Here is a 56,783-nt window from a genome sequence, read left to right as displayed (position 1 = left end):
GTGGTATTCAAGCCGGCCAAGCTCGGCGTCCTGCTGGTGCGGCCGCTGCTGGAAGCCTTCCGCGACAGTTTCCCGGCGGGTGTGATCAACGTGATCTACGGCAGCGGCCGGGAAACCGTCAGCGCGTTGATGGCCAGCGGCAAGATCGACATCTTCGCCTTCATCGGCACCAACAAGGCCGCCAGCGACCTGAAGAAGCTCCACCCGCGCCCACACCGCCTGCGTGCCGCCCTGGGGCTGGATGCGAAAAACCCGGGGCTGGTGCTGCCGGACGTCGACCTCGACAATGCCGTCAGCGAAGCGTTGACCGGCTCGCTGTCCTTCAACGGCCAGCGCTGCACGGCGTTGAAAATCCTCTTCGTCCATGAGGACGTGGCACCGGCATTCATCGAGAAATTCAACGCCAGGCTCGCCACCCTCAAGCCGGGCATGCCCTGGGAGGACGGCGTGGCGCTGACGCCGCTGCCCGAGGCCGGCAAGATCGATTACCTGCGTTCCCTGGTGGACGACGCGGTGGCCAAGGGTGCGGCGGTGACCAACGCACACGGCGGCGAATCCCGCAGCTCATTCTTCTACCCCGCCGTGCTCTATCCGGTAAACACCGCGATGCGGGTCTATCACGAGGAGCAGTTCGGCCCGGTGGTGCCCATCGTGCCGTATCGCGACCTCAATACCGTGATCGACTACGTGCTGGAGTCCGACTTCGGCCAGCAACTGAGTATCTTCGGCACTCACCCGGCTGAAATCGGCAAGCTGGTGGACACATTCGCCAACCAGGTCGGGCGCATCAACATCAATGCCCAATGCCAACGCGGGCCGGACACGTTCCCGTTCAACGGCCGGAAAAACTCGGCCGAGGGCACCTTGTCCGTGCACGATGCGCTGCGTACCTTTTCGATCCGCACCCTGGTGGCGACCAAGTTCCAGGAGAGCAATAAAGCGCTGATCAGCGACATCATCCGCGAGCGGGACTCGAACTTCCTGACCACCGACTACATCTTCTGACCCCGCACTACAGCAGGGCTGGACGGCGTGCCTTGATGCCCCAGCCCTGCTGCATGCCGGCAGCCGCCAGCAGGATCGCCGCCACACCCAGCCATTGCAGCGGTTCGAGGCGATGGCCGAAGGCGAACCAGTCGACGAAAATCGCCGCGATCGGGTAGATGAATGACAGTGCGCCGGTGATTGCGGTCGGCAGGCGTTGGATCGCGCTGTACAACAACACATACATGACCCCGGTGTGGACCATTCCGAGAGTGATGAGGCTGGCCCAGGCCTCGGGCTGTTGCGGCAGAGCCGAGAAGTTTGCCCAGGGTGCCAGCAGCAATACCCCGGTGCTGACCTGCACCAGCGCAATCAAGTGCGGTGGTGTACCGGTCAAGCGCTTGATGATCAGCGCAGCAATGGCGTACAGCAGCGCCGCCCCGAGTGCCAGGGCAATGCCCACCAGATACTCCCCGCTGCCCTGCCCCTGCTCACCATGGGCGCTGACAATCGCCAGCATCCCGAGAAACGACACCGCCAGCCAGAACAGCTTTTGCGCGGTGATTTTCTCCCCCAGGAACAGCGCAGCCAACCCCACCAACATGAACGGTTGGACGTTGTACACTGCAGTGCCGATGGCAATCGAGGCCCGTGAATAGGAAGCGAACAGCAACACCCAGTTGCCAACGATCGCCACCCCACTGAGCACCGCCAGCAGAAATGTCGTGCGGGTCAGGATGTCCCGGCGTAAAAAACCGAATCCGGCGCAAATCAGCAACAGAGTGGCCGCACCGAACACGCAACGCCAGAACACCACATCCAACACCGGCAGGCCGGAAACCAGCACGAACCAGCCTATGGTTCCGGAAATCAGCATGGCGGCGGTCATTTCCAGCGAACCGCGACGTAAGGTCTTGTCCATCATCAGGCTCCTTCAGCAAGTGGGGCACAGTATGACAAGCCAGTGAAGGGCTTCTCCATGGATTGAAAAAGGCTAAACTGCCGTTCGACCTTTTTTATCAAGGCAACTTCAGGCATTCGCCTAACGGAGTCGACATGACGGACGATATTGATCAGATCCTCATCAGTGCGCTGATGGAAGATTCCCGGCGCTCGCTCAAGGCCCTGGCGAACCTGAGCGGCCTCTCCTCGCCCAGCGTGGCCGAGCGCCTGAGGCGGCTCGAGGAACGCGGCGTGCTGAGGGCCTATACCGTTGAGGTAGACCCGAAGTGCTTCGGCTACCAGCTTCAGGCCATTGTCCGCATCCGCCCGTTACCGGGGCAGTTGCAGGAAGTGGAACGGCAGATCCAGGCCATCGCCGAATTTACCGAATGCGACAAGGTGACCGGCGACGATTGCTTCATCGCCCGGCTGCACGTGCGCTCGATGGAACAGTTGGACACCCTGCTGGACAAACTCAATGTCCTGGCTGAAACCAGTACCGCTATCGTCAAGAAGACCCCGGTCAAGCGGCGCCTGCCTCCGATGGCCTGAGTCGGATCCGGCCTCGGCGGTGGACCGAGGCCGGGCTTACGTTATTCCGCTTCCGGGCTGCGTTGTACCTTGTACACCTCCTCCTGAGGCACGTTGCTCTCTTTCATCAACGTGATGGGCCGTGCCTTGTCGCACGCATTCTTTTTGTCCGCATAAACGCCACCGAGGTCGCACTTCCAGTTATAGAAGTTGGCCAGGGCACCGGACAATTGCAAGCTGTAGTCCGTGCTTTGTGTATCCGGTGTGAAAGGCTGTCCGGCCGGAATATTCTGGAACCATTGCATCCAGACATCACCCCCGACTGTCGGCGGATTGGCCTGGAACGTCGGGTTCATGAGCGCCCGTTGCTGGTATTCCGCGGTCATGTGACAGCTCGTACAGGACGCCTGGGGATTGTCCACCGGGCCGTTGAGGCGCCCGTTCCACCCCAGATGAGTCGGCGGCAGTTCCTTGGTATTGGCATTGATTGCGGTCTGCTTCAACGCCGGGTTGATTTTGGTTACGGTTGGCGTTGGGTTGGTGAACGCATGGCCCTTCTCCTGGGGATCGTTCCCCCACATGATTCCCACCGGCACCAGGTTGTCCCAATTCGCTTTACCGGTAATGGCGCCGTTGTATTGGAAGGTGCCGAAGAGCCAGCCGGTGTCGCTCACCCGGGTGTCGCGCACAGCGATGTCCATCTGTATCAGCGCAACATTGGTCACGGCACGGCTTGTCGAGGTGAACGTCTTGGCGGTGTAAGCCTTCCAGAGCAATGGATTGGCCAGGAACGGCACCGTACTGACGTCGATATCAGCAAACAGCGCCTTGCACACGACCGTGCCGTTGCCGAAGCCCTTGGGTTTGGAGGTGTAGCTCGGATCGGGGTTCTGCGGGTCTTTCCAGACCTGGCCAATGGTGTAGGCCCCTATGTCGTTGTAGATGCCCACGGCGTAGGTCTGCCCACTGCCGGTTTGCGTACTCGCCAACTGCAGGGGCTGGATCGGCGCCTCCTTGGTGAGCCCGTGAATACCCTCGCGACCGTTGAGACCGTAGTGCTGCCAGGGCATGTGATACCACTGGCGAACCTTGTTCTTCTGCACATTCCAGCCAATCCCGGTGTTGCCCTCCAGACAGTACTTCTTCACCTCGTTCATGTAGGGGCGCCAGGTTTCAAAGTCGTTGGAGAATGTCTTGGGCAGTTGCTTGAAGAACGCCGGCATCGACGACGCGCCCGGCGCCACGGTGGGATAGTTCTGGCTGAGCTGGAAAAGCTCTCCGGAATAATCACCTTTTGGGGGGGCATAGCCAAAATCGGGGAAGGTTCCGGCGTGGGCGCAGATCATGGACATCGCCCCTGCCAGGGACAGAAATGCAACGACTTTTCCTTGGGAATGCTTCATCGAATATCTCCTTATAGGGAGGCGCCCTCTCATCAGCTTCCTGACCGATGCGCAGGACCTCCTTCTGTTTTCAGGCGGCACGGCGCCGAGCCTGTCACGGTCCACTTTCTAGGTGCGAATGACCTCCTTCGGCTCAAAGCCAGGCACGGTTGGTCCTGGCTCGGTCGCCGAACACAAGGTTCCTGAGGGGTTGATGCGAGACTTCGCATGGCAGCGATTCATTTCATACCTTCCTGGCAATGCCGCTTCCTTGCCATAGGTGTAGATCATTTATTCAAAGTCGCCATCACATGGCGGCACTTTCTAGGCAAATGGCCACAATACAAATCGCAGGCGAAAAAAAGCCCGCCGAAGCGGGCTTTGTGTAGCGCTTGCAATCAGTCGTCGCGCCCCATCAGGCCAAACAGCTGCAGCAGGCTGACGAACAGGTTATAGATCGATACATACAGGCTGATGGTCGCCATGATGTAGTTGCGCTCGCCGCCATGGATGATCGCGCTGGTCTGGTACAGGATCATCAGCGCGGAAAACAGCACGACACCGGCGCTGATCGCCAATTGCAGGCCGCTGATCTGGAAGAAGAAGCTGACCAGCATCGCCCCCACCAGCACAAAGAACCCGGCGGTGAGGAAACCGCCCAGGAAACTCATGTCCTTGCGGGTGATCAGCACATACGCCGACAACCCACCGAACACCAGTGCGGTCATGGCAAAGGCCGAGCTGACCAGTTCAGCGCCGCCCTGCATCTTGAGATAAAGGTTGAGGATCGGGCCGAGTATGAACCCCATGAAACCGGTCAGGGCGAACGCCGAGACCAGGCCCCAGCCCGAATCGCGAAGTTTGTTGGTCAGGAAGAAAAGTCCATAGAAGCCGATCAGCACCACGAACACATTCGGGTAGCCGACATGCATCTGCTGGGCGACGTAGGCCATCACACCGCTGAAAGCGAGCGTGAGTGCCAGCAGGCCATAAGTGTTGCGCAGGACGCGGCTAACCTCTAGCTGCTCGGCCTGCACGCTGTTGTTCACTGCGTAATCCTGTTCGCGCATGGCGACACTCCTCCGGTTTGAAACATTCAGTGGCAAGGATCATAACAGACGCCCTGTAACAAGCTACGTGGAGAGTTTGACAGTGTGTTTCATTCGGGTATTATGGCGCCCGCAACGCAATACGGAGGTGTGGCCGAGTGGTTTAAGGCAACGGTCTTGAAAACCGTCGACTGTAACAGGTCCATGAGTTCGAATCCCATCGCCTCCGCCATATTTGTACGTTAAAGCCCTGATCATTCAGGGCTTTTTCGTGTCTGGCGTTCAGAAAAGAGCTGTCGACTTCAGTGCTGGATACGGCACATCGCAACCCCCAGCCCCCACTCAAAGGAAAGAACAGTGACCAGCAAAACCATCGGCTCCCTCGTTGCGGCAATCATGGGCATCGTCGTGCTCTGCGTATTTTTTGGCAGTTGGTACACGGTCGACGAAACCGAACGCGGCGTGCTGCTGCGCAATGGCGCGCTGGTCGGGGTCGTGGAGCCGGGCTTGTCGTTCAAGACACCCTTCATCGAGTCCGTACGCCTGATCAGCGTACAAAGCCAGGTCACTTCCTACGAAGACCTCCAGGCTTACAGCAAGGATCAACAGTCCGCCCAGCTCAAGGTGTCCGTGTCCTGGCACATTGCGCCGGCAGACGTGGCGAAGGTCTACAGCCAGTTCAAGGATATCGAAGGTATCCGCGACCGGATGATCAGCCGGCAGGTGCCGACCCAGGTGGAAAACGTGTTCGGCAGGTTCAACGCGGTGGCCGCCGTACAGAACCGCGTCCAACTGGTCAACGACATTTCCAGTGCCATCAAGTCCACCATCACCGGGCCCGTGATCATCGACAGCGTCCAGGTCGAAAACATCGATTTCAGTGACGCCTACGAGAAAGCGATCGAAGCGCGCATGGCGGCGGAAGTCCAGGTCAAGACCCGCGAACAACAGCTCGCCACCGAGCAGGTCCAGGCACAGATTCGCGTGACCCAGGCCCAGGCCGAAGCCGACTCGCAGATCGCCCAGGCGAAGGCGGATGCACTGGCCACCGAGTTGCGCGGCAAGGCAGAAGCCGAGGCGATCAAGGCTCGGGCCCAGGCCCTGGCCAGCAACCAGAACCTGGTGGAACTGACCAAGGCCGAGCGCTGGAACGGTGTATTGCCGACCACTGTGCTGCCCAATGGCACCCTGCCCTTCATTGACACCAAGTAATTCTGCGGCGCGGCCTGACTTGGCCGCGCTAGTTCCCCAGCAGAAACATCACCCTATTCCCGTTAGCGCTACACTGGCCCGAGTGACGAACCCGCAGTTGACCGTTAGCAGGGAGCTCAACGTGTACCCAGGCAAAAAAAGACTGGCGCGCCAGCCAATCCGATCCCTACAGCCTCAGCCCATTGTTCCATTCCCTGAAAACCTTGCCCGACTCGGGAGCCCAGCGACTCCGTCGATCAACGCCCTGGACAGGAGAACAGCGTGACCACGATTATCAAAAAATATAAGTGGCCTGCCTTGTTGGCCGTTGCATTGGCCGTTTTCTCGGCCTTGATATTCTTCCTGATCAAGTCCTATACCTACGACACCACGACCTACTTCGAGTCCCGCGACTTCATCCGGCAACTCAAGCAGTCCGACGCCAACTGGAACGTCAAGATTCTGAGGAAAAAGATCGGCGTCAATAACAACCTGTCGCTGGCCCCACCGGCGGAAGCAGGCAGTCGGTGGGAGCAACTGGAACGGCTCAACAACGCCGGCCCCTTGGCCGCGCTTTGGAACTCCAGGCGCCAGGGTTATGTGGATGCGATCAAGAACAAGACCCTGCTGGTAGAAGAGTTCGAACAGCACAACGCAAACTTGCGTACAGCCCTGGATGCGCTGCCAACCGCCGAAGACGACATTCAGGCACTGCTCAAGGAGTTGAAGATCGGCAGTGCACCGGAACGTCTGACAGCAGCCTCCAATGTCCTTGAACTGGCACTGACGACACTGGAGTACGCCACGTATGTCACGTCAGACAAAGCCAGGGAACTGGAGAGTCAGTTAAGCGAGTTGGAAAACTACATCCACCAGTTGCCCGCCCCCGCTCAGCCGCCCTTTATCACGCTGACGCAGCATGTCCGCTCGATTATCGAGGAGCAGCCGATCGTCAATGATCTGCTTGACCGCATCAACGTCATTCCGGTGGCCCAGGAGCTGGACAACATCAATGAACTGTTGAATGAAACACAGCGCCGGACCGCCGCAACAGACCGTCAATATCATATCTATCTAGCCGTTTGTGCCACCCTCATGGCGTTGTTGATGATCTACCTGGCCGTACGCCTGGTGCGCAGCTACGCCGTCATCAACCTGATCAACCACGCGTTGCAGTCGTCCAACGACCGGCTGGAAGAGCGGGTCGAGGAGCGCACCCGCGAATTGAGAGAGGCCGAGCGCGAACTCGTGGATGCGGCACGGATGGCGGGCATGGCCGAGATCGCCACGAACGTACTGCACAACGTCGGAAACGTGCTGAACAGCGTGAACATCTCCGCGGAGCTCGTCACCCGTAAATTGAAGAACAGCAAGACACTGGGGCTCGGAAAAGCGGTCAAGATGATGAATGAACACGTCGACGACCTGGGCGAGTTCATGACCTTCGATGAAAAGGGCAAGTTACTTCCCCGCTACTTCAACGAATTGGTCGATTCCATCGCCACCGAGCAAGCGGGGCTGATCGATGAACTGGCGCAATTGACCAAGAGCGTCGACCACATCAAGGAAATTGTCACCACCCAACAATCCTATGCCGGAGCAGCCCGGCTGATCGAGCCGCTCCATGTCAGTGACTTGTTCGAGGACGCGTTGCGCATGAACTCGGGCGCCCTGAGTCGGCACCACGTCACGGTTATCAAGGATTATCAGGATGCGCCTATGATCATGGGCGATAAACACAGGCTGCTGCTGGTTCTGATCAACCTGATCAGTAATGCAAAATTTGCGATGTCCCATGTTTCCGAACCACGGGAGATGACCCTGGGCATACGGATCGTCGACCAGACAACGTTATGCCTCAGCGTCAAGGATCGAGGTGAAGGCATCGCCCCCGATAATCTGGCCCGCATCTTCAACCACGGGTTCACCACGCGCAAGGACGGCCATGGGTTCGGTTTACACAGCTGCGCCTTGGCAGCGGTCGAGATGAATGGTCGCCTTCATGTCCATAGCGATGGACTTGGTCAAGGCGCCCTCTTCACGTTGGAGATTCCGCTGGAACTGGCGCAGCCCTGAGCAGGCCGAACATCGTTGGTGGACGCGCCGACGCCATCGCGAGCAGGCTCGCTCCCACAAGGGTTCCGAGTGATCACAGAAGCTGTGGTTTCCAGCAAGACCTGTGGGAGCGAGCCTGCTCGCGATGGCGGTGGGTCAGTTTGCATCGAGACTGAGTGTGCCGACTTCGCGAGCAAGCCCGCTCCCACAAGGTTAACGTCCGCCGCGGTTATTTGGCGTTCGCCGCCCGCACCTCACGGTTTCTCCTGGCCGGCAACGCCGCGGCGTAAGCCAGCGCTTCCTCACGCGAAGCGAAGGAGCCCAACCGGTCGGCCTGGGTACAGACCCTCCATGGGCCGCTGTTCACGCTGAGAACGTCATAACCGTTGATGTGCATTTTCGTCAGCATTGCGGTACTCATCGTCACCTCCTCCGGTATAGACCAAGGGTTACATCGCCTACCTTACACTCAGTTTCGCCGTGGTGCCGACCGAACGTCGCAACATCCATCAGTGCGAATCCGAGTCCCAGAGCCAGTCCCACAGACCGGGCAGACGCACCGGCTGGCCGCTTTCCTTGACCGTACGCGCCATGGCCGCCCGCTCCAGCGCCTGTCGATCGTCATAGAACGGCTTGGTGTCGGTCCTTACGCCCGTGGCCCTGGCGCTGTCGAGCAGAATCTGCAGGTATTCCCGAGCGTGTCGAGCGGTGTAGCGATTGAGGTCGTGGAACGTCACCACCACCGGAATCACGCCATCGACTGCTGGCAACTGCCCGGCAGCGATGCGCTCGCGCACTTCGGAGAGCTGCCGAGTCAGGTTGATCCGCCGTCGCGGACTGAAGGTAATGCCCCAGACCTTGCCGTCGTTGGCGCTCAGGTCGGTGAGCAGCACATGCATACCATGTCGCTGGTAGGCCGCGAATGTACGCCGGTCATAACTCCAGAATGGTGGCCTGACCAGGGTTGGCGTCGCACCGGAAATGGCGGCTATGTCGGCCCCTCCTTTGATGAGCGACTGCTCCAGATCCTCGGGACTCAGGGAGCGATGGTTGGTATGCCAATGGGTGGCCGTATGAAAACCCAGTATGTGACCTTCATTTTGCTCACGATGCATCACCGACCGGCCAATGTCGCTGTCGCCAGCGCGCGAGGCACCGGTCTGGACAAAGAACACGGCCTTGATCCCGGGTTGCACCGGGTTTCGTGCAAGGGCATCCAACACGTCAAGGCTCGGGTTCCAGAAGGACGAAGCGCTGGGCCCATCGTCGAACGTCAGCAGGAAACGGATCGGGGGCTGCTCACGCAAGCGTTGCTCGGTTTGCGCAGTCAATTCGATGGGTGACCCGATGCACCCCGACAAACCGCTGGCGAGGACTGCAATGACCAGCGCCCTGGCGATGTTTTTCATGTTCTGCCTTTATGTAATACCGCACTGCTACGCCTCCGCTCCCTGGCGCATGATGTTTGAAGCCCACCTTGGAGAAGGTTAACCGGGTTTGGTTCCTGGCAGTGAGCGCTGCTTCGTTTCGCTTGTCATTGACCGGATCTGGCGCCTGACCGGTCTATTTCGACCGTCTGGAAATCCGATTGAATTTTCCGAACGCCTTCGCATCCATCCGTATAGAACTAATTAGGGAGGATTTATGGGCGGGCCATCGCTTTACATCATCGACTACATGCTCCATGGCGAGCCCAAGTCATTCATCATTCGAGCCGAAGTGATGAATAACTCCGAAGCTTGGCATTGGGCCAGTTGCGATGCGGGTGTCGGGCGCATACCCAAATTCGGCAGGGAGAAGGTCAAGCGGGTTACCAAACCCCTTGCGGAAAAATACGGCATCACCGACGTGCGTTGGCGAGCCAGCGTTGCGCCCAGCTGGATCAAGGAGTCTGGCTGATTCAAAGACCTTCATTCATTCGGCGCGCCGGTTACCTGCCGGGCGCCGGATTCCCCGGCAAACCAGCAATAACTCAACTACGCTTAAACGACAGTACGACCCGCCTGCGGCGGGTTTCGTGCTGCCTCATCAACTCTGAATGGAGGTGTGACATGTCCGAAAAAGAGTCCATCACCACCCTGCTCACCTTGCTGGAATCGCGCCAGAGTCGCCTGACTGCGGCTTGCAAGGAAATCGCCGACTGGGTCGACCACAATGGCGGCCATCCAACCGCCATGCGCATCCGGGATCGCCTGAACGATATCGATAAGGACGTTCCCTCGATTCAGCACGCACTCTCATCCCTCAAGCCCATTGAACGGCCCTTACCGAAATTCCGCTAACGCTTTGCGTCAGCCACGCTTCTCCTGAGTTCTACCGGCCGGAACGCCGATGGAACGCGCAATCCTTTTGCGCCTCGATATTGATAGGTGCGGAAAAACGCGAAAAGGAGAGCCACCATGAATGCCAGAATCTTGTTGCTGATTGCCTGTGCAAGCCCTGCCACCGTCATGGCGCAGGGCTGCGATGTCATCACCCGGGCCCAGAGCCAGTCGCTTCCAGCCGTCGAAACCCATGCCTGCTATGAATATAAAGGCATGCCGGATGGGGCCATCGGCTGGTCATGCAGCAACGAAAACCAGACCGCACTCAGCACCCAGAAGGCGCCGGTCGAACGCTGCGCCGACGGGTATGTAGCAACCTGCCAGGCCAGGCTCACCCAGGAGACCCTGGCGAATCCTCGCTCGACCAGCAAAGACAGCGGCGGTGGCTCGGTCAATATTCCCGATCATGCGCAGATCACCTGGTACTACTATGACGTCGAGCAGTTGCAGCAGGCGCAAAAAGACTGTGAAAGCACCGGCGGTCGCTGGCAGAACCGTTAGCCCTTGCTGTGCTCCGGTGAAGACGGGCCTTCCTTGATCCCACGAGGCCCGGCCACACCCCAGATGATCAGCCCCACCACAGGCAGAATGATCAGCAATAAGGCCCAACCCGCCTTGGTCCCGGCGGACTTGTCACTGCGAAACACGCTGACGATTGCCCATAAATCCACGAGTAACAGAAGCACCGCGACAGCGATCCAGAAATAACTGGCTAATTCAGACATGGCCCAATCCTCTTGTCGGTCTCGTGACCTGCACGAATGAGCGATCCAGGCCACGAATGATTAGGCACAGGTACTCCAGGACCGTTCAAAGAATCTGCCCTCGGGCGCTATGAGCGCTCGTTCAGATAGGCGACCCATCGCTCATAGGCTTCATGCTGGCGCCGTACGGCCTCCTCCCAAGCCGATCCTGTCATCTGATGGGCACAAATGAGCGTCATCATGTCCGATGTCGCTGTGTCGAGCTCCACCAGGAGCTCATGGGATTTGACTTTGAAATCTTCAACAGTGGTCATCTTTCCTCTCTCCCCACTGCCCGGGGTCGGCCATCCACCCAACATGGATACCTTTTTTCCGATCTGATTCATTTTTGGCGATGGCCGGTCATCGACGCGTACAAGTTCACGGAGCGCTGCCAGCCAATGAATCAAGGCGCAAATGAAGTTCAGTCTTTCCCGCTACGCTGCGGTCGTACAAGTATGAGCCCAGAATCGTCGTCTAGCGTTGCCGATGACACAAGGCTCTAATATTTCAGTTATATTTCATTTCAATGACAGTCACTGAAAAGCACCGCCCATGAAAATTCGAGCGACCGTCATCTGCGAGGAAAATCGCCACATCTTGCTGGTGCGCAAACCCAACAGCCGTTGGACCTTGCCTGGCGGCGTCGTCGAACGCGGCGAAAGCCATGCCGAAGCCGCCCTCAGGGAACTTGCAGAAGAAACCGGATTGGGCGCCGATAACCTGCTGTACCTGATGCGCATCAGCGATGGCGACACCCTGCATCATGTATTCGAGGCTTCGGTCAGCGACATCGGTGCGGCCAGGCCGCAGAACGAAATCAGCGATTGTCTCTGGTACCCGCTGGACACCATTGCGCGATTGCAGATGAAGAAAGGCACGCGGCAGATACTCGAGGCGTTCAGGCGGCGGTTATGAGAGCCTCCGCACCGCTCGGTAAAGTGATGCGCAAACAAAAAAGGGTTGCCTGAGATATCTCACGCAACCCTTTGTTTTATATGGTGCCCGAAGCCGGAATCGAACCGGCACGCCCTTACGAGCGGGGGATTTTAAGTCCCATGCGTCTACCAGTTTCGCCATTCGGGCGGTAGCGCGGTCAAGCCCCATGGAGCGGCGGATCAAGGATCCGTCAGTGTCGAGGCTGGTGCAGCAGAGGGACGAAATATATACATCCCTCCCCGACGAAGCAAGGTTGCCCATGTCCTTTTCATGACAAAAAGCGTCTTTGCTCCATAAAGAAAAAAGCTCTGTAAATCATAGATCTACAGAGCTTTTTTATAGTGGAGGCCGAAGTCGGAATCGAACCGGCGTAGGTGGATTTGCAATCCACTGCATAACCATTTTGCTATTCGGCCTCAAAACGCCTGATGCAATGAAACCACATCAACCGTGTACCAACCTGATCGGAAGAAATCGCTGACTTAGCGCTATCCCCTTGAAAACATTGAGATTTTTTACGCCCCAACGCGTTCGATGGGCGCAATTATGTACTCATTTGCCAAAGCTGACAACCCCTTGATTTCAAAAAAAAATCGTCCGGCGGACCAGGCTTTCCCCTCTCGTTCTCGAGGCCGCGCACCGTGCAGTGATCATCGACCAAACCCGGCGGGAACCGCCTCATCGGAAACCCGCGATGTCGATGGAACAACCACAGCTCCCGGCGGCTCATTCCCTATGTCTCCTTCTGATTGATAAGGAAAACCATCATGACTGAACGTCCACCACTGGTAGCGAGCCGGGCTGCGGTGCCGGGTCCGTCACGCCCCAACCTCAGTACTCCGGAGCGTGCGGTGTCGCTGCTGGCCGGGACCCTGCTGATCGCCAATGGGTTGCGCCAGGGCGGCTTCAGGGGTTGGCCGCAAGTTCTACTGGGGGCTTGCGCGGCCTGGCGCGCTTACTCAGGCTCCTGCAGGGTCAAGCAAGCGCTGACCCACAGCCCGTTCGAGCGGGCTTTCGAGCAGGATCGGGGTTGGGATTCAAGCAAAGTGATCTCCCGCAGCATCACGATTGGCAAACCCCGGGAGGAAGTCTTCGCGTTTTGCCGCAACCCGGCCAACCTGGGGGCCCTGGTGCCCTGGGTGGATACCATCGAGCAGACCGGCGAACGTACCTACCGTTGGGTGGCCCATGGGCCGAGGGACAAGACCTTGCACTGTGATCTCGAACAGAGTGAACCCAAGGAAGGCCGCAAGTTGCACTGGTTGGCCGCACCGGGCACCCGGTTCAAGCACGATATCCAGATGCATTTCAGCGATGCGCCGACGGGCCGGGGCACGCAGATCAAGATCATTGTCGCCTGCCAACCCTCTTTCGGGGCTGCCGGCTATGCCTTGGCGGCGGCCATTTCCAAGTTCTCGGACAAAGCCTTGCTGTACCTGCTGCGCAGCGTCAAGCAACAACTGGAAACCGGCGAAGTGATTACCAACAGAATCCGGCCCCATGGCGAGAAGGATCTCCTGTTCATCCACCCGCCGAGCTCCGTCGCCTCTGCATCGACCGATCCGTCACCCACGCCTCTCAATGGAGGAACTGCCTGATGCGCGCATTGACCTGGCAAGGCCCCAACAAGCTACAAGTCGAAACCGTCGATGATCCGTCCATTCTCAGCCCTCGCGACGCCATCGTACGAGTGACGTTGTCGTCGGTATGCGGTTCGGACTTGCACCTGCTGGGCGGCTATGTGCCGACCATGCGAGCCGGAGACATTATCGGCCATGAATTCATGGGCGAGGTGGTGGAAACCGGTTCGGCCATCACACAGTTCAAAAAGGGCGATCGGGTCGTCACCGTATCGATCCTCGGTTGTGGCGAGTGCGAGCATTGCCAGCGTGCGGATTTTTCCTGCTGCGACAACTCCAACCCCAACCCCTACGCCACAGACATCGCCTACGGGCAACCGGCCTGCGGCATCATCGGCTACAGTCACGCCTTCGGCGGCTTTGCCGGCAGTCACGCAACGTACATCCGCGTGCCGTTTGCCGATACCAATCTGTTCACCGTGCCCGAAGGGGTCAGCGACGAACAAGCCGTATTCGTCTCCGATGCGGTGCCTACCGGCTTTTTCGCCGCAGATAACGCCAGTATCCAGCCTGGGGACACGGTGGCGGTCTGGGGCTGCGGCGGGGTCGGGTTGATGGCGATTTCCAGCGCCTACCTGCTGGGAGCCGAGCGGGTGATTGCCATCGACCGCTTCCCTGACCGCTTGCGCCTCGCCGAAGAGAAGGCCGGCGCGATTGCCCTTAACTATGAAGCCACTGACGTGCATGCCGCCTTGTTGGAGTTGACCGGTGGCCGGGGGCCGGATCGCTGCATCGATTGCGTGGGCATGGAGGCCCACGGCACCGAGGTCGATTATTACTACGACAAGACCAAGCAGATGATGCGCCTGCATACCGAGCGCGGGACGGTGCTGCGCCAGTCGATCCGAGCCTGTCGCAAGGGCGGCACGGTGTCGGTGGTCGGGGTATACGGCGGCGTGTTGGACAAGTTTCCGATGGGGGCCATCGTCAACAAGTCCCTGACCTTGCGCTCGGGCCAGCAACCGGGACAGCGTTACGTGACGCGACTGTTCGACTACATTCGGAACGGCCAATTGGACCCCTCCTACTTGCTCACTCACCCCATGGGTCTGGAGCAGTCGGTGGAGGGTTATGCGATGTTCAAGGACAAGCGCGAAAACTGTTTGCGCGCGGTGTTTCGACCGGAATGATTGGGCCATGACGAGGGGGCGGCTACCCCGCCCGGAAGCAGGCTCCCTCGCCACCGGCCCCACTATGCAGTCATACCGGAGTCGCAGGCCAGAGCCATTATGGGTAACATACCGGCCTTCCTCGCAGCCCTTCTGCGACCTGTCGAATAAGCCTTTTCCATGCCTTTTGAACTCAGCGTTGACCTCACCACCCTCGCCATTCTCGCAGTTGTCGCATTCCTGGCCGGTTTCATCGATGCCATCGCCGGTGGCGGTGGCCTGCTGACCACCCCGGCGCTGCTGACCGCCGGCCTGCCACCACATCTGGTCCTGGGGACCAACAAGCTCAGTGCGACCTTCGGCTCGGCTACGGCCAGTTTCACTTTCTACAGGCGCAAACTGTTCGATCCAAAGCAATGGAAGCACGCGCTGGTCGGCACGCTTGTCGGTGCCTTGAGCGGCGCCATCGTCGCTCATTACTTGCCCGCCGAATGGCTGAACAAGATGCTGCCGGTGATCGTCTTCGCCTGTGGCCTGTACCTGTTGTTCGGCGGGACGCCCAAGGCGCCGCTGGACAGCGATGCGCCGATCAAGAAGAAGTGGCAATCACCCCAGGGGTTCGCCCTGGGCTTCTATGACGGGGTAGCCGGGCCAGGCACGGGGGCGTTCTGGACCGTCAGCAGCCTGCTGCTCTACCCCATCGACCTGGTCAAGGCCAGCGGTGTGGCCCGTAGCATGAACTTTGTCAGCAACATCGCTGCGCTGGTGGTGTTCATGCTCTCGGGACAAGTGGACTGGATCATCGGCCTGTGCATGGGCCTTTCGGTGATGATCGGCGCGTTCTTCGGTGCCCGCACCGCCATCAGTGGCGGCGCAAAGTTCATCCGACCGGTGTTCATCACCGTGGTGTTGGGTCTGACCGTGCGCCTAGCCTGGCAGCACTGGTTCAGCATGGCCTAGGCGCCGCGCCACATAGAGGTCGATGAGGTAACGTGCGATGGAGCGCGAAGCCGGCAACGGCGGCAGGTCGTGGACGTTGAACCACTGGGCGTCCTCGATTTCATCCTCCTGGCACACAATGTCGCCACTGGCGTATTCAGCGTGGAAGCCCAGCATCATCGAATGCGGGAACGGCCAGCATTGGCTGCCCATGTACTGGATATTCTTCACTTCGATGCTGACTTCCTCGCGGACTTCGCGAACCAGGCAATCCTCGGCCGACTCGCCCGGCTCGGCAAACCCCGCCAGGGTGCTGTAGACCCCGGTGACGAAGCGAGGCGAACGGGCCAGCAGGACTTCATCGCCGCGGGTGATCAGCACGATCATGCTCGGTGAAATCCGCGGGTAGTGCCGCAAGTCGCACACATCGCAATACATCGCCCGCTCCCGCGGAATCTGGCCCATTCGCTTGCCGCAGCTGCCGCAAAAACGGTGTTCACGGGCCCAGGTGCCGATCTGCGCCGCATAGCCCAACACTTTGAACAGCGTGTGATCGTCTTCGAGCATGAAGGCCCGCAGGCCTTTCCAGTTGCAACCGGGAATGTCCTGTGAGGCGTGCAACTCGAGCAGATAGACCGGTTCGCCATCCAGGTGGCCGATGCCATGCTCGGCGAGGACCGACAGGTCCTGGCGCTTGAGCCATTCGCGGGGAAACAGCGCGCCGTTATCGTCGAACAGGAAGCCTTCCGGGCTGCGGGCCACCGCCCAGCCGCCGGGAAGATCGGTATCGAGTACTGCGGTGGTCCAGCGTGAAATCATGGTCAGTCAATCCAGAAATTCAGGTTTCTGTTTGCTCATATGGGCGGCCATGGCCACGCGCAAGTCGGTCGATTGCAACATGGCGGCGTTCCAGGTAGCGACGTATTCCAGCCCGTCGTCGATGCGGTGGTCGCGCATGTAGCTGATCATTTCCTTGGTGCCGGTGATGGCGATCGGCGACTTGGCGGCGATTTCCCGGGCGATGCCCATCACGCCGTCGAGCAGGCTGGCGGTATCGCTGTAGACACGATTGACCAGGCCGATACTGCGCGCTTCATCGGCACCGAACGTGCGCCCCGTATAAGCGAGTTCCCGCAGCATGCCGTCCCCGATGATCCGGGGCAAGCGTTGCAATGTGCCAACATCGGCGGCCATGCCGATATCGATTTCCTTGATGGAGAACTGGGCGTCCTCGGCGGCGTATCGCATGTCGCAGGCGCTGATCAGGTCGATGGCACCGCCCAGGCAATAACCCTGGATCGCCGCGAGCACCGGCTTGCGGCAGTTGTCCACGGCGTTGAACGAGGCTTGCAGTTGCAGGATCTTGCGCCGCAGCAGGCGGGCATTGCGGCCGACGTCCTTGCCCAGCTCGTTGGCCACACCGGCCAGCATCATCAGGTCTATCCCTGAGGAAAAATGCTTGCCGGCACCGCTCAACACCACTACCCGCACTTCGTCGGTGTCGTCGATCCACTGGAATATCTCGACGATCTCGCTCCAGAACGCGGCGTTCATCGCATTGATCTTGTCCGGGCGATTGATCTGCACATGGGCGATGTTGTCTGCAAGTTCAACGTTGAACGCTTGGTATTGCGACATGGCAGTGATCCTTTACCGGCTGAAAAGAGGCTTGAACTATAACAAGCCATTGAGACAGGTCGTAGGCAGTGCATCGGCCAAAAGCAGGACTCGCTGGCCGCCGTGAGACAAACTTGTGGCGAGGGGATTTATCCCCGCTGGGGCGCGAAGCGGCCCTAAGATTCTGGGGCCGCTGCGCAGCCCAGCGGGGATAAATCCCCTCGCCACGAAAAAGCCCTCCCAACGATTTTATTCGTCCGTCTCCATCTGCCCATCCCATCCCCCGCCCAACGCCGCAATCAACTGCACGCTGGCGATCAACCGACTCTGCTGCAGGCTGAGCACGCTGCGCTCGTTGCTCAGGGCGGTGGCCTGGACGGTCACCACGTCGAGGTAGGCAATCAACCCGGCCTTGTACTGGTTCTGGGTCAGGCGCAAGGATTCGCGCGCGGCGTCGAGGGCTTCCTGGCGCACGCGGGCTTCGTCTTCCAGCACCTTGAGCTGGATCATGTAGTTTTCCACCTCGCGGAAGCCGTCGAGCACGGTCTGGCGGTAGGTGGCGACGGTCTGGTCGTAGGCCGCGACGCTGCGGTCGACTTCCGCCGAACGCTGGCCGCCGTCGAACAACGTCATGGCCAGTTGCGGCCCCACCGACCAGAAGCGATTCGGCACGCTGATCCAATTGTCGTAGGTACTGCTGCTGTAGCCGCCACTCAGGCTCAGGGTCAGGTCCGGGTAATAAGCCGCCTTGGCCACGCCGATATTGGCGTTGGCGGCCATCACCGAGCGCTCAGCCGAGGCGATGTCGGGCCGGCGTTCGAGCAACTGCGACGGCAGAGCCACCGGGACTTGCGGCAGCGAGGGAATGTCCTGGGTTTCCGCCAGGCTGAATTCAGCCGGCGGCAAGCCCATCAGCACGGCGATGGCGTTTTCGAACTGGGCACGCTGCCAGATCAAATCGATCAGGTCGCCCTGGGTGGTCTTGAGCTGGTTCTGCGCCTGGGCCACTGCATCCTTGCCCGATACGCCGGCGCGGTATTGGTTCTCGGTCATTTTCAGCGAACGCTGATAGTTTTCCAGGGTGGTCTGCAACAGACGCTTCTGCTGATCGATCACCCGCAACTGCAGGTAATTCTGCACCAGTTCCGATTGCTGGCTCAGGCGCATGGCGGCCAGGTCGGCGAAACTGGCCTGGGCACTGGCCTCATCGGCCTCCAGGGTGCGCCGCAATTTGCCCCAGACATCAGCCTCCCAACTGACCCCGGCCTGGGCGCTATAGGTGTCGCGGATGCCACTGGCCGAGCTGCTCAGGCTCGAACTGCTGCTGCCGGTGCCCTGGCTGGAGCGGTTTTTGCCGACGGTCAGGTCCACCGAGGGGAAAAACGCCCCCCGGGCACTGCGCGCCAGAGCCTGGGCCTGACGGTACTGGGCTTCGGCCTGGGCGACGGTCTGGTTGGAGGTGTTGAGTTTTTCCACCAGGCCATTGAGCTGCGCGTCCCCGTACAGCTCCCACCAGGCACCGCGGGCCAGGGCATCGCTGGGATTGGCCTGGCGCCAGCCCTGGGCTTCCTTGTATTGCGCCGGCGCGGCGGCCTGCGGACGTTGGTAATCCGGGCCAATCGCACAGGCGCTGAGCATCACCACGCACAGCGCCAGGCTCAGCGTCCGCGAGCCACGGGCAATCGCCAGCGGCGCGACAAGGTTGAAGAACGAACGATCGGTCATAGCGGAGTTTCCAGGGCAGCATCGGTGCGCACGCCGCGCCAGCGGTTGAAGCGATGGCGCAGTTTGTCGAGATAGAGGTAAACCACCGGGGTGGTGTAAAGCGTCAGGACCTGGCTGAACACCAGCCCGCCTATGATGGTCAGGCCCAACGGTTGGCGCATCTCCGAACCTTCGGCGCTGCTGAGCAACAAGGGCACAGCACCGAGGATCGCCGCCAGCGTGGTCATCAGGATCGGACGCAAGCGCAACAGACAGGCGCTGCGGATCGACTCCAACGGGGCCTGCCCACTCCGCTCCAGTTGCAAGGCCAGGTCGATCATCAGGATCGCGTTTTTCTTCACCACGCCAATCAGCAGGAACAGCCCCAGCAGGGAAATCAGGCTGAATTCCCCGCCCAGCACGTAGATCGACAGCAGCGCGCCGACCCCGGCCGACGGCAAGGTGGACAGGATGGTCAGCGGGTGAATGTAGCTTTCATACAGCACGCCCAACACCAGGTACACCGCCAGCAATGCCCCGAGGATCATGAACGGCTGGCTCTTCTGGGTGGCCGCGAAGGCATCGGCGGTACCGGCCATTTTCACGATCACATCCTCGGGCATGCCGAGCTTGGCGATGGTCCGCTCGATGGCGGCCGTGCCCTGCTCCACCGTCACGCCTTCGGCCATGTCGAAGGAAATGCTCTCGGAAGCGAACTGGCCTTCATGACTGACCCTGTCATCCTCCAGGCTGTTCTCGTAATGGGCAATGGTCGACAACGGCACCCGCGCGCCATCGGCAGTGATCACCTGCACCTGTTCCAGGGTATTCGGATCCCGGGCGTACTTGGGATTGACCTCCATCACCACCTGATACTGGTTCAGGCTGTCATAGATGGTCGAGATCTGGCGCTGGCTGTAGGCGTTGTTCAGAACGGCGGTGACCATGTTCATGTCGATGCCCAGGCGCTTGGCCTGGTCGCGGTCCACCACCAGCGTCACCTGCTGCGCCCCGCCACCGTCCCGGGCGTCGATGGCGGTCAACTCCGGCAAGGTCCTGAAGGCCGCCACAAGCTTGGGATACCACTCACGCAGGGACGCCAGGTCAGCGCTTTGCAGGATGTAGGAGTATTGCGAGGTGGTCTGCTCGCGGCCGCCACCGAACTGCAGGTCCTGGTCGGCCATCAACATCAATTGGGCGCCGGGGACCTTGGGCATTTCCTTGCGCAAGCGCTCGATGACTTTCTGCGCGGAAATGCCCCGCTCCTTGATCGGCTTGAGGCGCACCAGCATAAGCGCGTTATTGGTGCCGTTGTTGCTGCCGCCGATGGAGCCCGCCACGCTCTGCACCGCGTCGTCCTTGAGCACGGCACGGCGGAAGATTTCCATCTTCGGCTGCATCACGCTGAACGACAGGCCATCATCGCCGCGCACGAAGCCAATCAACTGACCGGTGTCCTGCTGTGGCATGAAGGTTTTCGGTACCACCACATACAGGGCGACGTTGATACCGATGGTCACCAGCAGGCTCAGCAAGGTCAGGCGTCGATGACGGAGCACCCAGTCCAGGCTGGTGGCATAACCGCGAACCATCCAGTCGTTGAGACGCCGGCTCTCGCGCTGCAAACGGTTTTCCTGCCCGAGCACATGGGGTTTGAGCCAGCGCGAGCAGAGCATTGGCGTGAGCGTCAGGGACACCACCAGCGAAACCACGATGGCCGCCGTCAAGGTGATGGAAAACTCACGGAACAGGCTTTCGATGATGCCCCCCATGAACAGGATCGACAGGAACACCGCCACCAGCGAGGCGTTCATCGACAACAGGGTGAAGCCCACCTCCCGGGCGCCGAGGTACGCGGCCTTCATAGGCGATACGCCTTCGTCAATGTGCCGGGAAATGTTTTCCAGCACGACGATGGCGTCGTCCACCACCAGCCCCGTGGCGAGGATCAGCGCCATTAACGACAGGTTGTTCAGGGAAAAACCGTAGAGGTACATCACCGCGAACGTACCCACCAGCGACACCGGTACCGCCAGGGTCGGGATCAGCGAGGCGCGGAAGTTGCCAAGGAACAGGAACACCACCAGCACCACCAGGGCCACGGCGATCAACAGGGTCATTTCCGCCTCGTGCAGCGTGGCCTTGATCACCGGTGAGCGGTCCATCACCAGGTTCAGCTTGACACTGGCTGGCAGCACCGCCTGCAACGCCGGCAGTTGCGCCTTGATTTCGTTGACCGTCTCGATGATGTTGGCGCCAGCCTGGCGGTTGACCACCAGCAGTACCGCGGCATCGTTGTTGAAAAAGCCGCTGTTGTAGCGATCCTCGACGCTGTCAGCGACCTTCGCCACATCCTTGAGGCGCAGCACCGAGCCATCCTGATAACGGATGATCAGGGTTTCATAGTCCTTGGCCTTCTCCAACTGATCGTTGGCCTGGACCTGCCACATGCGCCGGTCGTCCTCGACGGATCCCTTGGGCCGGCGCACGTTACTGTTGACGATCGCCTTGCGCACGTCATCCAGCGCAACACCGTACTGGTTGAGCAACTGCGGCTCCAGTTCGACGCGGACCGCCGGCAGTGAACTGCCACCGATCTGCACTTCGCCGACACCCGGCACCTGGGACAGGCTCTGGGACAGGATGCTGGAGGCCAGGTCGTAGAGCTTGCCTTTCTCCAATACATCCGAAGTCAGCGACAGCACTATGACCGGCGCCTGGGACGGGTTGACCTTCTTGTAGGTCGGCATACTGCGCATGCCGCTGGGCAGCAGGTTGCGCGAGGCGTTGATGGCCGCCTGCACTTCCCGCGCGGCACCGTTGATGTCGCGGTCCAGGTCGAATTGCAGAATCACCCGGGTCGAGCCCTGGCTGGAACGGCTGCTCATGGTATTGACCCCGGCGATGGCGCCGAAGGACCGCTCGAGGGGCGTCGCCACCGTCGAAGCCATCACCTCCGGGCTCGCCCCCGGCAAGCTGGCCTGGACCACGATCACCGGGAAATCCATCTGCGGCAGCGGCGAAACCGGCAGCAGGCCGAAGCACACACCGCCAAGCAGCATGATGGCGAAGCTCAGCAGCATGGTGGCGACGGGGCGCTTGATGAAGGGCCCGGAGAGGTTCATGGGCGATAACTCCAAGCCGCAAGCTTCAAGCGGCGAGCGCTTTTGTGGCGAGGGGATTCATCCCCGCTTGAGTGCGCAGCGCTCACAAAAGAGGCTGCTGCGCAGCCTGACGGGGATGAATCCCCTCGCCACAAAAAGCGCCTCTGCCCTGGGCGCAGGGTGGTCATCGTTCTACAAGCCGTCATGCCTGCACCTCTTCCCCATCAACCCGGGCAAAGCGCCGCCCGAGGCGATCGAAATACAGGTAGATAACAGGCGTGGTAAACAGCGTCAGCACCTGGCTCACCAGCAACCCGCCCACCATCACCAGCCCCAGGGGTTGGCGCAGTTCCGCGCCGGAGCCGGTGGCGAGCATCAGCGGTACCGCACCGAACAGGGCCGCCAGGGTGGTCATCAGGATCGGCCGGAAGCGCAGCAATGCGGCTTGATAGATCGCCGTCTGCGGATCGATACCTTGGTTGCGCTCGGCATCGAGGGCGAAGTCGATCATCATGATCGCGTTCTTCTTGACGATGCCGATCAGCAGAATGATGCCGATGATCGCGATCATGCCCAGGTCATTGCCGCTGAGAATCAACGCCAGCAAGGCGCCGATGGCCGCCGAGGGCAAGGTCGAGAGGATCGTGATCGGGTGGATATAGCTCTCGTACAGCACGCCCAGCACGATGTACATGGTCACCACCGCCGCCAGGATCAGCAGCAAGGTGCTGGACAACGAGGCCTGGAACGCCTGGGCCGCGCCCTGGAACTCGGTCTGCACGCCCACCGGCATGCCGATATCGTGCTGGACCTTCTCGATCACCTCCACCCCATGCCCGAGGGCCACCCCCGGCGCAAGGTTGAACGACATCATCACCGCCGGGAACTGGCCGATGTGGGCAATCGCCAACTGGGCCTGACGTTCCTCGACCCGGGCCAGGCTCGACAGGCGCACCTGCCCACCGTCGGTGGTCTTGACGTGGATCTGATCCAGGGCCTGGGGCCCGATCTTTTCCCCGGACTGGGCCTGCAGCACCACCCGGTACTGGCTGGCCTGGGTGTAGATGGTGGAAATCTGTCGTTGGCCAAATGCGTCATACAGCGCATCGGTGATGTTCGACACCGACACGCCCAGGCGTGATGCGGCGTCGCGGTCGATCACCAGGTAGACCTGGAGTCCCTTGTCCTGCAGGTCGCTGGCGACGTCGGTCAGTTCCGGCTGGCGCGCCAGCGCCTCCACCAGTCGCCCGCTCCACAGAGTGAGCAATTCGGCGTCCGGCGACGACAGGCTGAACTGGTACTGGGTACGACTGACCCGGTCCTCGATGGTCAGGTCCTGCACCGGTTGCATGAACAGGCGGATACCCACTAGCCGATCCAGTTGCGGCTGCAAGCGGGCGATGATCTCGCTGGCACTGTCATCCCGCTCGTTGTGAGGCTTGAGGTTGATCAGCAGGCGACCGCTGTTGAGGGTGGCGTTGTCGCCGTCCACGCCGATGTACGAAGACAGGCTCTCCACGGCCGGGTCGGCAAGGATCACCTTCGCCAGCTCTTGCTGGCGTTCGCTCATGGCGGCAAAGGAAATCGACTGCGGCGCCTCGGAAATACCCTGGATCACCCCGGTGTCCTGCACCGGGAAAAACCCCTTGGGCACGGCCAGGTACAACACCACCGTTAGCACAAGGCTGCCCACTGCCACCAGCAGGGTCAGCGGCTGATGCCTGAGCACCCATTGCAACTTGCGACCATAGGCGGCGATCAGCCAGTCGATCCACGCCCCGCTGGCGCGGTAGAAACGCCCCTGCTCATCCTCCTTCGGTTCACGCTTGAGCAAGCGCGCACACATCATCGGGGTCAGGGTCAGGGACACCACCAGGGAAATCAGGATCGCCACCGCCAGGGTGATGGCGAACTCACGGAACAACCGCCCCACTACGTCGGCCATGAACAACAGCGGGATCAACACGGCAATCAGCGACAGCGTCAGGGACACCAGCGTGAAGCCGATCTGCTTCGCGCCCTTGAGCGCAGCCTGCAACGGGCTGTCGCCCTCCTCGATGTAACGGGCGATGTTTTCCAGCATGACGATGGCATCGTCCACCACGAAACCGGTGGCAACGGTCAGGGCCATCAGTGTCAGGTTGTTGATGGAGAACCCCGCCAGGTACATCACGCCGAACGTACCGATCAGCGACAGCGGCACGGCCACCGACGGGATGATGGTGGCGCTGAAACGGCGCAGGAACAGGAACGTCACCATGACCACCAGGGCGATGGCGATCAGCAGTTCATGCTGCACGTCGGTGACCGAGGCGCGGATGGTCTGGGTGCGGTCGGTGAGTACGGTGACGTCCAGGCCGGCCGGCAGATTGTCGGTGATGCTCGGCAACAGTGCCTTGATCCGGTCCACCACTTCAATGACGTTGGCACCCGGTTGGCGCTGGATGTTCAGCAGCACGGCCTGGTTTTCGTTGGCCCAGGCGGCAAGGCGTTCGTTCTCGGCGCCATCGACGATCTGCGCCACATCCTTGAGTCGCAACGGCGCGCCGTTGGCGTAGGCCAGGATCAGCTCGGCGTAGTCCTTGGGCGAGGTCAACTGGTCGTTGGCATCGAGCATCGACACCCGGGTCGCGCCGTCGAAGTTGCCCTTGGGCTGGTTGACGTTGGAGGCGCCGATCAGGGTGCGCACGTCCGCCAGATTGAGGCCGTTGGCCGCCAGGGCTTCGGGGTTGACCTTGATCCGCACCGCCTGGCGCTGGCCGCCGGCGATGGTGACCATGCCGACCCCGCTGATCTGGGCGACCTTCTGCGCCATGCGGGTGTCCACCAGGTCGTTGAGCCTGGGCAGCAGCATGGTCTTGGAGGTGATCGCCAGCGTCAGCACCGGGGTGTCGGCCGGGTTGACCTTGTTGTACACCGGCGGCGCCGGCAGGTCGGTCGGCAACAGGTTGGTAGCCGCGTTGATCGCCGCCTGTACCTGCTGCTCGGCGACATCCATGTTGATCTCGAGGTTGAAGCGCAGGGTAATCACCGAGGCGCCGCCGGAGCTGGTGGACGCCATCTGCGTCAGGCCCGGCATCTGCCCGAACTGCCGTTCCAGGGGTGCGGTCACGGCGCTGGTCATCACGTCGGGGCTGGCGCCCGGGTACAGGGTCATGACACGGATGGTCGGGTAGTCGACCTGGGGCAACGCCGACACCGGCAGCAACCGATAGGCGATCAGGCCGGCCAGGACAATGGCCAGCATGCTCAACGTGGTAGCGACCGGGCGCAGGATGAACAGCCGCGAGAGGTTCATGCGCTGCCCTTTTTCGCCTTGTCGGTCCCGGCCGGTTCAGCCGGGGCTGCCGCAGGCTTGCCTTGCAGGTGTTCGGTTGGCGTGGCGGGCACGTCCTGGCTGTCGTTGACCACCTCCACTTCGCTGCCTTCCTTCAAGCGGTCGGTGCCTTCGAGCACCACCCGGTCGCCGACGGCCAGTCCTTCAGTGACCACGGTATTTTCGCCGTCACTGGCACCGATCTTGAGCTGTTTGATGGTGACCTTCTTGTCGCCCTCCAGGGCGTAGACGAAGGTGCCGTTGGTGCCGAACTGAATGGCGGCGGACGGCGCCAGGACCACACCCTTGAGCGTGTCGGCCAACAGACGCACATTGACGAACTGATTGGGGAACAGCGACTGCTCGCGATTATCGTAGCGAGCCTTGAATTTCAGGGTACCAGTGGTGATATCGATCTGGTTGTCCAGACTTTGCAGCACACCGCTGGCCTGGAGTTTCACATCGCCACGGTCCCAGGCTTCGACAGGCAACTTCGCGCCGCTGCGGTAGCGGGCGAGCACCGTGTCGAGATTGTTTTCCGGCAGGGTGAACACGACGTTGATGGGTTGGGTCTGGGTGATGACCGCCAGGGCCGTGGTGTCGTTGGCCGCCACCAGGTTGCCGATGTCCAGCTGCCGCAAACCGACGCGCCCGGAGATCGGCGCGCGTATCTTGGTGAACTCCAGGTTGAGCTTGGCGTCGTTGACTGCCGCCTGGTTGGTCTTGACCGTACCTTGATACTGCCCCACCAGCGCGGCAGCAGTGTCGAGGGTCTGCTTGGCGATGCTGTCCTCGGCATACAGGCCGCGATACCGCTCAAGATCGACCTGGGCGTTTTTCAACTGGGCCTGGTTCTGCAGCAACGTACCCTCGGCTTGCAGCAAGGCGTTCTGGTAGGGACGTGGATCGATCTCGGCCAGCAGGTCCCCCGCCTTCACCATCTGCCCTTCTTCGAAGGCGATCTTGACCAGCTCACCGCCCACTCGGCTGCGCACGTTGATGGTATTGAGCGCCGTGACCGTGCCCAACGCCTTGTAATACAGCGGGAAGTCCCCGGTGACGGCGGCTGCCACACGAACCGGTATCGGCCCCGTTGCACCGCCAAACCCGGGCCGCATGCCCCCCGAACGCCCCATGTGCCCAGCGGCGGCTTTCTGTCCTGTGGTGGACTTGTGATCCCCACCGGCCGGCCAGAATTTCCAGACCAGCGCCGCGATGACCAGCACAATGAACAGGCTCAACAGCCAGCGACGGGAATTGCGGGGAGCAGAGGATTGCATGGAGTGATCAACCATTGGGCGCGTGGGCATCTTTTATGGAAGGCTGAACGATAAGCACTGGCGGGTATTTAGCAAAGCGCCTTTACCGGCAATTTACCTTGGGCTTACGTATCGCGTTGCAGGCTAAGCGTTTGAAGTACAAAAGAAAACGGCCTGGACAAGGCCAGGCCGTTAACAATTGTAATAAATACTCTGATCAGAGCACTTATTTCAGAACAGCGAGCGCAGCGTCGTAGTTCGGCTCTTCGGCGATTTCCTTGACCAGTTCGCTGTGCAGTACGGTGTCGTTTTCGTCCAACACGACCACGGCACGGGCGGTCAGGCCCTTCAGCGGGCCGTCGGCAATGGCCACGCCGTAGTTCTGGATGAACTCGGCACCGCGCAGGGTGGACAGGTTCTGGACATTCTCCAGGCCTTCGGCACCGCAGAAACGCGCCTGGGCGAACGGCAGGTCAGCGGAGATGCACAGCACGACGGTGTTGTTCAGCTCGTTGGCCTGGGCATTGAACTTGCGCACGGACGTGGCACAGGTCGGGGTGTCGACGCTTGGGAAAATATTCAGCACCTTGCGCTTGCCGGCGAAATCCTTCAGGGAAACGTCCGACAGATTGCCGGCAACCAGGGAAAAGGCTGGCGCCTTGGAACCGGCTTGCGGCAACTGGCCATTGACTTGAACCGGGTTGCCTTTGAGGGTGACTTGAGCCATGAGCGGATTCCTTCTGACATGTTTGAAAAAGGTCGAGGCCGGAGTTAACCATGAAATGCCGCCGCGACCTATGGCTAGACATAAAAAGTCATGGCTCGGGTGTCGCTACTTGCCCTTGAGCTTGAGAAACGACTGGTGCAGATCCGCCGCCCAGCCATCGATGACGCCCTTGACGTCATCGGGTTTCATCACCTGGGACTCATTGGACAATGGCCTGCCCGTGCCCTTGCGCACCACCTGGGCGATCACCGCATTGTTCCCGCCGTCGAGGAACACCGCCTCGGTGCCCAACGTGGTTTCCTGGTCGCGAATACCGCTGGCGGTACTGACCGCGGCCGCCACCAGTGCAATCGGCACCACCTCGTAAGGCTTCAGGCCCTCGGTCTTGCTGGCGACGGCGGTGATGGCCGCACGCATCACCAATACCCCCGGCCCCGGACCGGTCGCCAGGGGCAAGGACTTGGCGACTTCGCGCCTGAGGGCCTGATCGTAATACGCGGTGATGCCGGACAAGGTGGCCTGGGGAATTTTCACGGTCGGCTGCGGCTTGGGGTACAGCTGCGTCGGTTCGATATAGATATGGGTGTATTTGCCCGGATCGATCTTCGGATCGACCCAACGCATCACCTCGGCTCCCGAAGGTGATTTTTCTTCCTTGAGCCGGCTGTAATCTCCCAGGAACCCGGAGTATTCGTCCGGCTGAGTGACGTTGCTGGAGCAACCCGCCAGGGTGAGCGAGAAGACACAGGCGATGCTGATGGTGGACGCGAATTTCATGCTGTCACTCCTGTAAGCCACACGAGATGGGCCGGGACTACAGAATAGCCAATGGGCGGGTTTCTGCCCGCCCTGGCATGAAAGTGACCGACCCGACTGGAGGGGAACCCATCTCTTCGCAGTGTGAATGAACGTCCGGGAATGTGATGAGCGGCGGGGTTTATACCCCTCACCTGTCAGACCTGACAGTAGTCAATACCGCCTGAGAGAGGTTTTATAAAGCCAGCCGCCGAGACGATAGCCACGACAGTTCTTGGCCACAGGAGCAGATGACATGACCAGCCAGAACACAGCCAACGAGCCCCGAGTCATCGACCCGGTCTATATCCCGGGCATGATATCGGTTGAGCATCCCGCGAACCCGGACGGTGGTTTGCCGCTCAACCTCATCACAGGGGGACGCCTTCAATTGGTAAGCGACCCCTGGGACCTAAAGTATGCGGGGGATAGCGCCCGTATCCTGTTGGGTGATTCCGACATCCCGGTCTTGAGCCAAACCGTTCAACCAGGTGAAGAAAACGAACGCCTCACTCTCTACTTGCCAGGTGACCTGTTGAGCAACGGCATCAACAAGATTCGCCTGAGTGTGCTGCGTATCGGCCAAACAGTGCCCCAGACATCGCAGCCATTAACGGTGTTGTTTCACCGACCACGCCCTGGCGGCGAAGTTTCCGGCCCCGGTGATAACCCGAACCTGACCCTGACCCTGCCCGCCGATGTCATCGCCAACGGCGTGGACGCGGCAATGGCCGCCCAGGGGGTATTACTGAAAATGAGCTACCCCTACATGCGCGAGAAGGACGTCATCGTCCTCGATCGTGACAGCCAGGAAACGCAGCACACCGTCACCCCTTTCGAGGCCAGCGCCGGTAGCGTGGACATTATCCTGAGGACAGCCGACTTCTGGCAGGACAATCCCAGGTTCGCCTTGCGCTTCAGAGCGACGGATCTGCTTGGCAATACCAGCGGCCCACAAGCCATATGGTCACGGACCACCTATATCGACGTGCATGTTCGCCAACCGGCACTGGACCTGAGCAAGCCCAAGGTGCTGGAAGCCAGGGAGCTGAACGGCGAACGGCTGAATTTCGAAAACGATTTCTACTACGCCGACTTTGCCACCGTCGAAGTCAGCTATACCGGCTCTGCCCAAGGGCAGGAGGTCAAGGTGTACTGGATTGGGCGTAATTCGACTTATGGCAGTGAAATCCAGACGGTCTCTCAGGCCGGACAGACTTTGCAATTCCAGGTTCCCAGGAACGAAGTGGTGGACTGCATCGGCACCGGAGCGGCAGTCATGTATACCGTCAGGCTGCCAGGGACTACTACGGATATACCTTCTCCCCGATTGAACCTCACCGTCACCGCGCAAAAACACCGGCTGCCGGAACCCACGCTCGATAGCAGCAAAACCAATCTGCGGGCTTATCACCCAATGTTTTCTACCGCCCATACCGCAAGAGTGGCGCTGTTCGGCGTGACTGTCCGATACGGTCAGGAAATTCCCATTACGCCGAACACCAGCCAAACCGACCTGCGGGTGGATCCTGCCTGGATCAGCGAAAACCGGGGACGTCCCATCATGATCAATTGGACGCTTAGAGAAACCGGTACTGGCACGCCGATTGTCTTTTCATGGTTTCTGAGATTGATCGCCTGACTCAGGCTTTCAATGTAACACCCCGTTTTTGGTCCACCCGGACACTGCATGTCCATCGCAGGAGAACGTATCATGCGTAAACTACTGGGGCTGCTGTTAATCACATTAGTGGTCGGTTGCGCGCAGGTCGCGACAGTACCGCCTGACACTGTCAGTATCAACGGCGTCCAGGTCCTCGATGGAACGGAAACTGCCAGTTTCCTGACCACGCTTTACCATCGCAAGTTTCCCAACTGCAACAATTCCGACTCTCAACCCTCATTCCTTTGTTCGGGTGTCACCCTTAGGGTGACGGCGAAAGACCCCGAAGAGAAATACAAGGTCTGGGACCCAAGCCCAACGTCAATCACCAGTGGCGGAGTGTCCTTCTCCTATCTGCGAGCAGATGCCAATTTCGGGAGGTTGGCATGGGGGAACGGCGACGGTTATATCCTCTACCCCATCTTCGGCGCGCCGTCTGACAAGATTGACCTGGACTATCTGTGCTCATATCCGATGGATGCCTGGAGCTGGTACCGAACGCCCCCCTGCGGCGCTTCCGCGGACTATCCTGCGCTAAGCCGCCCCTGCCACGTGGCCGGGGTGACCACCGCGCAACAATGGCTGGGCGTGTGGACGATGCCGGGTGGCAATGAATACCTGCGCCAATGCGGATTCGATGTCAGTGATGATCGCAATCACCTGGCGGGACCCGCTTTTTACCAATCCTTGCTGAGCAAATCCCTGGTAGGAGACAGGGGATTCGCAGAGCATAACGAAATCATTATCAAGACCTGGACGCCGGGACGGCCGAACAGTTTTCCCATCATGGCGTTTTTCTTTGTCGCTGGGGGCACCAATACGGGGTTGGCCGATGCCCAATATAACCAACGCGACTTCTATAACTCCACCAATCCGAAAATCATAGTGCCAATCATTCGTTTGGTTCCCGCCACCAGTGCAACCGCAAGTGCGACCTTCACCTACGTCGCGGCAGATCAGGTGGTGAAACCTTAGCAAGGGTATCCACATGATCAGGTTAAGCGGATTGATAGGCCTGCCCAATACAATCAGCGCGACTTCTATAACTCAACCAACCCCAAGACAGTGATACCGATCATTCGTCTGACGCCGGCCGTCAGTCTTAATGGAACGACCATTTTCACTTACTCGACAACGGACCAAGGGTAACGCCATGACCGCTTTGATGCGTAAATTTATCGGTCTGTTGTTAATCGCCGTGGCAGTGGGCTGCACGCAACTCGGGACACAGCCGCCTGAAATCACCGACATCAATGGCAGCCAGGTGCTCAATGGACCGGAGACTGCAGCTTATCTGACGACACTCTATGGTCGTAATTTCGCCAACTGTCACCATTCAGAATCCCAACCGGCCTTCCTCTGCTCGGGCGTCGTCCATCGACTCACCATAAAAGACCCCGCCGAAAGATATAAAGTCTGGGACCCCAGCCCGATCTCGTTGGAAAATGGCGGCGTGTCGTTTTCCTATATGCGGGCAGATACCAACTTCAGTCACTTTGGCGGGGGCTATCACAACGGCTATATCGTGTATCCCGTTCTCGAAGCGCCGGCGGACAAAATCCATCTGCAATATATGTGTTCATACCCGATGGATGGCTGGACGCAAAGCCGGTTACAAGTGTGTGGGCCTCATGCAAATTATCCTTATCACAGTAATTTGTGCCAATACCACAACGTGACCATCGCCGAGCAATGGGTGTACGTATGGACCTATCCTGACCCTAATGCCCAGCACCCTATTCAACAGTGCGGATTCGACGTCAGCGATGGTCGCAACACCTTGGCCGGGCCGGCCTTCAGGGAGTCATTGCGGGCCAGGGCGTTGTTAGCAGCGACTCATCCGAACTACGCTCAACAAGTGTTTCACGACCATAACGAAATGATTGTCAAAACCTGGACTCCGGGACAGCCCAACAGTCTACCGATCCTGGCATTCTTCTATATCGCAGGGTATAGCGAGGGACTGGCCGACGCCCAATACAACCAACGCGACTTCTACAACTCCACCCACCCGAAACTCGTGATACCGATCATTCGCCTGACGCCTGCCGCCAGCCTCAACGGCAGGGCTTCGTTCACCTATGTCGAAGCAGAACAGGTGGTGAAGCCTTGATGCACATTGACAGGTATCGTCAATCAGCAGAAAAGTGCTTTGCCGGGGAATCGATGTGCCTGCCCTTTTTTCGCCTTACCTGTCGGACCTCACCATGACACTTGCCTGAAAGATGAGCGTTACAGTTGATTTTCCGCTGGCCCCCGCACTTGAACAATTGGAGACTCCAGGCAGGCCTGTCCCGTCGACACAGGCCATTGCCCGAGGACATCCAATGCGCACCATCGGCCTTATCGGCGGCATGAGCTGGGAATCCAGCGCCGAATACTATCGCTTGATCAACCAGCAGGTACGAGACCGGCTCGGGCCGCTGCGCTCGGCGCAATTGCTGATGCACAGCGTGGATTTCGGCCCGGTGGAGCAGGCTCAGCACGCCGGGCGCTGGGACGATGCCGCCGCCATCCTGGTGGATGCCGCGCAACGCCTTCAGGCCGGAGGTGCCGAGTGCGTGGTGCTGTGCACCAACACCATGCACAAGGTGGCGGCGCAGATCCAGTCGTCCATTTCGATTCCATTCCTGCACATCGCCGACCCCACTAGCCAGGCCGCCATCGACGGGGGAACCGTAACGGTCGGCCTATTGGGCACAGCGTTCACCATGGAGCAGGACTTCCTCAAGGAGCGGCTGAGTGCCCAAGGGCTGACCGTGCTGGTACCCGATGCGGAAGAGCGCCAGGCGGTGCACCGCATCATCTATGACGAACTCTGCGTGGGCGTGATCAGCCCGGCATCGCGTCAGGTCTACCAGCAGGTCATCGAGTCCCTGACTCGCCGCGGCGCCCAGGCAATCATCCTGGGCTGCACGGAAATCGGCCTGCTGATCAAACCCGAACATAGCGCCCTGCCCCTGCTCGACACCACCCACCTGCATGCGCGGGCGGCGGTGGCGTTTGCCTTGGATTGATCGACAGGTATCCAGGCGTCCGGTTTCGGTAGCGCCGGCAGTTGCTACCGATTCAACGTAGCCGCGCCATGGCCAGGGTGTCGACCCAACGCCCGTCACGCACCGCATAGTCGCGCATCAGACCTTCCGTCTCGAAGCCGAATTTACGGTACAGCCCGATGGCGGCCTCGTTGTCGGCGTACACCGTCAGTTCCACTCGACGCAGGTTCATCCAGTTGTCCGCCACCTCCAACGCGGCGGCCAGCAGCATCGAGCCCACGCCCTTGCCTTGCCAGGCGACCGCAACGCCCATGCCAAGGCTGCCGCAGTGGGCTCGACGGACGCGCGAGTACTGCTCCAATCCCAGGTTGCCAATGACTGTGCCCTGATGCAGTGCGACCAGTTTCACATGGCGCTCATCGTCTATCGCCAGGCGCTTGCGCCACACTTCGGTGGACTGGAACGGCATCTGCAGTACCTGGCGGGTCACCGCCGGATCGTTGTAAAGCGCGGTGACTGCGTCGAGATGGGCTTCAGTGAAACGGACGATGGTAATCGTAGGCTCGGACATACGGCTCCTTCCTGGAAACGTGACATGGCCGTCGACTATAAACCGCCGATCCTCCCGGTAGCGAATGTACAGACGCCTTCGCGGGCAAGCCCGCTCCCACATTGGACTTGGATGTACGCAGTTTTTGCATACCCCCCAGACCCTGTGGGAGCGAGCCTGCTCCGGGCGGCGATCCGACGATGAGGCCTTCAGCTTCAGCGAATGTCTGATTTATTGATGTTGCACCTGCACCATCGAGTTCACCTGCACCCGCGCCTGCATCTGCTCTGCCCCGCCGCCCCGGCGCATGCCGCGTACCGGACAGGCATCGAGGTAGTCCAGGCCGACCGCCAGCTTCAAGTGTCGGTCGGGGCGGGTCAGGCGATTGGTCACGTCGAAGCTGTACCACCCGTCGTCCAGCCAGGCTTCGGCCCAGGCATGGCTCGCCAGATGGGTTTCATCTTCGGTGTACAAGTAGCCGGAGACATAGCGCGCCGGAATACCCAGGCTGCGCGCGCAGGCCAGGAAGGCGTGGGTATGATCCTGGCAGACGCCCGCACCGCCGGCAAACGCCTCGGCGGCCGTGCTGCTGACAGCGGTCGTGCCCGGGCTATAGGGCATGCGCGCCGCAAGGCCCTCCATCAGATCGACCAGTGCAGCACGATCGCGTCGTCCTGCACATTGCGCCATGGCAAAGGCGCTGAGCGCATCATCCGCCTGGGTCAGACGGCTCGTGCGCAGGAACGGCAGCGGCGACTGCGAGTCCGGCTCCATCTCCACCGCCTGATGGATTTCCACTTCGCCATAAGCGGTCAGTACCAAGGCGCCGTGGGGCTCATCCATGGTCATCACATGGAGGATGTTGCCATAGGGGTCGAGCTGGCTGCGCACCAGGCGCGGTAATTCCAGGTGCCATTGCAGGACGCGCTGGCGCTGACTGTCCCTCGGGGTCAGGCGCAGGAACTGGATGCTGGTGCAGACTTCATCGGCATAGCGGTAGGTGGTGTCGTGGCGTATGGACAGTTTCATACGACCTCCAGATAGGACTCGTGAACGGTCTGGCCAAGATGACGGATCTGGTCGATGAGGTCGGTCAGCCACAGGTGCAGGCCCGACGCCAGGATCTCGTCGATCCCGGAATAACGCAGGCGCGCATTCAGTTCCGCAGCCAGGCGCTGGGCCGGACGGCCGTTGTGGCCTGGCAGGCTGGCGAGGATCTGATCGAGCTCCTCGATGCAGGCGTGCAACGAACGCGGGACGTCGGCGCGCAGCAGCAACATCTCGGAAACCTGCTCAGCATTCGGTGCATTGCGGTAGATCTCGTTGAACGCCTCGAACGACGATAGCGCTCGTAGCAAGGCACTCCACTGGTAGTAGCCACGTGCGGAATTGTCACTGACCTCCTCCGACTCCTCGCCAAACATCTCGTAGCGTGCATCCAACAGGCGCAGGGTGTTGTCCGCCCGCTCGATGAATGTCCCCAGGCGAATGAAACAGTAGGCATCGTTGCGCATGATGGTGCCCGACGTCGCGCCGCGGAACAGATGCGAGCGCTCCTTGACCCATTCGCAGAAATGACTGATACCGTAGCGGCCCAGGCCATTGCTGGCGATGTTGCGCATCTCCAGCCAGGTGGCGTTGATGTTTTCCCACATGTCCGCGGTGATACGCCCGCGCACCGCATGGGCATTGGTCCGCGCCGCCCGCAGGCAGCTGTAGATACTGCCGGGGTTGGTGTCATCCAGGGCGAAGAAATGCAGCATGTGTTCGCTGTTGAGCTCACCATAACGCGCGTTGTAGTCGTCCAGTGTACCCGCCGCCAGCAGCGACATCGCCAGCTCGGCATGACCGTCGCTGCGCCCGGCCTGGGGCATCAGCGACAGCGAGTAACTGACTTCGAGCATGCGCGCCAGGTTCTCGGCGCGCTCCAGGTAGCGGGACATCCAGTAGAGGTCCGAAGCGGTTCTTGAAAGCATGTCTTAATCCTCCACTACCCAAGTGTCCTTGGTGCCACCGCCCTGGGACGAATTCACCACCAGCGAGCCTTCACGAAGCGCGACGCGGGTCAGGCCACCCGGCACGAGGCGGGTTTCCTTGCCCGAGAGCACGAACGGCCGCAGGTCGATATGACGCGGTGCGATGCCACTTTCGACAAAGGTCGGGCAGGTGGACAGGCTCAGGGTCGGCTGGGCGATGTAGGCCTCGGGACGGGCCTTGAGTCGTGCACGGAAGTCTTCGATTTCCGCCGCGGTGGCCGCCGGCCCCACCAGCATGCCGTAGCCGCCGGAGCCCTGGGTTTCCTTGACCACCAGATCAGGCAGGTTCGCCAGCACATGGGACAGTTCCTGGGGCTTGCGGCATTGCCAGGTGGGTACGTTCTTCAGGATGGGTTCTTCGGTGAGGTAGAAACGAATCATCTCGTCGACGTAAGGGTAGATCGACTTGTCATCGGCGACGCCGGTACCGACCGCGTTCGCCAGCACCACATTGCCGGCCCGGTAGACGGCGATCAGGCCCGGCACACCCAGCATCGAGTCGGGATTGAACGACAGCGGGTCGAGATAGGCGTCGTCGAGACGCCGGTAGATCACATCCACCTGCTGGGGGCCGGCGGTCGTGCGCATGTAGACATGGTCGTCGCGCACGAACAGATCGGCGCCCTCCACCAGTTCCACGCCCATTTCCCGAGCCAGGAACGCATGTTCGAAGTAGGCACTGTTGAAGCGGCCGGGGGTCAGGACCACCGCGGTGGGATTATCCAAAGGGCTCGAACTCTTGAGGGTGTCGAGCAACAGGTTCGGGTAATGATCGATAGGCGCTACACGCTGGGCAGCGAAGAGTTCGGGGAACAGGCGCATCATCATCTTGCGGTCTTCGAGCATGTAGCTGACACCGCTGGGTGTGCGCAGATTGTCCTCCAGCACGTAGTAACTGCCGTCACCGTCACGAACCAGGTCGACGCCGGCAATATGGGCGTAGATGCCCCGGTGCAGGTTCAGGCCCTGCATCGCAATCTGGTAACCCTCGTTGGCCAGCACCTGCTCGGCGGGAATGATGCCTTCCTTGAGGATGTGCTGCTGGTGATAGATGTCGGCCAGGAACATGTTCAGCGCCTGGACCCGCTGGATGCACCCCTGTTCGACCTTTTGCCATTCACTGGCCTTGATGCTGCGGGGAATGATGTCGAAGGGAATCAACCGTTCGGTGCCCTGCTCGTCCCCGTACAGGGTGAAGGTGATCCCGGCTCGATGGAACAGCAGGTCGGCCTCGCGTCGGCGCTGATCGAGCAGTTCGACCGGCGTGTCCGCCAGCCAACGGGCGAAGGCTTGGTAATGCGGGCGGCAGTCACCCTTGGCGTCATACATTTCATCAAAAAAAGCTCGGGGCATAGCCAACTCCCAGCCGCGTTCTACACGGCATTTCTTATTACTTCGTCATTCCAATGGTCCGGCCTTGCCTTGCGTTAATGAGCCCTGTTTTCTCTGAGCACCTCGATAGACATCCGTCTCTGGTGTGGCCTTTGCGTCTGGATGACGTGCGCCGCCGGTTAGATCTGCGTAATGAATGTCTCCGCTTATTAAAGCCGTCGATGCGATGGCCTTCCCCCCCAGGAACCATAGCAAACGCTGTGCCTACGCACGGCATATGCGCATACAACTGGAAAAATCGGCGTAAATGTACGCCAAAGCGAAATTTATTTTCATTCTGGCGACTGAAATACCGTTCGAGGGCTGAAACGATTGGTTCGGCCCGCTGCAGGGCGTAGCGGAACGAGTCGAATCGGTGCAACGAAACACGCAATAGCCGTCAACCGCCCTGAAATGGGGAAATTTGTACTCACTGGCGGTACCGGAGCCTGGTCTCGCTACAAACAGCCCCAAAGGCTGGCCTTCTGTCGTCTCCTCGCGAACAAACTCAACGGAGGTACTTGCGCCAACAGTATTATGGTATACCATCATACGCACAGACACCTTTCACCCGTCTACGGAGCAGCCCATGAGTTTCGAAATTCGCAAGATCGTCAGCTATGTCGAGGAAACCTTTATCGAAGGTGGCAAGGTCACGGATAAGCCGGTGACCATGGTCGGGCTGGCGGTCGTCATGAAAAACCCATGGCTGGGCCGTGGCTTCGTTGAAGACCTGAAGCCGGAAATCCGTGCCAATTGTTCCGATCTCGGTGCGCTGATGGTCGAACGCCTGGTGGGCATCATCGGCGGCGCGGAGAAAATCGAAGCCTACGGCAAGGCCGCCGTCGTCGGCGCCGACGGTGAGATCGAGCACGCCTCCGCCGTGATCCATACCCTGCGCTTCGGCAACCATTACCGCGAAGCGGTCAAGGCCAAGAGCTACCTGAGCTTCACCAACAAGCGCGGCGGCCCTGGCACCTCGATCCAGATTCCGATGATGCACAAGGACGACGAAGGCCTGCGTTCGCACTACATCACCCTGGAAATGCAGATCGAAGACGCACCGCGCGCCGACGAAATCGTCGTGGTGCTGGGTTGCGCCGATGGTGGTCGCCTGCATCCACGCATCGGCAACCGCTACATCGATCTGGAAGAACTGGCCGCCGAAAAGGCGCAGTAATCCAGCCCGGCCCCACAACAAGAAAAGGCATGCAGGAGCGCTCCATGATTCGGCTCACCGCTGAACTCACCCCGGCCGGCACCAGTTACCTGGCGACCGGCCAAGGCCAGCCCGTGGTCTTGATCCACGGCGTGGGCCTGAATAAAGAAATGTGGGGCGGCCAAGTCGTTGGCCTGGCCACGAATTACCGCGTGATTGCCTATGACATGCTCGGCCATGGCGCCAGCCCGCGCCCCGCCAGCGGCACCGCTCTGCTCGGCTACGCCGACCAGTTATTGGAACTGCTCGACCATCTGCAACTGCCTCAGGCCACGGTGATCGGTTTCTCCATGGGCGGGCTGGTGGCACGCGCTTTCGCCCTGCATTACCCGCAACGCCTGCAAAGCCTGGTGGTGCTCAATAGTGTGTTCAACCGCAGCCCCGAGCAACGTGCCGGGGTCATCGCCCGTACCGCCCAGGCGGCCGAGCATGGCCCGGACGCCAACGCCGAAGCGGCACTGTCGCGCTGGTTCAGCCGCGAATATCAGGCGGCCAACCCGGCACAGATCGCTGCGCTGCGCCAGACCCTGGCGAAGAACGACCCCCAGGGTTACCTGACCACTTACGAACTGTTCGCCACCCAGGACATGTACCGCGCCGACGACCTGGGCAGCATCCAGGCGCCGACGCTGATCGCCACCGGCGAGCTGGACCCCGGTTCAACCCCCGAAATGGCCGAACAACTGGCGGCGCGCATTCCCGGTGCCGCCGTTGCCGTGCTGGCCGAGCAACGGCATATGATGCCGGTGGAATCGCCACGCCTGGTCAACCAGTTGCTGCTGGAGTTCCTCGACAAGGTGTACGCCCAACAAAATCCAATAAAGGGGATCGTTGCATGACACTCGCACGCTTCCAGATGTGCATCGGCGGTGAATGGGTCGATGCCCTGTCCGGCAAGACCTTCGAAAGCCTGAACCCGGCCCTGGCCCAGGCCTGGGCCGAACTGCCCGATGCCGGCGAAGCCGATGTCGAACGCGCCGTCCAGGCTGCGCAAACGGCGTTCGAGAGCCCTGCCTGGCGTGGTCTGACCGCGACCGCCCGTGGCAAGTTGTTGCGCCGTCTCGGTGACCTGATCGCCGAGAACAAGGAACAACTGGCCCAGCTGGAAAGCCGGGACAACGGCAAGCTGATCCGCGAAACCCGTGGCCAGGTGGGCTATCTGCCAGAGTTTTTCCATTACACCGCGGGCCTGGCCGACAAACTCGAAGGCGGCACCCTGCCCCTCGACAAGCCGGACATGTTTGCCTACACCGTGCATGAAGCCATGGGCGTGGTGGCGGCAATCATTCCCTGGAACAGCCCCTTGTACCTGACCGCGATCAAGCTCGCCCCGGCACTGGCGGCCGGCAACACCATCGTGATCAAGCCGTCCGAGCATGCCTCGGCGACCATCCTGGAGCTGGCGCGCCTGGCCCTGCAAGCCGGCTTTCCAGCAGGCGTGGTCAATGTCGTGACCGGTTACGGTCCGAGCACCGGTGCCGCCCTCACCCGCCATCCGCTGGTGCGCAAGATCGCCTTCACCGGCGGCGCCGCCACGGCTCGCCATGTGGTGCGCAGCAGCGCGGAGAACTTCGCCAAGCTGTCCCTGGAACTGGGGGGCAAGTCACCCAACATCATCTTCGCTGACGCCGACCTCGACAGCGCCGTCAACGGTGCGATTGCCGGGATCTACGCGGCGTCGGGGCAGAGCTGCGTGTCCGGCTCACGGTTGTTGGTGCAGGACGAGATCTACGATGAGTTCGTCTCGCGCCTGGAAGAACGCGCCAAGCGCATCCGCATCGGCAGCCCGCAAGACGACAGCAGCGAAATGGGCCCGATGGCTACCGCCCAGCAACTGGCGGTGGTCGAAGGCCTGGTCGCCGATGCCATCGCCGAGGGTGCACGGCTGCGTCTCGGTGGCAAACGTCCGCAGAACCTGGGCGAAGGCTGGTTCTATGAACCGACCCTGTTCGAGTGCGACCGCAACTCGATGAAGATCATGCAGGAAGAAGTCTTCGGTCCGGTGGCCTCGGTCATTCGCTTCAAGGACGAAGCCGAAGCCCTGGCGATCGCCAACGACTCGCAGTTCGGCCTCGCCGCCGGCATCTGGACCCGCGACCTCGGCCGCGCCCATCGCCTGGCCCGGGACGTGCGCTCTGGCATCATCTGGGTCAACACCTACCGTGCCGTCTCGGCCATGGCGCCTATCGGTGGTTTCAAGAACAGCGGCTACGGGCGTGAAAGCGGTATCGATTCGGTGCTGGCCTATACCGAACTGAAAACGGTGTGGATCAACCTTTCCCAGGCACCGATGCCTGACCCCTTCGTGATGCGCTAGGAGACCGCCACCATGATCGAACCCGGTATTTACAAAGAAGTCATGGGCTCGTTCCCCTCCGGCGTCACGGTGGTCACCACCCTGGACCCTGAAGGGAACATCGTCGGCATCACCGCCAGTGCGTTCAGCGCGCTGTCGATCGACCCGGCACTGGTGCTGTTCTGCCCCAACTACGCCTCCGACACCTACCCGATCCTGCGGGACAGCAAGCAGTTCGCGATTCATCTGCTGTCCGCCGACCAGACCGCCGAAGCCTACGCCTTCGCCGGTAAAGGCAAGGACAAGGCCAAGGGCATCGACTGGCACCTGAGCGACCTCGGTAACCCGATCCTGGCCAAGGCCACGGCGATCATCGAGTGCGAACTGTGGCGCGAGTATGACGGCGGTGACCACGCGATCATCGTCGGCGCGGTGAAGCACCTGATCCTGCCGGAGCAGCCAGTCACGCCGATGATCTACCACAAGGGCAAGTTGGGCGCCTTGCCCGCGCTGGGCTGAACGGCGCAAGTAGAACCTGAGCCGAACACTGTTGTGGCGAGGGGATTTATCCCCTCGCCACTGGGGCCAGAAGTGATTTTTCTATCTTTATTTCAGGAGCCGGCATGAGTCCAGCAGCCTCGCAACTGTTCCGCCAGCAGGCCTACATCGACGGCCAATGGCTGGAAGCACCCGATGGCGCCTGCCAGGAGATCTTCAACCCGGCCAATGGCGAGTTGATCGGCCGGGTGCCGAACCTGGGCGCCGAACAGGCCCGCCAGGCCATCGCCGCCGCCAACAAGGCCTGGCCGGCCTGGCGCGGGCTGATCGCCAAGGAGCGCAGCCAGATCCTCAAGCGCTGGCATGGGCTGATGCTTGAACACGCCGATGCATTGGCAGAAATCCTCACCCTCGAACAAGGCAAGCCACTGACCGAAGCCAAAGGCGAAATCCTCTACGCCGCCAGCTTCATCGAATGGTTCGCCGAAGAAGCCAAACGCATTTATGGCGACACCATCCCCAGCCACAAGGGCGATGCCCGCATCGTGGTGAGCAAGGAGCCCATCGGTGTCGTCGCGGCCATCACGCCGTGGAACTTCCCGGCGGCGATGATCACCCGCAAGGCCGGTCCCGCCCTGGCCGCTGGCTGCCCCTGCATCGTCAAGCCCGCACCGGAAACCCCCTTCTCGGCCTTGGCCATGGCGGCCCTGGCGGAGCAGGCCGGGATTCCAGCGGGGATCTTCAACGTGATCACCGGGGATGCCGTGGCCATCGGCGGCGAACTGACGGGCAGCCCGTTGGTGCGCAAGCTGTCGTTCACCGGCTCCACGGCCATCGGCAAATTGCTGATGGCCCAGTGCGCGCCGACCTTGAAGAAGGTCTCGCTGGAATTGGGCGGCAACGCCCCCTTCATCGTCTTCGACGACGCGGACCTGGAACGCGCGGTGGAGGGTGCGTTGATCGCCAAGTTCCGCAATGCCGGGCAGACCTGCGTCTGTGTCAATCGCTTCCTGGTGCAGGACGGCATTCACGATGCGTTTGTCGCTCGCCTGTCCGAGCGCGTGGCGCAATTGAAGGTCGGCAGCGGTTTCGAGGCCGGCGTCAGCCAGGGCCCGCTGATCAATGAACGGGCCGTTGCCAAGGTCGAGGACCACGTGCAGGACGCCCTCGCCCACGGTGCCCGGGTGCTCTGCGGCGGCGAACGCCATGTCCTGGGACACGGGTTCTTCCAGCCGACAGTGCTGGCCGGCGTCACGCCGCAGATGAAAGTCGCCCGGGAAGAAACCTTCGGTCCACTGGCGGCGGTCTTTCGCTTCGGCGACGAGGCCCAGGCCGTGCAGATGGCCAACGACACCGACTCCGGGCTCGCCGCCTATTGCTACACCCGCGACCTGGGCCGGGCCTGGCGCATGAGCGAGGCGTTGGAATACGGCATGGTCGGCATCAACGAAGGACTGATTTCAACCGAGGTGGCGCCGTTCGGCGGCGTCAAGACATCGGGTCTGGGGCGCGAAGGCTCCAAGTATGGCATCGAGGATTACCTTGAACTCAAATACACCCTGATGGGCGGGCTCTGAGCCCCACGGGAGACAATCGTCATGAGCAACGATAAATATGAAAAGGGCCTACAGATCCGCACCCAGGTGCTGGGCGAAGCCTATGTGAAGCGCTCCATCGAAAACGCCGACGACTTCAGCCGGCCACTGCAGGAGATGGTCACCGAATACTGCTGGGGTCACGTCTGGGGCCGTGAGGGTTTGTCGCTCAAGGAACGCAGCATGATAAACTTGGCCATGATTTCGGCCCTCAATCGACCTCACGAGCTCAAACTGCATGTACGCGGTGCCTTGCGCAATGGCCTGAGTCGTGAACAAATACGCGAAATCCTGCTTCAGGTCGGTATTTATTGCGGCGTACCCGCGGCCGTCGACAGTTTCCGGCTCGCCCGCGAAGCCTTCGCTGAAGCCGATGCCGAGGCCTCCAGTTAACCTTGGCTGTTTTCGCAAAGAGCACGTGACGATGATCGACGTGCTCTTTTTGCGTGGACAGCCACCTACAGAGCAACGCCCATGAAACGCCTGCCACTCGACGACAGCTTCAAGGTCAATCGCAACCCCGTCACCCTGCGCGAGATCGTGCTGGATAAGCTGCGTAGCGCCATCATGAACTTCCAGCTCCTGCCGGGAGATCGTCTGGTCGAGCGCGATCTGTGTGATCGCCTGGGCGTGAGTCGCACGTCGGTACGCGAGGCCTTGCGTCACCTGGAGTCCGAAGGACTGGTGGAGTTCGCCGATGCCAAGGGCCCACGGGTAGCGATCATCACCCTGAGCGATGCCGGAGACATCTATGAGCTGCGTTGCGTGCTCGAAGGGCTGATCGTCCAGCTGTTCACCCTGCGCGCCAGCGCCAAGGACATCAAGGCCCTCGAAAAGGCCCTGAAGGAAAACCGCGAGGCCCTCAAGGACGGCGAGTTGCAACAGGTGCTGGATTCGGTGCAGGGTTTCTACGACGTGCTGCTCGAAGGCTCCGGCAACCACGTGGCCGCGACCCAACTGCGCCAGTTGCAGGCGCGCATCAGCTACCTGCGGGCCACTTCGGTGTCCCAGGAAAACCGCCGCGGCGCCAGCAACCAGGAAATGGAACGCATCGTCGAGGCCATCAAGAGTGGCGATCCGCTGGCCGCCCACCAGGCTTCGGTCGACCACGTACGCGCCGCAGCCAAGGTTGCGCTGGAGTACCTCAAGCGCAAGCAGGAAGAGACCGGCGCCATTCCAGAAATCACGGTCCCCATCGCCCTGAAAGAACCCCGTATAGGACACTGACATGTTCAGCCCGAGCTTTTGTCCAAAGTGTGGCGGCAGCGACCTGAGTCAACGCCTGCCGGCGGGCGATACCCATGAGCGGCTGATGTGTGGCGGCTGCGGCTACATCCACTACGTCAACCCGAAGATCATTGCCGGCTGCATCATCGAGCAGGACGGCAAATACCTGTTGTGCCAGCGCGCCATCCCTCCACGTCCAGGCACCTGGACCCTGCCGGCCGGCTTCATGGAAGGCAACGAAACCACCGAGCAGGCGGCGCTGCGGGAAGTCTGGGAAGAAACCGGCGTGCGTGCGGAGATCGTCTCGCCCTACTCGATCTTCAGCGTGCCGAAGATCAGCGAGGTGTACATCATCTTCCGCGCCATCGCACTGGAGATCACTGGCCAGTTCGGCCCGGAAACCCTCGCCTGCCAATTCTTCGCCCCAGAGGACATTCCCTGGGACAGCATCTACTACCCAGCCATCCGCCAAATCCTCGAACGTTACATCGAGGAGCGCCAGGCCGGGGTCTATGGCATTTACATCGGCAACGACGACAGCGGCAAGATCCACTTCATCCGTTGACCCCTTTGTGGGAGCAACTGTCTTACCTTTGCTGCCTGTATCCACGTTTGACTGTGCCACCGCTATCGCGAGCAAGCTCGCTCCCACAGAGTTCGATGCCATACACAAACCTTGCACACACCACAAATCCACTGTGGGAGCGAGCCTGCTCGCGATGGCGGTCTGTCATTCGACCTCGCAGCGACTGAACCACCGCTATCGCTCCTACAGGTAGGTGACGCAACCATCAGTGCCTACAGGGGCGGCACGCCCTCGACGATGATCACTTCGGCCCGGGCCACGTCCGTGCGATGGCGCTTGGCCTCCTGGTATTGCGGCGAGTGATAACAGGCCAGCGCCTGCTCGTAGGAATCGAATTCGATCACCACGCTACGCTGCGGCGTGGCCCTGCCCTCCATCGCCTCGCTACGCCCGCCCCGGGCCAGCATCCGACCGCCGTACAAGGCAAACGCCGCCGGAGCCCGTTGGGTGTATTGGCTATATTGATCAGCGTCGGTGACATCCACATGAGCAATCCAGTACGCCTTCATAGTGACCTCTCGGGTTAATTTGTATTATGGTATACCACAAGCTGTTTCCATCATGCATCCCTCCGAACAAAGAGAGCCCACATGGCCTTTAACAGTATTCAAGAAATCATCGAAGACTACCGCCAGGGCAAGATGGTATTGCTGGTGGACGACGAGGACCGGGAAAACGAAGGCGACCTGCTGCTGGCCGCCGACTGCTGCAGCGCCGAGGCCATCAGCTTCATGGCCCGGGAAGCCCGTGGGCTGATCTGCCTGACCTTGACCGACGAACACTGCCAGCGCCTGGGACTCGAACAGATGGTGTCGAGCAATGGCAGTGTCTTCAGCACGGCGTTCACCGTGTCCATCGAGGCCGCCACGGGCGTGACCACCGGCATCTCCGCCGCCGACCGGGCACGCACCGTGGCCGCGGCCGTCGCCGCCGAGGCCGGTCCCAGCGATATCGTGCAGCCGGGGCATATCTTCCCGTTGCGCGCCCGGGAAGGTGGCGTCCTGACCCGCGCCGGGCATACCGAAGCCGGTTGCGACCTGGCGCGCCTGGCCGGGTTCACACCGGCGTCAGTAATCGTCGAAGTGATGAACGATGACGGCACCATGGCCCGCCGCCCGGACCTTGAAGTGTTCGCCCGCAAACACGGGATCAAGATCGGCACCATCGCCGACCTGATCCACTATCGCCTGAGCACCGAACACACGGTGGTACGCATCGGTGAACGGGAACTGCCCACCGTGCACGGCACCTTCCGACTGTTCACCTTTGAAGACCGGATCGAGGGCGGCGTACACATGGCAATGGTCATGGGCAACATTCGTCGGGAAGAACCGACCCTGGTACGGGTCCACGTCATCGACCCGCTGCGGGATCTTGTGGGCGCCGAATACAACGGTCCGTCCAACTGGACACTCTGGGCGGCCCTGCAACGGGTCGCCGAAGAAGGTTGCGGTGTTGTGGTGGTACTGGCCAACCACGAATCCTCCCAGGCGTTGCTCGAGCGCGTGCCACAACTCACCCAGCCACCACGCCAGTTCAGCCGTTCCCAATCGCGCATCTATTCGGAAGTCGGGACCGGGGCGCAGATCCTCCAGGACCTGGGCGTCGGCAAGCTGCGCCACCTGGGACCGCCACTCAAGTATGCCGGTTTGACGGGGTACGACCTGGAGGTGGTGGAGAGCATTCCGTTCACCGGATAAATCCGAAGTCACACCAAAACCCTGTGGGAGCGAGCCTGCTCGCGATAGCTGACTGACATTCGGCTTTGCAGTGATTGAACAACCGCTATCGCGAGCAGGCTCGCTCCCACAGGCCGGTGACTGCCTGGAAAAAAAATCACAAGAAAATCTGCCTCGGACAGATAGCCGGTACGGCAAAATGCTTGCAGAAAGTTTGGAATACCATAATATGATATTCCATAGACCGAACGCTTCAGCCAAGTGCACCCGGCAGGGAAAGCACAGCCATCCAGCCCTTGGCCCGGTCCTGCAAAGCCAGATGGACCTATAGCTCCCGATAAGCGGGCACACACAAGCCCGCTCAATAAACACAACAATGAGGGCGTGAAAATGGTGTTGAAGAAAAGCGCAGTTGCCATTCTTTTTGCTGGCTTGCTAGGTGTCACCAGCCAGGCGACGATGGCGGCCGAAAGCGTCAACTTTGTCAGCTGGGGCGGCAGTACCCAGGATGCACAGAAACAGGCCTGGGCCGACCCGTTCAGCAAAACCACCGGCATCACTGTTGTCCAGGATGGCCCGACCGACTACGGCAAGCTCAAGGCCATGGTCGAGAGCGGCAACGTGCAGTGGGACGTGGTTGACGTCGAGGCTGACTTTGCCTTGCGCGCCGCCGCTGAAGGCCTGCTCGAGCCTCTGGACTTCTCGGTCATCCAGCGCGACAAGATCGACCCGCGCTTCGTCTCCGACCACGGCGTAGGTTCCTTCTACTTCTCCTTCGTCCTCGGCTACAACGAAGGCAAGCTCGGTGCCGGCAAGCCACAGGACTGGTCCGCGCTGTTCGACACCAAGACCTACCCCGGCAAACGCGCCCTGTACAAATGGCCGAGTCCTGGCGCGCTTGAACTGGCCCTGCTGGCCGACGGCGTCCCTCAGGACAAGCTCTATCCCCTGGACCTGGATCGCGCCTTCAAGAAACTCGACACTATCAAGAAAGACATCGTCTGGTGGGGCGGCGGTGCCCAGTCCCAGCAACTGCTCGCATCCGGTGAAGCCAGCCTCGGTCAGTTCTGGAACGGCCGGATTTATGCGCTGCAACAGGACGGCGCGCCGGTGGGCGTGAGTTGGAAGCAGAACCTGGTCATGGCCGACATCTTGGTCGTGCCGAAGGGCTCGAAGAACAAGGCCGCCGCCATGAAGTTCCTGGCCAACTCCAGCAGTGCCAAAGGCCAGGCCGACTTCTCCAATCTGACCGCTTATGCGCCGGTCAACGTCGATAGCGTCGCGCGCCTGGATTCGGTGCTCGCTCCCAACCTGCCGACCGCCTACGCCAAGGATCAGATCACGCTCGATTTCGCGTACTGGGCCAAGAACGGTCAGGACATCGCGACACGGTGGAACGAATGGCTGGTCAAATGAAAATGTCGGCCACGACAACCCGGCACACCGGGAGCGCTCCTGGCGCTGTCGGTGTGGCAACCGCCAAGGCCGCGACAGCTCCGTCGCTGGCCCAACGCTGGCGCGGGGCCGGTAACCTGGCTCCTGCCCTGCTGTTCCTTGGCCTGTTTTTCCTGGCGCCGCTGATCGGACTGCTGTTGCGGGGCGTGCTGGAGCCGGTGCCCGGGTTGGGCAATTACGAGCAATTGTTCGCCAACTCCGCCTATACCCGAGTGCTGCTCAATACCTTTTCGGTGGCCGGCCTGGTGACGCTGTTCAGTTTGCTGCTGGGCTTTCCCCTGGCCTGGGCCATCACCCTGGTGCCCCGCGGCTGGGGTCGCTGGATCCTGAACATCGTGCTGCTGTCGATGTGGACCAGCCTGCTGGCCCGGACCTACTCCTGGCTCGTGCTCTTGCAGGCCTCCGGCGTGATCAACAAGGCGCTGATGGCCCTGGGGATCATCGACCAGCCGCTGGAAATGGTGCACAACCTCACCGGCGTGGTGATCGGAATGAGCTACATCATGATCCCGTTCATCGTCCTGCCGTTGCAGGCCACCATGCAGGCCATCGACCCGATGATCCTGCAAGCCGGCTCGATCTGCGGTGCCAGCCCCTGGACCAACTTCTTCCGGGTGTTCCTGCCGCTGTGCCGGCCAGGGCTGTTTTCCGGTGGCCTGATGGTCTTCGTGATGTCCCTGGGTTACTACGTCACCCCGGCGCTGCTCGGCGGTGCGCAGAACATGATGCTGCCCGAGTTCATCATCCAGCAGGTGCAATCGTTCCTCAACTGGGGCCTGGCGAGCGCCGGTGCCGCGTTGCTGATCGTCATCACGCTGGTGCTGTTCTACTTCTACCTGAAGCTTCAGCCGGAATCCCCGGTTGGCGCCAGTAACGCGAGGTAAATCGTCATGCTCCTGACTCCCAATGCCATGAGCCGACGCATGCGCTTCGGTCTGTACTTCACGACCGGGTTGATCGGGCTGTTCCTGCTGTTGCCGATCGTGTTCATCGTGCTGCTGTCGTTCGGCTCATCCCAGTGGCTGGTCTTCCCGCCACCGGGCTGGACATTCAAATGGTACGGCCAGTTCTTCTCCAATCCCGACTGGATGAGCGCCGCGCTGGCCAGCCTCAAGGTTGCGGTGCTGACCACGATCTGCGCCGTAGCCCTGGGCCTGCCTACCGCGTTTGCCCTGGTGCGTGGTCGGTTTCCGGGACGGGAAATGCTCTATGGCCTGTTCACCCTGCCGATGATCGTGCCGCTGGTGATCATCGCCGTGGCGGTGTACGCGCTGTTTCTCAAACTGGGCTACACCGGCACGATGTTCGCGTTCGTGGTCAGCCATGTGATTGTCGCGTTGCCGTTCACCATCATCTCGATCATCAACTCGTTGAAGCTGTTCGACCAGTCCATCGAAGACGCCGCCGTGATCTGCGGCGCCTCGCGACTGCAAGCGGTGTTCAAGGTCACCTTCCCGGCCATTCGCCCGGGCATGATCGCCGGCGCCCTGTTCGCGTTCCTGGTGTCGTGGGACGAGGTGGTGCTGAGCGTGATGATGGCCAGCCCGACCCTGCAAACCCTGCCTGTAAAGATGTGGACCACCCTGCGCCAGGACCTGACGCCTGTGATCGCCGTCGCTTCGACGCTGCTGATCGGCCTCTCGGTATTGGTGATGGTGATCGCCGCCGCCCTGCGCCGGCGCAATGAAATCAGCGCCTGAGCGCCTAGGAGAACCCGATGAGTGCCGTCAAAGCCCCCGCACAACAAAACAACAAGACCCTGGTCAGCCTGCGCAACCTGAACAAGCACTACGGCGACTTTGCCGCCGTCGACGATATCGCCCTGGAGATCCAGGACGGTGAGTTCCTGACCTTCCTCGGCTCCAGCGGCTCGGGCAAGAGCACCACGCTGTCGATGCTGGCCGGTTTTGAAACCCCCAGCAGCGGCGAAATCCTGGTGGACGGCAAATCCCTGGTCAACGTCCCACCACACAAGCGCGACATCGGCATGGTGTTCCAACGCTACTCGCTGTTTCCGCATCTGTCGGTGCGCGACAACATCGCCTTCCCGCTGGCGATCCGCAAACTGGCGCCGGCCGAGCGCGACCGTCGCGTCGATGCCATGCTCAAGCTGGTGCAGCTGGAGCAGTTTGCCCATCGCCGCCCTTCGCAACTCTCCGGCGGCCAGCAGCAACGGGTCGCCATCGCCCGGGCGCTGGTCTATGAACCACGGATCCTGCTGATGGACGAACCCCTCGGTGCCCTGGACAAAAAGCTCCGTGAAGACCTGCAGGATGAACTGCGCCAGTTGCACCGGCGCCTGGGGATCACCATCGTCTACGTGACCCACGACCAGGAAGAAGCCATGCGCCTGTCCCAGCGCATCGCCATTTTCAGCCACGGCAAGATCGTCGGCCTGGGCACCGGCTACGACCTCTACCAGAACCCGCCGAATGCCTTTGTCGCGTCGTTCCTGGGCAACTCCAACTTCCTCAAGCTCAAGGCCCAGGGCAATGCGGCGGCCACCTTCGAAGGTCAGTCGCTGTCGATCCGCCTGACCGCCGGCCTGCAAACCGACCAGGATGTGCTGCTGATGGTACGCCCGGAAAAGGCGGTGGCCCTGAGCAACGAACAGGCCGCTCAAGCGCCCTTGGCAGCGGGCTGGAATGAAGTCTCGGCCAAGGTCGTCGAAGTGCTGTTCCTCGGCGAAAGCCAGACCTGCAGCGTAGTGACCTCCGGCGGCACCGCCATGACCGTCAAGGCTCTTTCCGCCACCGGCATGCCGCTCAAGGCCGGCGATCCGGTGCGTGTGCGCTGGGCCACCGCCGATGCCTGTGTCTACACCCAGTGGGCCGAGAGCGACCTGAACAAAGCCGCCGGTGCTCATTGATGAACACGGCGTCATTACCGCCTGCGTACGAGGACTGCTAAATGATTGATGCCAATGTTTACAAACAAGTCATGGGCTCGTTTCCGTCCGGCGTGACGGTCATCACCACCCTTGATGACGATGGGCAGATCGTCGGCCTCACCGCCAGCGCCTTCAGCTCGTTGTCGATGGACCCGGCCCTGGTGTTGTTCTGCCCCAACTACAGCTCCGATTCCTACCCGGTGCTGATCCGCAACAAGCGCTTCGCCATCCATCTGCTCTCCGGCGGGCAACAGAACGAAGCCTATGCGTTCGCCCGCAAAGGCAAGGACAAGGCCCAGGGCATCGAATGGACCCTGAGTGAGCTGGGCAACCCCTTGCTGGGCAATGCCACCGCCATCATCGAATGCGAGCTGTGGCGTGAATACGAAGGCGGCGACCACGCCATCATGGTCGGCGCCGTGAAGAACCTGATCGTGCCGCAACACACCCAGGGCCCGCTGGTTTATTGCCACGGAAAGATGGGCGCCCTGCCCGTCCTCGCCTGAACCGATCGTCAATCATCAAGAGATAGCGCCATGAAATTTTCCCTGTTCGTACACATGGAGCGCTGGGACGAAAGCGTCAGCCATCGCCAGTTGTTCGAAGACCTGACCGAACTGACCCTGATGGCCGAGGCCGGCGGCTTCAGCACCGTCTGGATCGGCGAACACCACGCCATGGAATACACCATCTCACCCAGCCCGATGCCGCTGCTGGCTTATCTGGCGGCCAGGACCTCCACCATCCATCTGGGCGCCGGCACCATCATCGCGCCGTTCTGGCACCCGCTGCGGGCAGCCGGTGAATGCGCACTGCTGGACGTGATCAGCAACGGCCGCATGGAAGTCGGCCTGGCCCGTGGCGCTTACCAGGTCGAATTCGACCGCATGGCCGGCGGCATGCCAGCCGCTTCCGGCGGCCAGGCACTGCGGGAGATGGTTCCGGCGATACGGGCACTGTGGCAAGGCGACTACGCCCATGACGGCGACATCTGGAAGTTCCCGACCTCCACCAGCGTGCCCAAGCCGATCCAGAAGCCGAACCCGCCCATGTGGATCGCTGCACGCGACCCGGACTCCCACAACTTCGCAGTCGCCAACGGCTGTAACGTCATGGTGACGCCGTTGATGAAGGGTGACGAAGAAGTCCTCGACCTGAAGAACAAATTCCAGGCGGCCCTGGACAACAACCCCGATGTGCCGCGCCCGCAACTCATGGTGCTGCGTCACACCCATGTGCACTCGGAGGACAATCCCGAAGGCTGGAAAGTCGGGGCCAAGGCCATCGCGAAGTTCTACCGCACCTTCGATGCCTGGTTCGGCAACAAGGAAACCCCGGTCAATGGCTTCCTGGCGCCAAGCCCGGAAGAAAAATTCGCCGGCCGCCCGGAATTCGAACTGGAGAGCCTGCACAAGACCGCCATGATCGGTACCCCGGAAGAAATCATTCCACGCATCAAGTACTACCAGGCACTGGGCGTCGACGAGTTCAGCTTCTGGTGCGACAACAGCCTGCCCCATGCGGAGAAGAAGAAATCCCTGGAGTTGTTCATCAAGCACGTGGTGCCAGCGTTTCGGTGACCGTGCCGGCTAGTCGGACCGCTATCGCGAGCAGGCTCGCTCCCACAGGGGGTTCATGGTGAACACAGGTTAAGTGCACACCTGCGCCCCATGTGGGAGCGAGCCTGCTCGCGACGGCGACCAGAAAGAAAAGACAAAAATGCCCGGACATGAAGGTCCGGGCATTTTTTGCTTCTAGGATCAGAACGTCACACTGGCACTCAGGCGCGCGTTACGCGGTTCCCCGACGGCGACCTGCAGCTGGCTACCGGTGGAGGACGGGTAGTACTGCTTGTCGAACAGGTTGTCGACGTTCAGTTGCAGCGACGTCTTGTACCCCAGCACTGGCGCCTCCCAACGCAGGAAGGCATCGGCCACGGTGTAGCTGCTCAACCAGAAATCATTGGCATTGTTGGCCGCGCGCTCGCCGACGTAGCGAGCGCCGCCACCGGCGTGCCAGGCGCCGAATTCGGCGGGGACGTTCAGGTGGTGCGACAGGTAGAGGCTGGCGGTGTGCTTCGGCGCGTCGGCCAGGCGATGGCCTTCGTCGTCCGGGTCGTCGAGGATTTCCGTGTGGGTGTAGGCGTAGGTGCCGATCAGGTCCCAGCGCTCGGACAGGCGCCCGGTAATGTCCAGTTCCAGGCCTTGGGAGCCGACTTTGCCAGCGGCTTCCGCCAGGGTCACGCCGCCGACCGTGGAGGACGTCACGACGTTTTTCTTCACGATATCGAACAGCGCGAGGTTGATGTTCAAGCCTGGCAGCGGATCATACTTGGCACCTACTTCGTAGCTGCGCCCCTCCTCCGGATCGAAGGTATTACCGGCATCGTCCACGGTGTCATTCGGCTTGAACGAGCGACTGTAGTTACCGTAGAGCGACAACGTGTCGGCAGCTTTGTAGACCAGGCCGAGGAACGGCACGAAGGCATCGCCGTTGTCGTCGCGATTCACTCTGTAACTGCTGCCCAGTCCTTGATCGCCGTACTGGTCGTAATGTTGGTAGCGCCCACCGAAGACCAGGATCCAGCGGTCATCGAGGTGCCAATTGTCCTTCAGGTACAAGGAGCTGGAAGTCAGCTCGTTGCGCAAATCGCTTTGGGCGGCACTGACCAGGCTAGGCTCGGGCAAGTTGCCATAGACCGGTGAAGTGATATCGAAACCACCGCGTACCGCGTTGCGGTAGGTCTTCCCGCGATACTGATCGGATACCTGGTTATCAGCACCGATCAACAGATCGTGACGCTGACCGAGCAGCTCTTGTTTACCGATGAAATCCCAACTCGCATAACGGGTTTCATCATCGTAATGGGCACCGTTGGCTGCCCGACGCAACGTATTGCCTGTCAACGTATTGGGCTGCGCAATCGAAAGACTGTACCGATCATTGTTCCAACCATAAGTCACTCGAGTCTTCCATGCCTCGCTCAACTCATACTCGAAACGCGCCGTCGCCGTCTCGCGAATCCCCACGCTCTTGGCCCAGCGTTCGTCGAGGCGCTTGTCATAATCAATATCCGCCGGATGCCCATTGGTGAACACCGTCCCCCGGTCAAATGGGTTGGAATATTCGTTGTACTCATAGCTCAGGTTCAACGAAGCCCGCTCACCGGTCCAGGCCAGGGACGGTGCGACCAGCGTGCTTTCATTCACACCGTAGTTGCGCCAGTAATCTTCATGACCGCGCTCGGCAATCAGTCGATACGCCAGCCCGGTATCGCCCACCGGCCCGGTGGTGTCCACGGCCATGGTGCCTCCGCCTTCGCTATAGGCCGAGCCGCTTAGCGTGGTGCTTTGGGTGTATTCAGGCTTTTTGCTGATGACGTTGATCAGGCCGCCAGGCTCCAGTGCGCCGTACAGCATCGAAGCCGGGCCCTTGAGCACTTCGACCCGTTCGGTGGTGGCGCTGAAGTTGTGCCCCAGGTTCGAACGCACGCCGTCGCGCAGGATCGAGCCATCGTCGTTGGTGCCAAAACCACGCTTGATCAGCGAGTCCCGCGAACCACCCAGGGTATTGCCCTGGCTGACGCCACTGACGAACTTCATCGCGTCGCCCAGGGAGCGCACCTGATAATCGTCCAGCGTCTGCTGGGTCACCACATTGATCGATTGCGCCTCTTCCTTGATCGGTACGTCGCTTTTGCTCGCCGTGCTGGCCTGCGACGCCGTGTAACCCTCATCTTGGGTGATGCGGCTGCCCTGGATGTCCGTGGTGGGCAGCTCGAGTACGTCCTGGGCCCGCAGCGGGCTTGCGATGAAGCAGCAGGACAAAGTCGGCAATACATACTTGATGAAGACGTTGCGATTCGCAGGAGGGGTGGAACGATTCAAGACGCAGCACTCACAGGGGGGACGTTAATGCGAGCGAATATACTTTGAGAATGATTCCCAGTAAATCTTTTCCAGGATCTTATTGCCGCGGCGAACCCCTGTGGGAGCGAGCCTGCTCGCGATGGCGGCGTATCAGTCACACCCTGTTTGGATGTGACACCCTCATCGCGAGCAGGCTCGCTCCCACAGATTCTCCGTACACCAAACAAACAAAGTGGCCAAAGTGATATCAAAACGCCCCAACGCACTAAAGCTTTGTCCCTCGCGGTCGAATGTATTCCATTGAGAGATTTTTTTGCCCAGGAGCTATGGCATGCAGACGTTGAAGGCTTTGTACGAGTCCATCGAAATGCAATTTTTCGATACGCTCACCAAGAAACTCTCGAGCCTTTTCCTGCTGGTCGCCGTCAGTGGGTTGTTGTACTGGGTTGCCCTTAGCGCCCGTAGCGACATCATGTTGCAGTTGCGTAACGCGCAACTCGACGCCGCCCTGCTGGGGCAGATCGAGGGCCGGCTCGACAGCCTGGCCCAGGCCCTGCTGTTCGGTGCGCTCCTGACGCTGGGCATGATCAGCTTCATGGTCTGGTACTTTCGCCACCTCATTGTGCGCCCTGTCAGCGCCATGACCCGGGCACTGGAGGAGATCGCCAACGGCGAAGGCGATCTTTCCAGGGACCTGCCGTTGGTGACCCATGACGAAATCCGCGTGTTGGCCAGCACCTGCAACCGTTTCCTCGCCAAGCAGCGGGAAATCATCAGTAACGTCCAGGCGCTCACTGTGCACATCGCCGTCGAGTCGGCGCGCTCGCTCAAGAACATCAGCGACTCCAGCGACAGTGCCACCCACCAGGCACGTTTCGCCAAGGAAGTGATGGAGCAGAGCAACTCCGCCGTGGACCGCATCGAAGAGGTCTCGCGCCAGACCCAGGGCATCTCCGGGACCACCGCGCAGAACCTGAGCATGGCCCGCGATTCCTATGCCGAGCTGCTGGAAGTGACCGGCAACATTGGCGAAATTGCCGGCAGCCTCAGTGAGTTCACCACCCTGGTGGGGGCCTTGAACCAGCGTTCCTCGAGCATCAAGTCCATCGTCGGGCTGATCCAGCAGATCTCTGCCCAGACCAACCTGTTGGCCCTCAACGCCGCCATCGAAGCCGCCCGTGCCGGCGAGAGCGGCCGGGGTTTCGCCGTGGTGGCCGACGAAGTGCGGACCCTGGCGCAGAACGTCAGCCGGGCCACGGACGACATCTCGCGCAACATCGACGCCATGCTCGAAGAAGTCGGCTCCACCCATGAACAGACCACTCAAATCAGCCACAGCGCCCGGGAAACCCAAAAAGTCGTGGAGCGTGCCTCCGGCCATTTCGAGAGCATGATCGTCGACTTCGAATCCACCAGCGGCAAGCTGGCCGATATCGCCGATCATATCCAGCAGTTTGCCGATGCCAACACCGGCATCAACGAACGGGTCACCCAGATCCACGCCGACAGCCAGTCGATCGACCAGCGCATGCAGCATTCGGCGACCGCCACCCGTGACCTGTCTGGAGTCGCTGAAAAGGTGCAAGCGTTGCTGGGCCGGTTCGTGCTCGGCCACGGCAAGCTGGATGCCGCCATCACCCGGGCCAGCCAATGCCGCGACCTCCTCCAGGTACGCTTGGAGGCGTTGCAACGCGAAGGCCTCAACCTGTTCGACCAGAATTACCAGTTGGTTCCCGGCACTGATCCCAAGCAGTACATGACCGGCTACACCGAACGCTTTGCCCAGGTCTGCCAGGAAGCCTGCGACGCCCTCACCCGCAGCACACCGGGCGGCAAGGTCTCATTCATCGTCGACACCAAGGGCTACTGCCCGGTGAACAACAGCTGGGTCTCGAAGCCCCCCACCGGCGACCGCGCCGTCGACTTGCCGGTGTGTCGCAACAAACGCATCTTCAACGACCCGATCGGCCTGCGCGCGGCGGGCAACGTCCAACGCTTCCTGCTCCAGACCTACCTGCGCGATACCGGGGAAATCATGACCGAGATCGACGTCCCGTTCTTCTTCAGCGGCCGCCACTGGGGCAACCTGCGGGTGGGGTTCGATGCCGCGGTGTTGTTGGCAGAGTGAGCGTGAGTCGGCAAGAAACATCGTGGGAGCAAGCCTGCTCGCGATGACGGTGGGTCAGCCGACATCTTCATCACTGACCCGACGCCATCGCGAGCAGGCTCGCTCCCACAAAGAATCGGTAGCGAACACAGAACCTGAGGTTGCCCAAAAACAACTGTGGGAGCGAGGCTTGCCCGCGATGCAGGCGCCTCGGTCTACAGTAATACCGAGGCGATGCTATCGCGGGCAAGCCTTGCTCCCACAGGGGGTTTACCTCAGGGCTGCCGGGTCAACAGCACTTCGGCCCACCCTTGCCACCGTAACGGGCCTCCTGGCGTTCGCGGAAGAACGCCTCGTAGTCCATCACCGGTTTGTCCGGGTGCTTGGTTTGCATGT

53 protein-coding genes and 3 tRNA genes (1 of these 56 running past the window's edge) are annotated in these 56,783 nt (G+C 60.8%); 32 read left to right on the top strand and 24 right to left on the bottom strand.

Annotated elements, in window-relative coordinates:
• On the top strand, positions 1–1,005 hold the 3' portion of the coding sequence (locus CGA22_RS17550) for an NADP-dependent glyceraldehyde-3-phosphate dehydrogenase (RefSeq protein ID WP_041022049.1). Its footprint begins 621 nt before the window's first position; only the last 1,005 of its 1,626 coding nucleotides appear in the window; the start codon falls outside the window, past its left edge; it ends in the stop codon at positions 1,003–1,005.
• Between the two features lie 7 nt (positions 1,006–1,012).
• Here CGA22_RS17550 and CGA22_RS17545 read toward each other — a convergent pair whose 3' ends face one another.
• On the bottom strand, positions 1,013–1,906 hold the full coding sequence (locus CGA22_RS17545) for a DMT family transporter (protein WP_041022048.1): 894 nt from the start codon (positions 1,904–1,906) through the stop codon (positions 1,013–1,015).
• A gap of 134 nt (positions 1,907–2,040) precedes the next feature.
• On the opposite strand from CGA22_RS17545, the gene CGA22_RS17540 reads away from it, so the two are divergent.
• The gene (locus tag CGA22_RS17540) at positions 2,041–2,478 is read left to right on the top strand and encodes an Lrp/AsnC family transcriptional regulator (protein WP_041022047.1); all 438 of its coding nucleotides are present in this window, start codon (positions 2,041–2,043) and stop codon (positions 2,476–2,478) included.
• A 41-nt stretch (positions 2,479–2,519) separates the two neighbouring features.
• Here the strand turns inward: CGA22_RS17540 and CGA22_RS17535 are convergent, their stop codons facing one another.
• Together CGA22_RS17535 and CGA22_RS17530 are read right to left on the bottom strand one after the other, a co-directional pair.
• Entirely contained in the window at positions 2,520–3,860 is a 1,341-nt protein-coding gene (locus tag CGA22_RS17535) for a hypothetical protein (RefSeq protein ID WP_041022046.1), read from the bottom strand.
• A gap of 377 nt (positions 3,861–4,237) precedes the next feature.
• Complete coding sequence (locus CGA22_RS17530; protein WP_041022045.1) at positions 4,238–4,909, bottom strand: Bax inhibitor-1/YccA family protein; 672 nt, start codon at positions 4,907–4,909, stop codon at positions 4,238–4,240.
• Between the two features lie 123 nt (positions 4,910–5,032).
• Between CGA22_RS17530 and CGA22_RS17525 the strand changes: the two genes are divergently transcribed.
• The 3 genes from CGA22_RS17525 to CGA22_RS17515 all read left to right on the top strand — a co-directional run bounded on the left by CGA22_RS17525 (position 5,033) and on the right by CGA22_RS17515 (position 8,155).
• A tRNA-Ser gene (locus tag CGA22_RS17525) sits at positions 5,033–5,120 on the top strand.
• A gap of 125 nt (positions 5,121–5,245) precedes the next feature.
• Complete coding sequence (locus tag CGA22_RS17520; RefSeq protein WP_041022044.1) at positions 5,246–6,100, top strand: SPFH domain-containing protein; 855 nt, start codon at positions 5,246–5,248, stop codon at positions 6,098–6,100.
• 261 nt (positions 6,101–6,361) lie between these two features.
• The gene (locus CGA22_RS17515; RefSeq protein WP_041022043.1) at positions 6,362–8,155 is read left to right on the top strand and encodes a DAHL domain-containing protein; all 1,794 of its coding nucleotides are present in this window, start codon (positions 6,362–6,364) and stop codon (positions 8,153–8,155) included.
• Between the two features lie 208 nt (positions 8,156–8,363).
• Here CGA22_RS17515 and CGA22_RS17510 read toward each other — a convergent pair whose 3' ends face one another.
• Positions 8,364–8,555: a hypothetical protein gene (locus CGA22_RS17510; protein WP_041022042.1), complete on the bottom strand. Its 192-nt coding sequence runs from the start codon at positions 8,553–8,555 to the stop codon at positions 8,364–8,366.
• Between the two features lie 88 nt (positions 8,556–8,643).
• Complete coding sequence (locus tag CGA22_RS17505; RefSeq protein ID WP_041022041.1) at positions 8,644–9,543, bottom strand: polysaccharide deacetylase family protein; 900 nt, start codon at positions 9,541–9,543, stop codon at positions 8,644–8,646.
• 235 nt (positions 9,544–9,778) lie between these two features.
• Between CGA22_RS17505 and CGA22_RS17500 the strand changes: the two genes are divergently transcribed.
• The 3 genes from CGA22_RS17500 to CGA22_RS17490 all read left to right on the top strand — a co-directional run bounded on the left by CGA22_RS17500 (position 9,779) and on the right by CGA22_RS17490 (position 10,959).
• Positions 9,779–10,033, top strand: coding sequence for a DUF6555 family protein (locus CGA22_RS17500; RefSeq protein ID WP_041022040.1), 255 nt, complete (start codon positions 9,779–9,781; stop codon positions 10,031–10,033).
• A 152-nt stretch (positions 10,034–10,185) separates the two neighbouring features.
• Positions 10,186–10,416, top strand: a complete 231-nt coding sequence (locus CGA22_RS17495; RefSeq protein ID WP_041022039.1) for a hypothetical protein — start codon at positions 10,186–10,188, stop codon at positions 10,414–10,416.
• A 117-nt stretch (positions 10,417–10,533) separates the two neighbouring features.
• On the top strand, positions 10,534–10,959 hold the full coding sequence (locus tag CGA22_RS17490; RefSeq protein ID WP_041022038.1) for a hypothetical protein: 426 nt from the start codon (positions 10,534–10,536) through the stop codon (positions 10,957–10,959).
• On the opposite strand, the gene CGA22_RS17485 is transcribed toward CGA22_RS17490, so the two are convergent.
• Both CGA22_RS17485 and CGA22_RS17480 read right to left on the bottom strand, forming a co-directional pair.
• Positions 10,956–11,183 carry a PLD nuclease N-terminal domain-containing protein gene (locus CGA22_RS17485; RefSeq protein ID WP_041022037.1) on the bottom strand — a complete coding sequence of 76 codons (228 nt, stop codon included), beginning with the start codon at positions 11,181–11,183 and terminating at the stop codon, positions 10,956–10,958. The genes CGA22_RS17490 and CGA22_RS17485 overlap by 4 nt on opposite strands.
• Before the next feature lie 107 nt (positions 11,184–11,290).
• The gene (locus tag CGA22_RS17480) at positions 11,291–11,476 is read right to left on the bottom strand and encodes a hypothetical protein (RefSeq protein WP_041022056.1); all 186 of its coding nucleotides are present in this window, start codon (positions 11,474–11,476) and stop codon (positions 11,291–11,293) included.
• Between the two features lie 280 nt (positions 11,477–11,756).
• On the opposite strand from CGA22_RS17480, the gene CGA22_RS17475 reads away from it, so the two are divergent.
• Entirely contained in the window at positions 11,757–12,119 is a 363-nt protein-coding gene (locus tag CGA22_RS17475; protein ID WP_041022036.1) for an NUDIX hydrolase, read from the top strand.
• Positions 12,120–12,200: 81 nt separating this feature from the next.
• On the opposite strand, the gene CGA22_RS17470 is transcribed toward CGA22_RS17475, so the two are convergent.
• Both CGA22_RS17470 and CGA22_RS17465 read right to left on the bottom strand, forming a co-directional pair.
• Positions 12,201–12,287 (bottom strand) — tRNA-Leu (locus CGA22_RS17470).
• Between the two features lie 195 nt (positions 12,288–12,482).
• A tRNA-Cys gene (locus tag CGA22_RS17465) sits at positions 12,483–12,556 on the bottom strand.
• Positions 12,557–12,907: 351 nt separating this feature from the next.
• Here CGA22_RS17465 and CGA22_RS17460 point away from each other — a divergent pair.
• The 3 genes from CGA22_RS17460 (at position 12,908) to CGA22_RS17450 (ending at position 15,849) form a co-directional block, all read left to right on the top strand.
• Complete coding sequence (locus tag CGA22_RS17460) at positions 12,908–13,738, top strand: SRPBCC family protein (RefSeq protein WP_052435109.1); 831 nt, start codon at positions 12,908–12,910, stop codon at positions 13,736–13,738.
• Positions 13,738–14,910 carry a zinc-dependent alcohol dehydrogenase gene (locus CGA22_RS17455; protein ID WP_041022035.1) on the top strand — a complete coding sequence of 391 codons (1,173 nt, stop codon included), beginning with the start codon at positions 13,738–13,740 and terminating at the stop codon, positions 14,908–14,910. The genes CGA22_RS17460 and CGA22_RS17455 overlap by 1 nt, the downstream gene beginning before the upstream one ends.
• A gap of 159 nt (positions 14,911–15,069) precedes the next feature.
• Positions 15,070–15,849: a TSUP family transporter gene (locus tag CGA22_RS17450; protein WP_041022034.1), complete on the top strand. Its 780-nt coding sequence runs from the start codon at positions 15,070–15,072 to the stop codon at positions 15,847–15,849.
• Here CGA22_RS17450 and nudC read toward each other — a convergent pair.
• The 8 genes from nudC to CGA22_RS17410 all read right to left on the bottom strand — a co-directional run bounded on the left by nudC (position 15,817) and on the right by CGA22_RS17410 (position 28,332).
• Positions 15,817–16,647, bottom strand: coding sequence for an NAD(+) diphosphatase (gene nudC / locus CGA22_RS17445; RefSeq protein ID WP_041022033.1), 831 nt, complete (start codon positions 16,645–16,647; stop codon positions 15,817–15,819). The two genes, CGA22_RS17450 and nudC, sit on opposite strands and share 33 nt — an antisense overlap.
• A 6-nt stretch (positions 16,648–16,653) precedes the next feature.
• Positions 16,654–17,466 (bottom strand): crotonase/enoyl-CoA hydratase family protein, encoded by an 813-nt coding sequence (locus CGA22_RS17440; protein ID WP_041022032.1) that lies wholly within the window; start codon positions 17,464–17,466, stop codon positions 16,654–16,656.
• Positions 17,467–17,694: 228 nt separating this feature from the next.
• Positions 17,695–19,170 carry an efflux transporter outer membrane subunit gene (locus CGA22_RS17435; RefSeq protein ID WP_041022031.1) on the bottom strand — a complete coding sequence of 492 codons (1,476 nt, stop codon included), beginning with the start codon at positions 19,168–19,170 and terminating at the stop codon, positions 17,695–17,697.
• The gene (locus CGA22_RS17430; RefSeq protein ID WP_041022030.1) at positions 19,167–22,274 is read right to left on the bottom strand and encodes an efflux RND transporter permease subunit; all 3,108 of its coding nucleotides are present in this window, start codon (positions 22,272–22,274) and stop codon (positions 19,167–19,169) included. The genes CGA22_RS17435 and CGA22_RS17430 overlap by 4 nt, the downstream gene beginning before the upstream one ends.
• A gap of 181 nt (positions 22,275–22,455) precedes the next feature.
• Positions 22,456–25,551 carry an MdtB/MuxB family multidrug efflux RND transporter permease subunit gene (locus tag CGA22_RS17425; protein ID WP_041022029.1) on the bottom strand — a complete coding sequence of 1,032 codons (3,096 nt, stop codon included), beginning with the start codon at positions 25,549–25,551 and terminating at the stop codon, positions 22,456–22,458.
• Entirely contained in the window at positions 25,548–26,864 is a 1,317-nt protein-coding gene (locus CGA22_RS17420) for an MdtA/MuxA family multidrug efflux RND transporter periplasmic adaptor subunit (RefSeq protein WP_041022028.1), read from the bottom strand. The genes CGA22_RS17425 and CGA22_RS17420 overlap by 4 nt, the downstream gene beginning before the upstream one ends.
• A gap of 190 nt (positions 26,865–27,054) precedes the next feature.
• Entirely contained in the window at positions 27,055–27,555 is a 501-nt protein-coding gene (gene tpx / locus CGA22_RS17415; protein ID WP_024779993.1) for a thiol peroxidase, read from the bottom strand.
• Between the two features lie 105 nt (positions 27,556–27,660).
• Positions 27,661–28,332 carry a DUF3313 domain-containing protein gene (locus CGA22_RS17410; RefSeq protein WP_041022027.1) on the bottom strand — a complete coding sequence of 224 codons (672 nt, stop codon included), beginning with the start codon at positions 28,330–28,332 and terminating at the stop codon, positions 27,661–27,663.
• A gap of 274 nt (positions 28,333–28,606) precedes the next feature.
• Between CGA22_RS17410 and CGA22_RS17405 the strand changes: the two genes are divergently transcribed.
• From CGA22_RS17405 to CGA22_RS17390, 4 genes are all read left to right on the top strand, one after another.
• Entirely contained in the window at positions 28,607–29,992 is a 1,386-nt protein-coding gene (locus CGA22_RS17405; RefSeq protein ID WP_041022026.1) for a hypothetical protein, read from the top strand.
• 72 nt (positions 29,993–30,064) lie between these two features.
• Positions 30,065–30,988 (top strand): hypothetical protein, encoded by a 924-nt coding sequence (locus CGA22_RS17400; RefSeq protein ID WP_041022025.1) that lies wholly within the window; start codon positions 30,065–30,067, stop codon positions 30,986–30,988.
• A 178-nt stretch (positions 30,989–31,166) separates the two neighbouring features.
• The gene (locus tag CGA22_RS17395) at positions 31,167–32,126 is read left to right on the top strand and encodes a halovibrin HvnC (protein WP_223194819.1); all 960 of its coding nucleotides are present in this window, start codon (positions 31,167–31,169) and stop codon (positions 32,124–32,126) included.
• A gap of 214 nt (positions 32,127–32,340) precedes the next feature.
• Positions 32,341–33,030 carry an aspartate/glutamate racemase family protein gene (locus CGA22_RS17390; protein ID WP_188258656.1) on the top strand — a complete coding sequence of 230 codons (690 nt, stop codon included), beginning with the start codon at positions 32,341–32,343 and terminating at the stop codon, positions 33,028–33,030.
• Between the two features lie 52 nt (positions 33,031–33,082).
• Here CGA22_RS17390 and CGA22_RS17385 read toward each other — a convergent pair whose 3' ends face one another.
• The 4 genes from CGA22_RS17385 to CGA22_RS17370 form a co-directional block, all read right to left on the bottom strand.
• The gene (locus CGA22_RS17385) at positions 33,083–33,580 is read right to left on the bottom strand and encodes a GNAT family N-acetyltransferase (protein ID WP_041022994.1); all 498 of its coding nucleotides are present in this window, start codon (positions 33,578–33,580) and stop codon (positions 33,083–33,085) included.
• 210 nt (positions 33,581–33,790) lie between these two features.
• Positions 33,791–34,588 carry a transglutaminase domain-containing protein gene (locus tag CGA22_RS17380; RefSeq protein ID WP_041022993.1) on the bottom strand — a complete coding sequence of 266 codons (798 nt, stop codon included), beginning with the start codon at positions 34,586–34,588 and terminating at the stop codon, positions 33,791–33,793.
• On the bottom strand, positions 34,585–35,535 hold the full coding sequence (locus CGA22_RS17375; RefSeq protein ID WP_041022992.1) for an alpha-E domain-containing protein: 951 nt from the start codon (positions 35,533–35,535) through the stop codon (positions 34,585–34,587). Before CGA22_RS17375 ends, CGA22_RS17380 begins: the two co-directional genes overlap by 4 nt.
• 3 nt (positions 35,536–35,538) lie before the next feature.
• A complete protein-coding gene (locus CGA22_RS17370) occupies positions 35,539–36,948 on the bottom strand; it encodes a circularly permuted type 2 ATP-grasp protein (protein ID WP_041022991.1) in 1,410 nt (469 codons plus the stop codon).
• Positions 36,949–37,555: 607 nt separating this feature from the next.
• Between CGA22_RS17370 and CGA22_RS17365 the strand changes: the two genes are divergently transcribed.
• The 8 genes from CGA22_RS17365 to CGA22_RS17330 all read left to right on the top strand — a co-directional run bounded on the left by CGA22_RS17365 (position 37,556) and on the right by CGA22_RS17330 (position 44,366).
• A complete protein-coding gene (locus CGA22_RS17365; protein WP_041022990.1) occupies positions 37,556–38,146 on the top strand; it encodes an amino acid synthesis family protein in 591 nt (196 codons plus the stop codon).
• Between the two features lie 44 nt (positions 38,147–38,190).
• Complete coding sequence (locus CGA22_RS17360) at positions 38,191–39,024, top strand: alpha/beta fold hydrolase (RefSeq protein WP_041022989.1); 834 nt, start codon at positions 38,191–38,193, stop codon at positions 39,022–39,024.
• Entirely contained in the window at positions 39,021–40,502 is a 1,482-nt protein-coding gene (locus tag CGA22_RS17355) for an aldehyde dehydrogenase (RefSeq protein WP_041022988.1), read from the top strand. The genes CGA22_RS17360 and CGA22_RS17355 overlap by 4 nt, the downstream gene beginning before the upstream one ends.
• A gap of 12 nt (positions 40,503–40,514) precedes the next feature.
• The gene (locus tag CGA22_RS17350) at positions 40,515–41,000 is read left to right on the top strand and encodes a flavin reductase family protein (RefSeq protein ID WP_041022987.1); all 486 of its coding nucleotides are present in this window, start codon (positions 40,515–40,517) and stop codon (positions 40,998–41,000) included.
• Positions 41,001–41,104: 104 nt separating this feature from the next.
• Positions 41,105–42,556: an NAD-dependent succinate-semialdehyde dehydrogenase gene (locus CGA22_RS17345; RefSeq protein ID WP_041022986.1), complete on the top strand. Its 1,452-nt coding sequence runs from the start codon at positions 41,105–41,107 to the stop codon at positions 42,554–42,556.
• 21 nt (positions 42,557–42,577) lie between these two features.
• Positions 42,578–42,967: a carboxymuconolactone decarboxylase family protein gene (locus CGA22_RS17340; RefSeq protein ID WP_041022985.1), complete on the top strand. Its 390-nt coding sequence runs from the start codon at positions 42,578–42,580 to the stop codon at positions 42,965–42,967.
• A gap of 81 nt (positions 42,968–43,048) precedes the next feature.
• A complete protein-coding gene (locus tag CGA22_RS17335) occupies positions 43,049–43,801 on the top strand; it encodes a GntR family transcriptional regulator (RefSeq protein ID WP_041022984.1) in 753 nt (250 codons plus the stop codon).
• Between the two features lies 1 nt (position 43,802).
• The gene (locus tag CGA22_RS17330) at positions 43,803–44,366 is read left to right on the top strand and encodes an NUDIX hydrolase (protein ID WP_041022983.1); all 564 of its coding nucleotides are present in this window, start codon (positions 43,803–43,805) and stop codon (positions 44,364–44,366) included.
• Between the two features lie 233 nt (positions 44,367–44,599).
• Here CGA22_RS17330 and CGA22_RS17325 read toward each other — a convergent pair whose 3' ends face one another.
• On the bottom strand, positions 44,600–44,896 hold the full coding sequence (locus CGA22_RS17325; protein WP_041022982.1) for a DUF1330 domain-containing protein: 297 nt from the start codon (positions 44,894–44,896) through the stop codon (positions 44,600–44,602).
• 81 nt (positions 44,897–44,977) lie between these two features.
• On the opposite strand from CGA22_RS17325, the gene ribBA reads away from it, so the two are divergent.
• The 7 genes from ribBA (at position 44,978) to CGA22_RS17290 (ending at position 51,991) form a co-directional block, all read left to right on the top strand.
• Complete coding sequence (gene ribBA / locus CGA22_RS17320) at positions 44,978–46,087, top strand: bifunctional 3,4-dihydroxy-2-butanone-4-phosphate synthase/GTP cyclohydrolase II (protein ID WP_041022981.1); 1,110 nt, start codon at positions 44,978–44,980, stop codon at positions 46,085–46,087.
• Between the two features lie 369 nt (positions 46,088–46,456).
• A complete protein-coding gene (locus CGA22_RS17315; protein ID WP_041022980.1) occupies positions 46,457–47,482 on the top strand; it encodes an ABC transporter substrate-binding protein in 1,026 nt (341 codons plus the stop codon).
• Positions 47,479–48,405: an ABC transporter permease gene (locus tag CGA22_RS17310; RefSeq protein WP_041022979.1), complete on the top strand. Its 927-nt coding sequence runs from the start codon at positions 47,479–47,481 to the stop codon at positions 48,403–48,405. Before CGA22_RS17315 ends, CGA22_RS17310 begins: the two co-directional genes overlap by 4 nt.
• A gap of 6 nt (positions 48,406–48,411) precedes the next feature.
• On the top strand, positions 48,412–49,221 hold the full coding sequence (locus CGA22_RS17305) for an ABC transporter permease (RefSeq protein ID WP_041022978.1): 810 nt from the start codon (positions 48,412–48,414) through the stop codon (positions 49,219–49,221).
• A 17-nt stretch (positions 49,222–49,238) separates the two neighbouring features.
• The gene (locus CGA22_RS17300; RefSeq protein WP_041022977.1) at positions 49,239–50,390 is read left to right on the top strand and encodes an ABC transporter ATP-binding protein; all 1,152 of its coding nucleotides are present in this window, start codon (positions 49,239–49,241) and stop codon (positions 50,388–50,390) included.
• 41 nt (positions 50,391–50,431) lie between these two features.
• Complete coding sequence (locus CGA22_RS17295; protein ID WP_041022976.1) at positions 50,432–50,917, top strand: flavin reductase family protein; 486 nt, start codon at positions 50,432–50,434, stop codon at positions 50,915–50,917.
• Between the two features lie 30 nt (positions 50,918–50,947).
• A complete protein-coding gene (locus CGA22_RS17290) occupies positions 50,948–51,991 on the top strand; it encodes an LLM class flavin-dependent oxidoreductase (protein WP_041022975.1) in 1,044 nt (347 codons plus the stop codon).
• Positions 51,992–52,171: 180 nt separating this feature from the next.
• On the opposite strand, the gene CGA22_RS17285 is transcribed toward CGA22_RS17290, so the two are convergent.
• Positions 52,172–54,298: a TonB-dependent siderophore receptor gene (locus CGA22_RS17285; RefSeq protein WP_041022974.1), complete on the bottom strand. Its 2,127-nt coding sequence runs from the start codon at positions 54,296–54,298 to the stop codon at positions 52,172–52,174.
• A gap of 313 nt (positions 54,299–54,611) precedes the next feature.
• Here CGA22_RS17285 and CGA22_RS17280 point away from each other — a divergent pair, with 313 nt between their 5' ends.
• Entirely contained in the window at positions 54,612–56,408 is a 1,797-nt protein-coding gene (locus tag CGA22_RS17280; protein ID WP_041022973.1) for a methyl-accepting chemotaxis protein, read from the top strand.
• A 268-nt stretch (positions 56,409–56,676) separates the two neighbouring features.
• Here CGA22_RS17280 and CGA22_RS17275 read toward each other — a convergent pair.
• Positions 56,677–56,783 (bottom strand): CstA-like transporter-associated (seleno)protein (locus CGA22_RS17275; RefSeq protein WP_188258655.1); only part of this gene is annotated, 107 nt, incomplete at its 5' end.

It is taken from the genome of Pseudomonas sp. PSB18, from assembly GCF_014596565.1.
Taxonomy (GTDB): Bacteria; Pseudomonadota; Gammaproteobacteria; order Pseudomonadales; family Pseudomonadaceae; genus Aquipseudomonas.
Note: the sequence above shows the minus strand (reverse complement) of the source record. Positions and strands in the feature narration are given on the sequence as shown.

Coding starts and splice junctions, on each gene's coding strand:
- CGA22_RS17420 (WP_041022028.1), bottom strand. CDS start 26,864: ATGGTTGATCACTCCATGCAATCCTCTGCTCCCCGCAATTCCCGTCGC.
- CGA22_RS17485 (WP_041022037.1), bottom strand. CDS start 11,183: ATGTCTGAATTAGCCAGTTATTTCTGGATCGCTGTCGCGGTGCTTCTG.
- CGA22_RS17280 (WP_041022973.1), top strand. CDS start 54,612: ATGCAGACGTTGAAGGCTTTGTACGAGTCCATCGAAATGCAATTTTTC.
- CGA22_RS17490 (WP_041022038.1), top strand. CDS start 10,534: ATGAATGCCAGAATCTTGTTGCTGATTGCCTGTGCAAGCCCTGCCACC.
- CGA22_RS17400 (WP_041022025.1), top strand. CDS start 30,065: ATGCGTAAACTACTGGGGCTGCTGTTAATCACATTAGTGGTCGGTTGC.
- CGA22_RS17380 (WP_041022993.1), bottom strand. CDS start 34,588: ATGAAACTGTCCATACGCCACGACACCACCTACCGCTATGCCGATGAA.
- CGA22_RS17460 (WP_052435109.1), top strand. CDS start 12,908: ATGACTGAACGTCCACCACTGGTAGCGAGCCGGGCTGCGGTGCCGGGT.
- CGA22_RS17410 (WP_041022027.1), bottom strand. CDS start 28,332: ATGAAATTCGCGTCCACCATCAGCATCGCCTGTGTCTTCTCGCTCACC.
- CGA22_RS17395 (WP_223194819.1), top strand. CDS start 31,167: ATGACCGCTTTGATGCGTAAATTTATCGGTCTGTTGTTAATCGCCGTG.
- CGA22_RS17315 (WP_041022980.1), top strand. CDS start 46,457: ATGGTGTTGAAGAAAAGCGCAGTTGCCATTCTTTTTGCTGGCTTGCTA.
- CGA22_RS17310 (WP_041022979.1), top strand. CDS start 47,479: ATGAAAATGTCGGCCACGACAACCCGGCACACCGGGAGCGCTCCTGGC.
- CGA22_RS17495 (WP_041022039.1), top strand. CDS start 10,186: ATGTCCGAAAAAGAGTCCATCACCACCCTGCTCACCTTGCTGGAATCG.
- CGA22_RS17300 (WP_041022977.1), top strand. CDS start 49,239: ATGAGTGCCGTCAAAGCCCCCGCACAACAAAACAACAAGACCCTGGTC.
- CGA22_RS17290 (WP_041022975.1), top strand. CDS start 50,948: ATGAAATTTTCCCTGTTCGTACACATGGAGCGCTGGGACGAAAGCGTC.
- CGA22_RS17450 (WP_041022034.1), top strand. CDS start 15,070: ATGCCTTTTGAACTCAGCGTTGACCTCACCACCCTCGCCATTCTCGCA.
- CGA22_RS17340 (WP_041022985.1), top strand. CDS start 42,578: ATGAGCAACGATAAATATGAAAAGGGCCTACAGATCCGCACCCAGGTG.
- CGA22_RS17385 (WP_041022994.1), bottom strand. CDS start 33,580: ATGTCCGAGCCTACGATTACCATCGTCCGTTTCACTGAAGCCCATCTC.
- CGA22_RS17435 (WP_041022031.1), bottom strand. CDS start 19,170: ATGACCGATCGTTCGTTCTTCAACCTTGTCGCGCCGCTGGCGATTGCC.
- CGA22_RS17325 (WP_041022982.1), bottom strand. CDS start 44,896: ATGAAGGCGTACTGGATTGCTCATGTGGATGTCACCGACGCTGATCAA.
- CGA22_RS17500 (WP_041022040.1), top strand. CDS start 9,779: ATGGGCGGGCCATCGCTTTACATCATCGACTACATGCTCCATGGCGAG.
- CGA22_RS17375 (WP_041022992.1), bottom strand. CDS start 35,535: ATGCTTTCAAGAACCGCTTCGGACCTCTACTGGATGTCCCGCTACCTG.
- nudC (WP_041022033.1), bottom strand. CDS start 16,647: ATGATTTCACGCTGGACCACCGCAGTACTCGATACCGATCTTCCCGGC.
- CGA22_RS17505 (WP_041022041.1), bottom strand. CDS start 9,543: ATGAAAAACATCGCCAGGGCGCTGGTCATTGCAGTCCTCGCCAGCGGT.
- CGA22_RS17350 (WP_041022987.1), top strand. CDS start 40,515: ATGATCGAACCCGGTATTTACAAAGAAGTCATGGGCTCGTTCCCCTCC.
- CGA22_RS17475 (WP_041022036.1), top strand. CDS start 11,757: ATGAAAATTCGAGCGACCGTCATCTGCGAGGAAAATCGCCACATCTTG.
- tpx (WP_024779993.1), bottom strand. CDS start 27,555: ATGGCTCAAGTCACCCTCAAAGGCAACCCGGTTCAAGTCAATGGCCAG.
- CGA22_RS17405 (WP_041022026.1), top strand. CDS start 28,607: ATGACCAGCCAGAACACAGCCAACGAGCCCCGAGTCATCGACCCGGTC.
- ribBA (WP_041022981.1), top strand. CDS start 44,978: ATGGCCTTTAACAGTATTCAAGAAATCATCGAAGACTACCGCCAGGGC.
- CGA22_RS17535 (WP_041022046.1), bottom strand. CDS start 3,860: ATGAAGCATTCCCAAGGAAAAGTCGTTGCATTTCTGTCCCTGGCAGGG.
- CGA22_RS17330 (WP_041022983.1), top strand. CDS start 43,803: ATGTTCAGCCCGAGCTTTTGTCCAAAGTGTGGCGGCAGCGACCTGAGT.
- CGA22_RS17305 (WP_041022978.1), top strand. CDS start 48,412: ATGCTCCTGACTCCCAATGCCATGAGCCGACGCATGCGCTTCGGTCTG.
- CGA22_RS17480 (WP_041022056.1), bottom strand. CDS start 11,476: ATGACCACTGTTGAAGATTTCAAAGTCAAATCCCATGAGCTCCTGGTG.
- CGA22_RS17545 (WP_041022048.1), bottom strand. CDS start 1,906: ATGGACAAGACCTTACGTCGCGGTTCGCTGGAAATGACCGCCGCCATG.
- CGA22_RS17360 (WP_041022989.1), top strand. CDS start 38,191: ATGATTCGGCTCACCGCTGAACTCACCCCGGCCGGCACCAGTTACCTG.
- CGA22_RS17295 (WP_041022976.1), top strand. CDS start 50,432: ATGATTGATGCCAATGTTTACAAACAAGTCATGGGCTCGTTTCCGTCC.
- CGA22_RS17335 (WP_041022984.1), top strand. CDS start 43,049: ATGAAACGCCTGCCACTCGACGACAGCTTCAAGGTCAATCGCAACCCC.
- CGA22_RS17355 (WP_041022988.1), top strand. CDS start 39,021: ATGACACTCGCACGCTTCCAGATGTGCATCGGCGGTGAATGGGTCGAT.
- CGA22_RS17530 (WP_041022045.1), bottom strand. CDS start 4,909: ATGCGCGAACAGGATTACGCAGTGAACAACAGCGTGCAGGCCGAGCAG.
- CGA22_RS17425 (WP_041022029.1), bottom strand. CDS start 25,551: ATGAACCTCTCGCGGCTGTTCATCCTGCGCCCGGTCGCTACCACGTTG.
- CGA22_RS17365 (WP_041022990.1), top strand. CDS start 37,556: ATGAGTTTCGAAATTCGCAAGATCGTCAGCTATGTCGAGGAAACCTTT.
- CGA22_RS17345 (WP_041022986.1), top strand. CDS start 41,105: ATGAGTCCAGCAGCCTCGCAACTGTTCCGCCAGCAGGCCTACATCGAC.
- CGA22_RS17390 (WP_188258656.1), top strand. CDS start 32,341: ATGCGCACCATCGGCCTTATCGGCGGCATGAGCTGGGAATCCAGCGCC.
- CGA22_RS17440 (WP_041022032.1), bottom strand. CDS start 17,466: ATGTCGCAATACCAAGCGTTCAACGTTGAACTTGCAGACAACATCGCC.
- CGA22_RS17510 (WP_041022042.1), bottom strand. CDS start 8,555: ATGAGTACCGCAATGCTGACGAAAATGCACATCAACGGTTATGACGTT.
- CGA22_RS17540 (WP_041022047.1), top strand. CDS start 2,041: ATGACGGACGATATTGATCAGATCCTCATCAGTGCGCTGATGGAAGAT.
- CGA22_RS17370 (WP_041022991.1), bottom strand. CDS start 36,948: ATGCCCCGAGCTTTTTTTGATGAAATGTATGACGCCAAGGGTGACTGC.
- CGA22_RS17455 (WP_041022035.1), top strand. CDS start 13,738: ATGCGCGCATTGACCTGGCAAGGCCCCAACAAGCTACAAGTCGAAACC.
- CGA22_RS17430 (WP_041022030.1), bottom strand. CDS start 22,274: ATGAACCTCTCCGGGCCCTTCATCAAGCGCCCCGTCGCCACCATGCTG.